The sequence below is a fragment of the Novosphingobium ovatum genome, assembly GCF_009909235.1.
GTDB classification, from domain to species: domain Bacteria; phylum Pseudomonadota; class Alphaproteobacteria; order Sphingomonadales; family Sphingomonadaceae; genus Novosphingobium; species Novosphingobium ovatum.
This window is the reverse complement of the sequence record NZ_JAAAPO010000005.1, coordinates 334,774-390,549: the sequence shown is the minus strand read 5'-3', so window position 1 is coordinate 390,549 and position 55,776 is coordinate 334,774. Positions and strand designations below refer to the sequence as shown.

Here is a 55,776-nt window from a genome sequence, read left to right as displayed (position 1 = left end):
ATGGTGTGGTACTGGGCTGGCCCGGACTTCCTGCCTGACGCGCCGACCGACACCGGCTATCTGTGGGGCATGGGCGCGCTGGACTTTGCTGGCGGCACGGTGGTGCACATCAACGCCGGTATCGCTGGTCTGGTCGGCTGCTTGATGATCGGCAAGCGCGTGGGCTTTGGCAAGGAAGCCACTCCGCCGCACTCGCTGACCATGACCATGATCGGCGCTTCGCTGCTGTGGGTGGGTTGGTTCGGCTTTAACGCTGGTTCGAACCTGGAAGCCAATGGCGTGACCGCGGTTGCCTTTGTCAACACGATGCTGGCCACCTGCGCCGCCGCCGTCAGCTGGGCGATTGTCGAACAGCTGCACCATGGCAAGCCCTCGATGCTGGGCGCTGCGACGGGTGCTGTGGCTGGTCTGGTTGCCATCACGCCTGCCTCGGGTCTGGGCGCGCCGATGACCTCGATCGTGCTGGGCCTGCTGGTTTCGCCGATCTGCTACTTCTTCGTCAGCTTTGTGAAGAACAAGCTGAAGTATGACGACACGCTGGACGTGTTCGGCGTGCACTGCGTTGGCGGTATCTTTGGCGCGATCGCAACGGGTGTTGTCGCTGATCCGGCGCTGGGTGGTCAGGGCTTCTTTGATTACACGCAGTTCCCCGCCGGCGTTGGCACCTATGACATGGCTGCCCAGATCATCACGCAGCTCAAGGCTGTTGGTCTGACCATCGTGTGGTCGGGCGTGGGTTCGGCGGTGCTGTTCTTTGTGATCGACAAGATCTTTGGCCTGCGTCCCACCGAGGAAGCCGAGCGTGAAGGTCTGGACATCACCGAGCACGGTGAGCGCGCTTACAACATGTAATTTGACCAGTTTGCCGGGGGTGGGGAACTCCTCTCTCTCCTCCTCTCCTCCCCCGGCATCCGATGTTCCTCCTGCGAACAACACCTTTAAAGGGCCGGAGCCAGCCGCTCCGGCCCCTTTTTTGTGTGCAGTCGGCAGGGGGTCAGCCGGCTTGTGCGGCCAGCATGTCCATCAGCGGGCGGACGGGCGAAACGTCATAGCCAGCCGCCGACGCCTGCGCGGTGACCGCCTCCAGATCGGCGCCCATGCTGGCCTGTGCCAGCGACCACAGCAGCGTCGAGCGCGTCCCCGAACGGCAATAGGCCAAAATGCCGCCCTGCGCGCCTTGCAGCGCGTCACGCATGGCCGACACCTGCGACTGGCTGAAACCGGCGTGCGTTACTGGAATCGCGACATAGGCCAGGCCAGCCGCACGGGCAGCCGCTTCGATCGCCTCGCCGGGGGTCTGGTCGTCGCTTTCGCCTTCGGGGCGGTTGTTGATGATCAGCGTCACGCCTTGGGCGGCGGCGGCGGCCACTTCGGCCACGCCGATCTGCGGGCTGGCCCATACCCGGTCGGAAATCTGGCGGAACATGGCATTCTCCTTTGGTTTGAATGGCGGGCAATCAGGCCCCTGCGCAAGGTGGCGCGAGTCCCGCGCTGTGTGCCAAGCCCGGCGGCCGCAGGCAAGTCGGGCAAATCGCCAGCGCTGCGCCATCGGCAGGTGGCATGTAAAGTGCGCCTTTGGGCAGAAATGTCACAACAAAATGCAAATTCACGGCGGGGCTGTTGATTCTGTTCGCACTGTTGCTTGTTTTGGTCTATGGCGCATGATGCAGAGGAAAGGCCCGTCCGCGGCGATGTGGTTGTTTGCCCTGTTGCATGGCGCGGTTCGTCCACGCCGCCACGCGATATCGATACGGGCGAAGCGAAGGTAATTTCGGGTTTATGGGTTTTGACAGAGGGCGTCGCGGCAGGGGCCGAGACAAGCGTGACGGTTTCGGTGAGGACGGTTTCGATCCCTTTATGGGTGGTGGTGACCGTTTTGGCGGCGACCGTTTTGGCGGCGGACGTGGCGGCTTTGGCGGCGGCGACCGTGATCGCGGCGGCTTCGGTGGCGACCGCGGCGGCTTTGGCGGCGGCCCGCGTGGCGGCGGCTTTGGCGGCGGCGGTGGCGGCTTTGGCGGCCCGCGCGGCGGCGGCGGTGGTGGCGGCATGCCCGCCCAGGTCGTTGGCCAGGGCAAGGGCGTCGTAAAGTTCTTCAACGGCCAGAAGGGCTTCGGCTTCATCCAGCGTGAAGACGGTGGTGAGGACGTGTTCGTCCACATCAGCGCTGTGGAACGTGCCGGCCTTGAAGGTCTGGCCGAAGGTCAGACGCTGGAGTTCACGCTGGTGGACCGTGGTGGCAAGATCTCGGCCAGCGATCTGTCGATCGTTGGTGACGTGATCCCCGTTGCCAAGCGTGAGCCTGCTGCGCCTCAGCGTTCGCTGACCGGCGAAAAGGCGACCGGTACGGTCAAGTTCTTCAACGCGATGAAGGGCTTTGGCTTTATCACGCGTGACGACGGCCAGCCGGACGCATTCGTGCACATCAGCGCGGTTGAGCGTTCGGGCATGCGCGAGCTGAACGAAGGCGATCGTCTGGAGTTCGATATCGAGGTGGATCGTCGAGGCAAGTACTCGGCCGTCAACCTGGTGCCGCGTCAGGGTTGATCCCGATTCGCACCGCCCCTCGGGGCAAATGCTTTGCAGCTTGCAGCATTTGACCGAGGGGCCGTGACCGCATAAATGCGTGGCCATGGCGGCAACTTCCGGATTCGCGTCCGGAGGCGCCGCCATTTCTCGTTTCTAATTGGCTTTTTTCGCTGGCGATCCCGCCGGCCAGATGTCTGTGATGTAAAGGAAATGCCGATGTCTATCTCGCCTCTGATGCCTGTTTACCCCCGGTGCGGCTTTCGCCCGGTGCGTGGTGAACACTGCCATCTGATTGGCGAAGATGGCCGCCGATATCTGGACTTTGCCAGCGGTATCGCGGTGAACCTGCTGGGCCACAGCCACGAAGGGCTGATTTCGGCCATTCAACAGCAGGCCGCCACGTTGATGCATGTGTCAAACCTGTATGGCAGCCCGCAGCAGGAGCGCGTGGCTGAACGGCTGGTCGCGGCGACCTTTGCCGACACGGTGTTCTTCACCAATTCCGGCGCCGAGGCGGTGGAGTGCGCGATCAAGACCGCGCGCGCCTATCACCAGCATGTGGGCAATCTGGACAAGTACGAGCTGATCACCTTCAAGGAGGCGTTCCACGGGCGTACTTTGGGCACGATCAGCGCGTCCAATCAGGAAAAGATGCATAAGGGCTTCTTGCCGCTGCTGCCCGGCTTCAAATACGTCGATTTCGGCGATCTGGAGGGCGTCAAGGCGGCCATGGGGCCGAACACCGCTGGTTTCCTGATCGAACCGATTCAGGGCGAGGGCGGGATTCGCGTGCCTTCGGATGCATTCCTGCAGGCGCTGCGCCAGTTGGCCGACGACAATGACCTGATGTTGATCTTTGACGAGGTGCAGACGGGGGTTGCTCGTACCGGCACGATGTATGCCTATGAACAGTTTGGCGTCATCCCGGATATCGTCGCCACGGCCAAGGGGCTGGGCGGTGGTTTCCCGCTGGGCGCCTGTCTGGCGACGGAAAAGGCGGCGCGCGGCATGGTCGCCGGCGCGCATGGCAGCACCTATGGCGGCAACCCGCTGGCGATGGCGGCGGCCAATGCCGTGCTGGACGCCGTGGCGAACGAGGAGTTCCTGGCCCATGTCAATGACATCGGCGCCAAGCTGGTCGGCCGTCTGGAGCAGTTTATTGGCAACTATCCCGAGATGTTCGACAGCGTGCGCGGGCGTGGCCTGCTGTTGGGGCTTAAGCTGAAAATCGAGCCGCGGCCCTTTGTTGCCCATATGCGCGACAACCATCAGCTGTTGACGGTGTCCGCCGGCGATCAGACGGTGCGCATCCTGCCGCCGCTGGTGATCGACGAAAGCCATATCGACGAATTCATGGACAAGCTGTCGGCGGCTGCTGCCAGCTATAGCGTGCCGGAGGTGGCGTGATGGCGCGGCATTTCCTGAACCTGTCGGACGCGGGGGCGGATGCGGTCGTTGCGATCCTGAATGACGCCCTGACGCGCAAGCAGGCGCGTGCCAGTTGGCCCAAGGGGCGTATCGATGCCGATGCGCCGCTGGCCGGGCATGTGCTGGCGATGATCTTTGAAAAGAACTCGACCCGGACGCGCGTGTCGTTTGACATGGCGATGCGCCAGTTGGGCGGTAGCGCGATCGTCATGGATGCCGGCGGCATGCAACTGGGCCGGGGCGAGACGATCGCCGATACCGCCCGCGTGCTCAGCCGTATGGTCGACGCGATCATGATCCGCACCAATGATCATGCCAAGATCGAGGAACTGGCCCATTACGCCACGGTGCCGGTGATCAACGGTCTGACCGACGATTCGCACCCGTGTCAGATCATGGCTGATTTGCTGACCTTGCTCGAGCGCGGTGTCGCGTTGCCGGGTATGGAGATGGCGTGGCTGGGGGATGGCAACAATGTCCTGCACTCGCTGATCGAGGCGGCCGGGCTGTTGAAATTCAACATCCGCGTTGGCGGTCCGGCGGGCTATGAACCGCAGGCGCGCTTTGTCGAGGCGGCGCGCGCGGCCGGGGCCAACATCACCTTTACCCATGACGCGGCGCAGGCCGCACAGGGCGCGCAGGTGGTGGTCACCGATACGTGGGTGTCGATGGGGCAGGCCGGCGGCGATCAGGTGATCGCGGCGATGGCGCCTTATCAGGTGAACGAAGCGCTGATGGCGCAGGCGGCACCGGGGGCGTTGTTCCTGCATTGCCTGCCCGCCCATCGTGGCGAGGAAGTCACCGATGCGGTGATCGACAGCAACCAGTCGGTTGTCTGGGATGAGGCGGAAAACCGCATTCACGCCCAGAAGTCGGTGCTGCGCTGGGCGTTTGGCCAGCTGTGAGCGGGACGCAGATGACGCAGGACGCGGGCGGCGATTTCGACCGCGTCCTGACCTTTACCATCCCTGATCGCGATGCCCGCGGCCGCGCGGTGCGGCTGGGGCCGTTGCTGCAACAGGTGCTCTCGGCGCATGACTATCCGCCGGTGCTCAGCCGTTTGCTGGGTGAGGCGTTGGTGCTGACCGCGCTGATGGGCACCCTGTTGAAGGACGATGGCAGCCAATTGACCGTGCAGGCCCAATCCGAGGGTGGCGCGGTTGACCTGTTGGTCTGCGATTATCGCGATGGGGAATTGCGCGGATATGTGCGTCATGATCCCGAAATGCTGGGGCAATTGAGCGGCGAGGCGGACTTGCCGGCGCTGTTTGGCAAGGGTTATCTGGCGATCACCTTTGACCTGGCGATGAGCGATCAGCGCTATCAGGGGGTTGTCCCCCTGGAGGGCGCGTCACTGGCGCAGGCCTGCCAGAACTATTTCCTGCAGTCCGAACAGGTGCCGACGCTGATCCGTATTGGTGTGGCGCAACATGGCGGGGAATGGGTGGCAGGTGGCTATCTGGTCCAGCACTTGCCCGAGGGTGAGGAAGGGCGCGAGCGGTTGCACGCGCGTATGGACCACCCGCATTGGGAGCACGTCGCGGCGCTGGCGAGCAGCTTGCGTGTGGCTGAGTTGACGGACGGCGATTTGACGCTGGAAGATCTGACGTGGCGCCTGTTTCATGAGGAAAGCGAAGTCCGCGTCTCGCGCGGTGATGCTTTGCGCCGGGGCTGTCGTTGCACGGTGGCGCATTATCATGCGATCCTGTCGCGCTTTGGCCCGCAGGAACTGGATGACATGCGCGACGAGCAGGGCGTGATCTCGGTCGATTGCGCGTTTTGTTCGCGGGTGTTCCCGATCGAGATCTGAACCTGCCGGGCGTTGTCCCGCAGGTCTGAACGAATTGTTGGGTTAAAGGAGCGGGGCGATGGCCTTGGATATGGACGGCAAGGGGCGCAAGGCTGTGGTCCTGCTCTCGGGCGGGCTGGATTCGATGGTGGTTGCCGGTTTGGCGCGTGAGGCGGGGTATCGCCTGTTTGCTCTGACCATCGACTATAACCAACGGCACAAGCGCGAATTGCACGCGGCGCAGGGATTGGCGCAGCATTTGGGCGTGGAACGGCATGTGATCCTGCCGCTGGATTTGCGCCAGTTTGGCGGATCGGCGCTGACCGATGACATTGATGTGCCAAAGACGGGCGTGGGTGATGATATTCCCGTGACCTATGTGCCGGCACGCAATCTGGTGTTCCTGTCGCTTACATTGGCCTGGGCCGAGGCGCTCGGCGCGCGGGACGTGTTCATTGGGGTGAATGCACTCGACTATTCGGGCTATCCCGACTGTCGTCCGGAATTCATTTCCGCGTTCGGGGAAGTGGCCCGTCTGGCGACCAAGGCCGGGGCCGAGGGAGAGGCTTTTGCCATTCACGCGCCGCTGCAATATCTGGGCAAGGCTGATATTGTGCGTGAGGCGTTGCGGTTGAGGTTGGATCCGGCGATGAGCTGGTCTTGCTATGACCCACAACCGGATGGTTCGGCCTGTGGTATGTGCGATAGCTGTCGCTTGCGACTGGCCGGTTTTGCCGAAGCAGGCGCAGTCGATCCTTTGCCGTATCTGCAGGGATAAACTGCCGCGCCGATCAATACTGTCGTATCAACGAAAAAGCCGCCCGGTATCACGGGCGGCTTTTTTCATATCTGCGCCGCCCAAACGGCGGATCGGCAAAGAAAAGGGGGCCGAGCATTGGCCCGGCCCCCAATTCTGCGTCACTTACGACAGGATCAGTTACCCGAACCCGGACCGTAGGTGATTTCCACGCGGCGGTTCTGCAGTTCGCGGACACCGTCAGCGGTGGGAACGCGCGGGTTCGTCTCACCGAACGCCTGGCTCGAGATCGCCGTGTCGGCAATACCGTGCGAGGTCAGGTAAGCGCGGACCGAAGCGTTACGACGGGCCGACAGACCCACGTTGTACTTCGGCGTGCCCGAACGGTCAGCATAGCCAGCCAGCATGATCGGAATCGACTGGCAGTTGCCATAAGCGCGGATGGCGCTGTCGAGGATCGTCCCGGCCTCGGGCGTGATGTCCGACTTATCCCAGTCGAAGAACACGATGTACGGACCCTTTTCGCAAACCGGCGGCGGAGGCGGCGGAGGCGGCGGGGGCGGCGGAGGCGGGGGAGGCGGCGGCGGCGGCGGGGGAGGCGGCGGCGGGGGCGGCGGAGTCGGCTCGCCGAAGTTGTAGGTCAGCGTCGCCAGCAGCGCGTGCGAACGGAACTTGGCCGTTTCGGCCAGACCGGTCTTGCCCACAAAGCTATCCGCACCATCGGCGCGGAAGAAGCGATACTTCAGACCCAGGTCGAGGTTCTTGGTGATCGGCGCGCGGACACCGGCAACCAACTGCCAGGCAAAGCCCGACGAGCTGTCGCTGACGTTGGCGGCAGCCACCGGCGAGGCCACGTCCAGCTTGACGCGGGCTACGCCCACGCCGCCGCCGACAAAGCCCTGCAGGCCGTCATTCGGACCAAAATCCAGCAGGCCATTGACCATGAACGACAGCGCGTCCGACTTGGCCGACAGCGAGCTGCCCGAGTAGGTGCCCGAGGTCGCCACATAGCGGTTGCCCGGCAGACGGCGATAGCTGGTTTCGGCTTCCAGACGGAAGGGACCGAAGTCATAGCCCACGATGCCACCCAGATCGTAACCGGCCTTGGAGACCAGGCTGCCGACCTGCGTGTTGGTGGCGGTGCTGTTCACGCGCAGATCTTCTGCGATCGCGACGCCCACATCACCTTCGATATACCAGGCCTTGTCCTTGGCCAGAGCCGGCGTGGCAAGGGCCGAAGTGGCCAATGCCATGCCGAGAAGCAACTTCCTCATACGTCATCCCCTTTTGCGAGTTAGAGGTAATCAATACGCACTGCGGTCTATCTCTAGTGCAAAGGTGGCGCAAGCCGCGATTTTGTCCCAACGGGTGGCAAATTCGCGTGATATCCGGGGTTTGAGTGGTGCACGGGTTTGCAAAATGCCATGCGGGTTAACCGCAAGGCTCTGAAAACTGTAACATCAGCTGCTTAAAATACCGGCCGTTTGCAAGGCATTAATCAAGGAATTGATGGCCGCGCGGGCCTCGGAATCCACGGTGCTACCGCCCGCGGGTGCGGCAATGGAAGAGGCGCTCTTCCAACTGCCGGCAAAGCGCATATTTTGTCCAGTGGCGCGATTCAGCAACAGCATACCGTCGCGTGGCGTGACAAACAGCCAGTTATCGGCCTGACGACAAGCCAATTTGCCATCCATACCCGCCCAGTCTCCGGTCGCACCAGTTGACACTAACCAGCAAGTGCCGTCGATCGCGGTGGCAGGGGGGGCGCTGGCGCTGCCCTCGATAGCGCAGTGCATCAGGGCGTCGGCCAAGGCCAAAGCCTCGTTCACAAACACTTCCTTTTGCGATTGGCCGGAAAACAGCAGCGGCAGTCCGAATCGCGGGCTGGCGCTGGAAAAGGTGATGGTATCGGTCATCAGCATGACTCCATGAGGAGGGATAGGTCAGGCAGCGCTGGCCAGCAGCAAGGGTTTGGAAAGGGCATATTTGCCCTTCTGACGAACGGTATAGCGGCCGTTGGGCAAAGCGCTGTTGAGTGCCGCGCGTGTGGCGCTGTCCAGTGTCAGCTTCGGAAAGGGGGATTCCCACATGCCTGCGGTATGCGTCTGGTCGCCAAAAGTGATTTGGTACAATTCCGTTTCTTCTTGCAGCGGAACCTCGATACCATCTTGCCACAACCATGCGCCTCTGGCCCTGCGCGTCCACCCCAGTTCCAGACTGCCATCGGCATGCACATGGACCTTTGGATGAACGGGCGACAAAGGACGCAATGCGATACCTCGACACCAGATGGGTGAATAGACCGCCGTGGTATCGCCCAGGCCCAAGGCCGCGATCTGCGTCCCATCGGCTTTGCCTACCAAGGTTGCATCCAATGCGACGGCATTGCCATCCAGCAATACAAAGGGCTCACCAGCGGCGTGGGTGGAGATGGCAAACTCGGTGCCGCCACATCCGCGCCACAGGCCCGAGAGGCGCCAGTTGCCGTCACCCATGCTCTCAGCATTCAGGAACTGGATAATTTCCTGCCCCACCAGCGCGCGATTGGCCCCCATCGCCAATTGCCGCGTTGTTGTGCCGGTCAGCGCCAGATCGGTGCCAGCCAAATGTACGGTCAGCGTTGATTGACGATCAAGCATCAGCGGCGAAGCGGAAGGCAGCACCGTTTGGGCCGTGCCAATCGTGCGCCGCATTCGTCCGGTTGCGCCTAGCCGGATCAGGGCGCCATCGCCGTGGTCGGCATATAGCGCGGCGCCGCTCCATCCGCTGCTGGCCGAACCGGCCGCAACATAGGTCACTGACAGATCCGAACTGCCGTTTCCGTCCCATGGCAGCTCAAACGCGTGCAGGGCCGTGGGGCCCGAAACCAGATCGGGGGCTGTGCTGGATTGGCCGCTGGCGCTTGCGGGCAGGATGCCCTGAATGTCGGGCGCTAGCCGTTTCAGCAGCAGTTCGACGCCTGTTTCGCGCCATTCCCATTCGGTCACGCGCCACAAACCGGGGCGGCCGGGTACGGTCACCACTGTGCCGGGCGCGACCGAAGGGTGCAATTCGCCGCACCGCCATTGCAAGGTTTCCTGCGCCCAGCCTGCGCCGCGGTTCGCACTGGCAATCAGTTGGAATGCGTTCTGGGCACTGATGGCGGCGGGCACTTCAACCGTGCGGGGCTGACCTGAGGCGGGTTTTCCCGGCGCGCGCTGGGTGCCCGGCTGGTAGTCCAGTGCGGTGTCGTAATAGCGCAATACGCCTGGCAAGCTATTGTTGCCCGCTTGACGCGAATGTGAAAATCCGGTCGTGGCGCCAAATTCACCTTTGCCTTGGGCGACGGCTGGTTCGCCCAGAGCGATCGGGTTCACTTGCAATCGCTCGCGCGTGATGGTCAGCCGGTCACCGCCCGCATCGCACAACATGGGAAACAGCGGCTGGAATTGCGCCAATGTTTCGTCCAACGCGCCTTCGCAGGCAAAGCCGGTGATGCCGTCCAGCGGCACATCAGCATCCACAGAATCAATCAGCCCATCCAAGGCGCTGCCCAGCGATAGCGCATCTTCGTCGGCGAAGATTTCAAAGCTGAGGCTGGGGATACGATTGCCGAAATCGGCCAATTGCAGATCCTCGAACACCGCATAGGCCAGTCCGCGAAATGCGGGGCAGGTGGTGCTGCCTTCGGCTGCGGCAATCAGCGGATCGACGCCCTGGTCATGCTGTCCGGTATAAACGCGCAGCGCCCCCCCCACCTTGAGATCGCCATAGGTGCCGCGCAGCAGCTTTCCGTCGGCCCAAACACGGCCAATGCCTTGAATCGGACGACTGGACAGCGCCACGGCAAAGCTGGAGGTATAGCTGTAGGTGGTGACAGAAGGGCTGCTTTTGCCTCCGCCCGATGTGGCGGAATGCTCGATCAGATCGGTGGCCCAGATGATCGTGCCTGCAGCGCGCATATGGCCGTAATAGCGCGGTACGGCCGAGCCATAGCTGGAAGTGGTGATCGACAGGTCTTTCAGACGGGGACCTTGGCGGCTGGATTTGCCAATCAGGGCGGAATCGATCTGGCTGCCAGCCGCCGCGCCCAGTACGGCTCCCAGCGGCCCGCCAAAGATCGTTCCCAATGCGGTCAATACAATCGTGGCCATGATGCCTCTCATTCTTCGCCCAAAAGGCGCCATTGCATGAGGATCTGATCGTCAGGTGCGGCAGGGCTGTGCACCACGCGCCGCAAGCCAGCGTGCGCATGGACATATCCCCCGCCGGGTGCGGCGATCATGAAGTGATGCTGATGCAGCTTGAGACGCAGCAACAGCACGTCGCCGGGTTGGACAGGCCCCTGTACCGAACCAAAGCCCAAGGTCGCTGCCCAGCGGTCGGTGCCCGTGAGCCGGGTGTTACGTAATTGATAGTCCAACGGCAGATCACAGGGCCGATTGATCCGCCGCAAGGCTTCGGCGATCACGCCCAAACAGTCGAGACCAGTACGCCAATCGCGCCCATGCAGGCGAAAGGGGATCCCCACCGTTTCCAGCGCCGCATAGGCAAAACCCATGCGCAGGTCACCGCTGGTCACGATGCCAGCCCATAGCGGACGATCAGATCGTTACCGGGCAGGAACGGCTCACCTTGAAAATTCACCGCATTGGCAAAACGGCCAGAGCACGTCGCCAGAGTGTGGTCACACCCTTCGCGGATCAGGGCATGTGACCCGGCGGGGATTGTTTGATCCAGCGGTTGATCCAGCACCAATGCGCTGTTTGATACCGCCAGAATGTTCATGGCAAGGCCGGCATAGGGGCCGTCCATCCAGCGAACTACGCCGCCCGTCAGGGCGGTGGCACTGACCGCGCAGGCCATCGTGACGGCATTGCCGCTGATGTCATGCGCCGTCAAAACCGCTTCATGCGTATAGCGCGCGGCGGCCAGTCCGCAGCCGGTCCCGCAAAAGTCGGATCGGCAACTGGGGCTGGTTCTGGGGATGGGGTCATGTTGCAAATCGGCCTTGCGCGAGGCCAGCGTGGTCGAAAACTGCCCCTCGTTTTGGCTGACGGCGCCGATGCGCCCGCCATACAAGGCCTGAAAAGCCAGCGTTTCCCAATCCACCAATCCGATGACGATACGTGCATTGTCATACCGGCCAGCAATCAAGTCCTGGGCGGAAATGGCCGCGTGCGAGATAGCTCCGGTCACTTCGGCGGAGTCGGCGTCGAAATCGGCGGTGCGCCGGATGGCGGTTGGCATCATCCCGGGCGCGGCATGGTGTAACAAGCCGTCGAACCACAGATCGGCATCATGCGTGGTAAAGCCCAGCGTGACGCCATCGGTGCGCGAGACGCGCCAATAGGTGGCGACAGTCTCGACCTCGGTGGAAAACCAGATCCGCGTCATACCGCCTCCCGGATTTCGACGACCGGAACATTGGGCACTTCGCCAGCCAAAAAGGTGACGCCGGCCACGTCCAGCTTGTCCTGTTCAAATCGTACGGGCACATCAAACAGAAAGCCTGCGCGAACCTGTGCGCCAGACGCCGGCGGGGTGGCAAAGTGGATGATCCCGCCATCGCCCAGCGTCCAGCCGCTTGTGACAGCCGAGCCGCCCACGCTGACCAACAGCGAGGCCGCGCGCGGCCGGGTGATCCGGCGACGCTGCATGTCCTCAACCGCCATCGTGCTTTCGCCATAGCGCTTGATCAGGGCAAAGCTGGTGGCGATTCCATCCCCCACACCCAACAGTTGGTCATTGGCGGTGGGCGTGCCGGTCATGCCATGCGAACTGAAATCGGTCGGGTCCTTCAGGCGAAAACCGCGCGCCGCACCACGCCGCGCCCGGAAAAATCCGATCAGCGTGGCCAGATCGCTGTCCGAGCGCACACCCGGCCCCACATCAAAGCGCAGCCGCGCATTGGCCCATTGGCTGTTGCGGTGCTCAAACCCCGAGGCGGTGGTGATGATGCTGGTCGAAAATTCCGGGGCGACCTGTGTGTCCAGCGCCAATGCCAGCGGATAGATCACATCGTCAAAGGCGTTCATGGCGGTGCTGTCCTGTGATTGAGGGATAGCGACAAAGCCGTCGCGGCAGATCTGGGGCAGCGCCCAGACAAAGATCTCGTGGCAGCCGCGGTTGCGGGCCTCGTCAATGCCGCGGTCGATCAGTTGCCATTGGTCCGCCTGTGATTCCAGCAGGACAAAACCCGCCAGATAGTCCTGAGCCGTTTGCGAATAGCCCAGCCGGCTATTGACCAGGGCATAGGCGGCTTGCCGCGCCGCATCGGCGCCTGCGGTCAACCAATCGTAATCCTCGACCTGCAATCGATCGAAGGCGGGCGCGGCCCAGCCTACCGGCAGATTGGCACGGCGCAGTTCCGGCATGGCCGGGTCCAGCACGGTCGGAAGAAAGGTCAGCAATAGCGTTTCGGCTGAGGTGCCGATGCTGCTGGCGACCTGTTTGACCCGTGTACCGATGGCGATGGTCGATGCCGCCAACAGCGCTCCCGCCTGATCCAGCAACGCGGTTTGTGCGCTGTTCAGCGATTGGCGCATGTCGGGAATGGCTACCGGGCTGCCGCCAAAGGCTGCCTTGGCCGCGTCGTCATACAGGCAGATACGCCCGTCGGGCATTACCCACCACCAGGGCTCACCCACCTGAAAACGGATGGCGCAGCCTGCCTCATGCAGCATTTGCGCGATGGTTGCGGCGGTCAGTTGCAACCATGCCATTGCGGCGGTGCTGGCGGGCGAGAGCAGGGCTGAAGGCGGGCTCCATCCGGTGCGGGCCGGATCGCCATTGGCGGCGCGCTGCTGCCAGTCGTCCGGGCAATGCTGGGCCAACACTTCATATGACATTGAAGCAATCGGTGAGAGGCCTGCCGCCGCGCATTGGGCAAAGAACGCCGCGTGCCACGCCCGCGCCGGGCCGCACAGCGGGTTGTCGCCATCATTGGGGACGACATAAGCGCCGCTCTGCGCCTTGAGCCGAAAGTAATGGCTCATCCCGATGTAGTGCAGCACACTGCCGCGATAGCCCAATTGCCGCAAAGAGCGGATCAGACGGGCGGGCGTCTGGTTATAGCTGTCGTCATAGGCGGTGGCGACAGCCAACCCATGGGGCGGCACGAACACATTGCCGATGCGCAGCATGGCATTGTGGCCATCGCATCGGATGTTGGTCATCTCGACCCAGCCATCGACGGGCGCGGTCAGAGGGGTGGTCGATCCCCCGGCATAGTCGGGCGACACAAGCGAGATGAACATCCGGTCGATATCCGCCGGATACAGCGGATCGGCGCCTATGGTGGATGACCACCCGCCAAAGATGGTCGAGAAGGGCAGGGTGATCTGTGCGTCCTGACCCGTGCCATTGGCGAAATTCCAAAGGCGCACATACCATACCCGCGCCGCGCCGGTGGCATCGCGGCCCTCGATCGTCAGGGTGGGGCCGTTGACCGCATCCAGCGAGGCAATGCCCCCCGACCGCCAGCGGAATGACAGAGTCGTGCGGCTGTAATCGCGGTGGGTGTCATAGGCCAGCAGGGGATGGTCCATCGCATCGACACTGTCCCAGATCAGCCCGGCCAGATCACCCTGTGTCAGGAACGAGAGATCGACGCGCAGCGCGTCAGCCGCCGTCGTTACCACCGACCCCATCATCGGCCGGCCAAAGTTGATCGTCCAGAACCGCGGGTCGAACCGCTGAATCCATTCGGTTTCCTGTCCGGTGCGGGCAGAAGCGAGCCAAAAGGCCATGAGGACAGCTCCGATTGATCAGGATTGAGACAGGGCGCGGCGCAATGCGCTGGCGATCTGGCGGCCCGAGCGCTGCAACGCCTGCGGGGCGTCAGTGCCTGCGGGCGCGTTGACATTGATCGACACGCGCACCTCGCGGGGGGCGCCATTCAGGCTTTGGTTGTTGGCAACCGAGCCGGCGGAGGTTGGGACGAACAGTTCAGGCCCGCGCTCACCCACCAGATAGGCTTGGCCCGGCGAAACCGGTCCGCCAGTCGCACGACCGGGCAGCCCCAGAATCGAGGACAGCGCGCCCGTAAGTCCGCCGCTGATGGTTGTGCCGCCACCCAGCAGGCTGTTGCCCGCGGCGCTGGCAATGTCTGCCATCACCTGCAACGCCGTGCTGCGCAGCGCGCCAAAGCCGGTGGTGCCATGCTGGATCGCGCCGGTCAGGCCCGATGCCAGCACATTGCCTGCCTGCGTAAAGCCGGGGAGCAAGGTGCTGTCGAAACCGCTGCGCATGGTCGTGATGTCCTGGGCAAAGCCCTGCGTGCTGGCGCGCACGTCGATCAGCAGGCTTTGGATCGGCGTGCTACTGCTGGAAGAGGTGGTCATGGGTCGCGCTCCATCATGCGTTGCAGCTCAGCGCGGCTGAGCGGGGCGTTGGCCGGGTGGGGTTCGGGGGACAGGATGGTGGCCAGCTCTGCTGGGGTGGCGGCCCAGAACTCGGCCGGACGCCAGCCCAGCAGCCGACCGGCCAAACCGGCCAGCCGCCGGGCGCCGGGGCCAAAGCGCGCGTCATCCGCCATGGGTCAGCCCGCGCCTTGGAGGATCTGGCCCAGCAAGGCTTTGAGCGCCGGGGCGACGCCCGAAAGACCTTGCGCCATTACGGCCTGACCGACGCCATCGCGGGTCAGGCCGTCCTTGTTGGTCAGACAATGCCAGAACAGCGCCACCAGCTCGGCCAGCCGCAACTGGCCGGCTGCGGCGCGTTCGACCAGCGCGAACAGCGGCCCCAGCTCATCCTCGGCCGCCACCAGTGCGGCAAAGCTGGGGCGCAGCACATGCGGCTGGCCATTGATGTTCAGACTGGCCTCACCGCGCCAAGGATTGGCGGCGGCCTGGCTCATACCGTCACCACCGGGCCCGAGCTTTCCAACTGCACGGTATAGCTGCGCTCATTGTTGTAATCGCCCGCATATTCCAGCTTCTGGACCAGAAATTGCCCTTGCAGTTTCTGCCCGTCCTCAAAGCTGAGCTGATATGTGTCGAGCGTCCCGGCAATGGCGTTGGCGCGCATCCGGCTTTCGGCGGCGGACCCCATGAACACGCCGGCCGCGCTGACCGAGATCGCGCGGGCACCAGCGCCCGACAACAGGTCGCGCCAACCGGCACTGTCCTTGGTGGTGATCGTCACCGCCTGACCGGCGATGGACATTTGCGTGGTGCGCAGCCCGGCCACGGTGTTGAACGCGGGCGGGGTGGCGCCATCGGCAATCTTCAGCAGGAATGCGGCGCCGGATTGGGCGGACATGGGCGGTTCTCCATTGGGATGGCAGGGCCGGGGGCGGATGCCGCCGACCGGGGGACAATCACGCGTTCAGCGTGCGGAAACGGTATTCCAGCAGGATCAGCCGCTGGCTTTCGCCGCGCTGTTCGGCGCGGGCGCGCAGGAAATGGATGCCGATCACGGCAAACCCGTCCTGCGTGCGGGGCAGAGCCTTGATCCGGTCCTGAATGGCCTGCACCAGTGTGGCGGCGCTGTCGGGGCGATCACCCCGGCAATGCAGTTCCAGCGCGATGCGGGTTTCGTAACCGGTTTCGGTCTTGGTGCTCCAGTCGGCGCTGGCGCTGGCGGCGATCGACAGCCACGGCAGGCTGGTACGTGAGGGGGCCTCTTCGGTGACGGCGTTGAGCGATGTGGCCAGAGTCGCATCGCCAGCCAGCCAGGCGATCAAGGCCGCGCGCAGGGGGATTTCCATGGTGCCTAACCTTTCGACGGTGGGCGCAGCGCCATGTCGGGCCACAACAGCCCGGCAGAGCGCCAGCGCAATGGGCTTTGCTGGCGCGCCAGATAGGTGGTCTGCGCCTGCGCCTGGGCAAAGGCGCGGGCCGTAGCGGTCAGTGCCGAGGCAAAGGCATTGCCATCGGACAGGCGCGCGACGATCACGTCAGCCGCACCCGGCGCCAGGGACGCCACATCGCCGTCACCGAGGCTGCCGGCAGGGGGCTGGCACCGGCGTCTTCGCGCGCGCGGTGTTGATGCGCGGCCAGACGGATGATGCCGTGGCGGATACCGGGCGGCAGATCGCTCCATTGGCTGGCCAGTCCCGCGGTAAAGCGGACCACGGCATGCACATGGTTGCCCGGATCAATCACGCGCAGGCCGCATTCGCCCTCGGCGTTGATCCGCAGGTCATAGGCGTTGGTGTCCAGCTGATCCCGCGTGCCATCGGCGCGCACCGCATGCACGCTGGTGATGCTGATCACCGGACGTGTGGCCAACACCTGCCAGCCCGGTTGGGTCGCCGGAGGGCTCCATTCAGCGGGATAGGCATGGGTCTGCCATTCGCTGGCGGGTGGTATCCGGCGCCAATCGGTGGGCAGGCGGATGGTTTCCTCGACCGTGCAGGTCAGGGGCGTCAGGCCGGTGTAATCGGTACAGACATCGATCGCGGCTTCCAGCAACTGGGTCAACGGCGCATCGTCCAGCGTCGTGGAGATACCCAGCCATTCCTTGAGTTCGGCCAAAGCCGATGGCGGCAGCACCGCCGGGGTGACGATAACCCGCATCATGGCGGTCTCCGTTCATTGGGGTGGGACAAAAGGGTGGCGCCCGCTCCCGCAGCAGGAGAGGGCAGGGCAACGGTGTGCGGGCGCCAAGGCGCCGGGCGGCAGGGGAGGGAACCGCCCGGTCGGGGAGACCCCTTTAGGCGGCGGCGATCTTCAGCAGCTTGATCGCGTCGCTATCCAGCACCTGACCGCCCACGCGGCGGGTGGCATAGAAGTTGACGAAGGGCTTGTTGCTGTACGGATCGCGCAGAATGCGCGTGCCCATGCGTTCGGTGATGATGTAGCCCGCGTTGAAGTTGCCAAAGGCGATCGGATAGGCGCCAGCGGCCACATCGGGCATTTCGGCGGCCTCGATCACGGGATAGCCCAGCAGGCGATCGGGCTGGCCCTCGATCAGGCTGTTCTGCCACAGGAAGGCACCGTCCGCGTCCTTCAGCTTGCGTACGGTCGAGAGCGTCTTGGAGTTCATCACCCAAACCGCACCCTGACGATGGCCCGCCTTGAGTGCCATCACCATGTCGATCAGCTGCATGTCGGGAGTCGTGCCAAAGCCGGTGGCATTGTCCGAAGCGATGTATTGCAGCGTGCCAAACGTGCGGCTGGCATCGGCCGCGGTGCTGACCGGCGCACCCAAAAATCCCATCGGCTGGTTCGAGCCGGTGCCGGTGATGAAGGCGGCGCCTTCGGCACGGGCGAATTCACGGGCGATCTCGTCGGCCAGCCAGGCTTCCAGATCGAACGCGGCATCATCCAGCATCTGCTGGCTGGCCGAGGGGTTGGCGTAGAGTTCACCGGCGGGCGGGATGATTTCGGCAAACTGCGGGCTGCTGGTGCCAGGGCGGGCCGAGCTTTCCGAGACCCAGCCCGACACCGTGCCACCCAGCGAGATCAGCTTGCGATAGTCGGCGGTGCCGGTCTGCACGACCTGGGCGATCGCACGGATCGGGCTGTGCGCCACCAGCTTTTCGGCGATGCGGCGGTCCAGTTCGCTGGGCACGGCAAAGCCGCCATCCGCCGCCGACGAGATCGTCATCGACTTCAGCTCGGTCTCGCGGCCAGCGCGCAGATAGCCATCGACAAAGCCCTTCATCTCGATGTTGGGGGCGGCGTTGCCACCCAGCATCGGGCGACCCGCATGGCGCGCCGCACGGTCCATCCGCGACTTCACCTCGGCGATTTCCGAACGCAGGGTGTTGACCGTGGTTTCGGTCGCATCCTGACGCGCAACGATATCGAACGAGGCATTCAGCGCGTCTTCGTGGTTTTCGATTTCCATGGGGCTTTCACCTTTCACACTAAAAGGCCGCCCCATCAGGCGGCCGGAACAAAGGGTTGAGATGCAGGCCTCCGCATGGCTGCGGATGGCCTGCGGCAATTCAGGCAATCATGTGGACACGGGCGTCGGGCTGCATCGGGTGAGTCACCAGACTCACCTCGAACAGGTCGATGTCGGTCAATTCGCGGCCCAGCGCGTCCCGCTGAAAGCCACGGGCGCGATAGCCAAAGGACAGGCCGTTCACCTTGCCCGCTTTGAGCGCTGCGGCCGCGCCGCCCTGCGGGTTGTCGATGCGGGCGATGACGCGCAGGCCGTGGTCGTCTTCGCTGGCCTGTTCGATCCAGCCGATGCGTTGTTCGGGCTGGTGTTGCCAATACAGCGGCAGGGGCCCACGCCCGTTGCGCCGCCATTCCTCCAGCGTGCGGTTGAACGCGCCGGGGCGGATCGTGTCCTGCCCCGCATCGCGCCGGTCAAACAGCGCCGCATAGCCGGCAAAGCGCAGCCCGGCGGTGGCGGGATCGACCCTTTCGGGCAACACCGCGCTCATCGCAGCAGGTCCATCGCGCCAGAGCGCATCGCGATGCCGATCAGTACGCCCGCCAGAATGCCGCGCACCGCCCAGTCGACCACCGCCCGCCACGCACTCTGCTTGGCATCGCGCCAGGCGCGCAGCAATTCGCGCAGCTCGCTCAAGTCATCGGGCGCGCTCTCGTCGTTCAGCCCCATGCGGGCCAGCATCCGCGCCGCGCCCAATTCGCTGGCTTCCTCGACGATGGCGCGCAGCGTGGCGACGTCGCCACCTTGGGCGGTTTCCTGCGCCATCAGCCGGGCCAGCATGTCCTCACGCTTCATGGGGTACCTCCGAGGCGGGGGCGGCGGGCATTTCGGGAGACAGGCCGATCATCGCGCGCTTTTCCTCGCGCGTCAGGAAATCGGCGGCATTCACCTGCGACCACAGGCTCTGGCGGTCTTCGGCAAGGGCTGGCACCTTATCCAGATCGATCGACAGCCGCGCATCCGAGAACCAGGTCACCAGCCCTTCGGCCAGTGCGGCAAACAGCTTGCCCGCCAGCGGCAGCAGCGTTAGGCGCCACAGCGCGCGGTTTGCCTCGCGGTAGTTGCTGTAGGTGCTGTCACCGGGCAGACCCAGCAGCATCGGCGGCACGCCAAAGGCCAGCGCGATATCGCGGGCGGCGGCGGACTTCAGGCTGGCAAAATCCATGTCGGCCGGGCTCATCGAGAGCGACTGCCACTTCAGCCCGCCTTCCAGCAGCATCGGGCGGCCCGCATTGACATTGCCGGCAAAGGCGCGGTTCAACTCGTCACGCAGGCGGTCGAACTGTTCCGAGGACAGGCTGCCGCCATTGGCCGTGTCATACACCAGCGCCCCCGAAGGCCGCGCCGCGTTTTCCAGCAGCGCGCGGTTCCAGCGGGCCGCGGCATTGTGGGTGGCGATCGCCTGATCGGCGGCGTTCAGACACCCCGCGCCATAGTGGTCATCGGCCGGGTGGAACCCGCGAATGCAGATCACATTGGGCGAGGCATCGCCATCCAGCATGGGGATGTTCAGCGTGTTGTTGCCCACCTTGTACGCGATGCCGGTGGGCCAGCCGTCATTGCCAAACAGGACGGTCACACGTTCCGGGCGCAGCGCGAACAGCTCGACCGGCCATCCGGCGGCGTCTTTGATGATCTGGACATAGGCGTTACCGTGCAGCAGCAACTGGCTGGCCAGCGTTTCCAGCAAGGCCTGTCCGCCGCTGGTGGCGGTGACCAGGGTGGTCAGTTCAGGATCGGTCGGCGCCAGAGGGGCGCCCGCAATGCCATCAGCCACCAGCCGCACCGCGCGGTGCGCCACCGGATTGTCCAGATAGGCGCGCCGGACCGAGCCATTGTAATCAAAGGTTTCGCGGCCAGCCGCGCCGTCCGTGAACAGCCAGGGCGAGGCATAGGATCGCGCCAGCGGCACCCGCGGCCCCTTGGCCTTGAACGCCGAGGCGATGGAGTTGATGAAGTTCATGGATCGCCTTTCGATTACTTGGGCGACGCGGGCGCGCCGCACACAGAGAGCCACCGGCCAAAAGCGGCCGTCAGGCATTTGCGAAACGGTGTGGTCAGTGGTTACAGATCGCAGACGCGCGGTGGCGCGCGGCGGTTGAGCATCAATTCGGTCAAGGCCCAGACGGCGGCGTCCGCCCGGTCGGGTGAGCGGCCCGGCCCCTGATAATCACCGCCCGTCATCAGCCCGCACAACTGGTCTTCCAAGGCGGCAAAGCTGCCGACATGGCGCACCCGGCCGGCCTCATACAGCGCGGCGACGGGTTCGGCGCGGGCCGATTTGCCCGCGCTGGCATGCACCAGCCGGATCGGCAGGTTGATGTCGGCGGCACGCAGCACGCTTTCTACCATCGCCCCGCCCTGATTGGCTTCGGCCACCACGCGGTCGGCGCGATAGCGGATGGCGGTGTCCGACACCGCCCGCGCCCAGCGTTCCGGGCTGGCGCGGGCCAGCGTGCGGTCGGCCAGAACGCGGGCGATGCCATCATCGCCCAACGCCACCACGACAATGCCACAGGCATCGCCATGCGCCGAGGCGGGCGGATCGACCCCCACCACGGTACGGGTGACATCGGCGCTGGCGGCGGGCTCGCGGCACGATTCCAGCAAGGCGCGGGTCCATAGCGCGCCTTCGCGGTCGAGCAGCATTTCGCCGTCCAGTTCTTGTCGCGCCAGCGCGCTTTTGCCCAGTGTGCGACGGATGTCCCGGATAAAGCGGGCGGGCAGATTGCTGGCATTGTCCTCTGTCCGCCCGCGTGAGACGGCCAGGTCAGGGGTTTGCAGCAGGTGCTGCATGATCGGCACTGCGCGCGGTGTGGTGGTGGCCAGCGTGCGGGGCCTATCGCCCAAGCGCAGGCCCAACATCAGATTGTGCCATGTTTGCATGGCGCGATCGGCGGAATGATCCCATTTGGCAACCTCGTCACACCATGCGTGGCTGTGCTGTGGTCCGCGCAGGCTTTCGGGTTCGGCGGCGGAATAAAGTGTCGCCTGCGCCCCATTCGGCCAGGTTAACCGCCGCAGCGAAGGCTCGAAGCTGGGGCGGCGATGCGGGTGGCCACAGGCGATCAGCCCGCTCTCACCCTCGATCATCACCGCCCGGGCATCACCCAGTGACGCACCAATCAGCGCGATCCGGGCATCCGGGTTCTGACGAGCAATGGAACGAACCCATTCGGCGCCCGCCCGCGTCTTGCCAAAGCCGCGCCCGGCCATGATCAGCCACAAGCGCCAATCGCCTTCGGGCGGTAATTGCTCAGGCCGCGCCCACAGATACCACAGATGGGCAAAGGCGGATTTTTCATGCGGGGCCAGTTTGCCCAATGCCATCAGGCGCTCCTCTGGCGACATGGCCAGCAACCATTCCAGTTGCTGGTTATGCGTCATGGGGCCGTTCATCCTCGTCCTCGTCATCCAGCGCCTTGCCCGCCAGAGAACGCTGGCGCATCCGCTCCAGCTTGGCGTTGATCGAGGCGAGGATGGCGTCTTCATCCATATCGTCGCGCGCGGCCCGTTCGCTGGCCACCGTCTCGCGGTGAGCGGACAGCAGGCGAAAGGCGGTGGCGTTGTCATAGGCGCGGGCGCTGCGCTTGGTACCGGCGGCGGGTTTGATTTCACCGGCGCGCAGGCGGCGCAACAGTTCCATCTCCAGATGGTCGTACCCTTCGCACAGAGCGCCGCGCCACGCCTGTGCAAAGGCCGGGTCACAGCGCCGCGCTTCATACACCAGCGCGGTGGAAACCTTTGCCTTGCGGGCAGCGGCGCTGACATTGGATGTCGCGGCCAGTTCAGCCAGAAACGCCTTGGCCCATGCGGACTTGCCATGGGGGGCGGGCGGACTGGCGCAGGAAGTCTTCTTCACGACACCAGCCAAGCCGGCGCCGGGTTCGGGGCGTTCCGCCATATGTCATGTGTCCATGCCAGGAGGGAAACGAAGAGCCTTGCGCCCGGCGTCGGGGGCGACTCGGTATTCTTCGATGTTCTTGTTTTGTACCGAATGAGCGTGACAATGTCAAGCGCGAATAACCAAATGGGTAAATTGGTGCTGCTCTTGCTGGGCGATGCCGCGCCCGCTAAGCACAAGCCCTCAGTGCAAAAGGTGTGCGATGCTGCGTAAACTCTATGATTGGACGATGGCCAAGGCGGCCGGCCCCGCAGCCCAATGGTGGCTCGCGCTCTTCGCCTTTGTCGAGGCAAGCTTCTTTCCGATCCCGCCCCACCCTGTGCTGGGGGTGATGTGCCTGGCACAGCCGAAAAAGGCGATTCGCTTTGCCATCATCACCACGCTCGCGTCGGTCGCGGGTGGTTTGCTGGGTTATGCGATCGGTCACTATGCCTTCGCGCTGGTGGGGGAAAAGCTGCTGGACGTGCTGCATCTGACGCAAAGCTTCCCCTATGCCGCGTGCAAATTGCGCGGTGAGGCGGGTTTTCTGGCCATCGTGCTGAAAGGCGCAACGCCCATCCCGTTCAAGCTGATCACCATCACGGCAGGTTTCATCGGCATGCCGCTGGCGATGTTCCTGCTGGCCAGCCTGATTTCGCGCTCGATCAGCTTCCTGATTGTCGGCGTGCTGTTCCGCCTGTTTGGCGCACCGATTAAGGCATGGATCGACAAATATCTGGGGCTGGCGGTTGCCGGTTTCCTTGTCCTGGTGGTGGGCGGCTTTGTCGCCGCGGCGATGCTGGGCAGCCACAAGGGCGCCAAAACCGACGAATGTACCGGCGCGACGATGGCCAGCATCAGCGCGCCGGCCTGACCTCCGGAGTCATCACGTAAAAAAGGCCGGCGCTCCGTCAGGAGGCCGGCCTTTTTATGTGTTCGTTCTGTGCGGTGCCGCGGCGCCGCGGCGCGCGACTTAATCCGAGCCGAACAGGTCGCGCGAGAACACCTTGTCCTGAACGTCAGCGATGGCGGGGCTCATGCGGTTGGCGATGATGATATCGCACTCACCCTTGAACGCTTCCAGATCGCGGCTGACGCGTGAGCCAAAGAAATCATCCTGCTGAATCGTGGGTTCATAGACGATCACCTCGATTCCCTTGGCCTTGATCCGCTTCATGATCCCCTGAATCGAGGACTGCCGGAAATTGTCCGATCCCGCCTTCATCACCAGTCGATATACGCCCACCTTGCGTGGTTTGCGGGCGATGATCTGATCGGCCAGAAAATCCTTGCGCGTGCTGTTGGCGTCGACAATCGCGCGGATCAGATTTTGCGGAACCTGCGAGTAGTTCGCCAGCAATTGTTTGGTATCCTTGGGCAGGCAATAGCCACCGTAACCAAAGCTGGGGTTGTTATAGTGGTTGCCAATGCGCGGATCGAGGCAAATTCCTGAAATGATCTGTCGTGTATCCATGCCGCCGGCCAGCGCGTAACTGTCCAGTTCATTGAAGAACGCAACGCGCATTGCCAAATAGGTGTTGGCGAAAAGCTTGATCGCTTCAGCCTCGTCAGCATCGGTGAACAATACATCGACGTCTTTTTTAACTGCCCCCTGCAACAGCAGATCGGCAAAGATCCGCGCCCGCTCGGACTGCTCACCCACGATGATCCGCGAGGGATAGAGGTTGTCATGCAGCGCCCGCCCTTCACGCAGGAATTCGGGGCTGAAGATCACCTGTTGCGTGCCCAGCCGTTGGCGGACATCGGTGATGAACCCGACAGGCACCGTGGACTTAACCACAATGGTTGCGTCCGGGTTGGCCGTCGCGGCGATCTGGATCACCGCCTCTACCGACGAGGTGTCGAACTTGTTGGTCTCGGCGTCATAATTGGTCGGCGTGGCCACGATGACATAATCTGCCCCGGCCATGGCCGCTTGTGGATCGGTCGTCGCGCTCAGGTCCAATACGTGCTCTGCCAGGAATTGTTCCAGTTCGGCGTCGACGATAGGTGATTTGCGATTGTTGACCAACGCCACGCGATCAGCTGAAATGTCCACCGCCACGACGGTATTGTGCTGTGCCAACAAAACCGCGTTGGACAGGCCGACATAACCAAGGCCGAAAACGGTGATTTTCATTCAGATGTCCTCACACAAGCCAACGCGTCTTGCGCGATAGCAGATGCAGCAAAGCAGCCAGGAATCACAAAACCAATACGCGTCCAATCGTTGGCAACGCGCATATACCTAGGCTCTATGAACGTATTGCACATGCACAGTCAATGCCGCAACAGCGCCAGCACGGCCATCGGGTTAACGCCTAATTGGTTGCAAGCCCGCCGCGCAAAGGGCTGACACTATGCCCGGGACAGCAGGTGCCGCAAATATTGGCCATAAGCCGCCTTGCCCAGACGGTCGATCGCGCGGGTCATCCCGGAATCGTCAATAAACCCCTGACGCCACGCGATTTCTTCTGGGCAACAGACCTTCATCCCCTGCCTCCGCTCCAGCGTGGCGACAAAATCGGCGGCGTCCAGCAGGCTGTCGGGCGTACCCGTATCCAGCCAGGCAAATCCGCGCCCCATCTCCACCACATGCAACCGCCCACGTTCCAGATAGGCTCGATTGACGTCGGTGATCTCCAGCTCTCCGCGCGCGGACGGCGTGATATTGGCCGCAATGTTCACCACATCCGCATCATAGAAATACAGCCCCGTCACCGCCCAGTTCGAGCGCGGTGCGACCGGCTTTTCCTCGATACTGATGGCCCGCCGTTGAGCGTCGAATGCCACCACGCCATAGCGTTCAGGATCGGCCACGTGATAGGCGAAAACCGCCGCGCCGCCCTGATCCACCGCCTGCCTTGCCCCGCCCATCATTTCGGGCAGGCCATGGCCAAAAAAGATGTTGTCGCCCAGCACCAGACATGATGCCTGCCCGTCCACAAAATCGGCGCCAATCGTATAGGCCTGCGCCAGCCCCTTTGGCTCTGGCTGCACGGCATAGGTGATCGCCATCCCCCACTGGCTGCCATCGCCCAACAGCGCCTGAAACGCCGGGCTGTCGTGCGGGGTGGTGATGATCAACACCTCCCGAATCCCCGCCAGCATCAGCGTCGAGAGCGGGTAATAGATCATCGGCTTGTCATAGACGGGCATCAGCTGTTTCGAAAACGCCATCGTCATCGGATAGAGCCGCGTGCCGCTGCCACCGGCCAGAATGATGCCCTTCATGCGACATGCTCCGGCCGGGCGGTTTCGGTCAGGATGCGCGCGACCACAGTGGGCAACGCAGCCCGCCAGTCCGGCAGCCGCACGCCATAGGCCATCGCCAGAAAGCCGCAGTCCAGCCGCGAATTGGCCGGACGCTGGGCGGGTGTGGGATAATCGGCGGTGGCAATGGCGCGCACCTGCGCCACTGGCCCGCCCTGCGCCGCGCTGGCGGCAAAGATCGCGCGAGCAAAGTCTGCCCAACTGGCCTCTCCGGCGGCGGTCATGTGGAACACCCCGCGCGGCGTTGCACCTGGGTGGGATGTCAACGCCTCGATGATGTCCAGCACCCCATCGGCAATGTCCAGCGCGCTGGTGGGATTGCCGATCTGGTCGGCCACCACGCCAATCTCGTCGCGGTCCTGCGCCAGCCGCAGCATGGTTTTGACGAAATTGTGGCCAAACGGGCTGTAAACCCATGCCGTGCGCAGGATTACGGCGCCGGGATGGGCGGCCATCACGGCCTGCTCACCCGCCAGCTTGGACGCGCCATAGGCCCCCTGCGGCGCAACCGCGTCATCCTCGTCATAGGGCGTCGCCTTTGCCCCATCGAACACATAATCCGTCGACAGATGGACCACCGGCAAAAGATGCCCATGCGCCCATGCCGCCACGGCGGCGGCGCCCTTGGCGTTGATCGTCATGGCCAGATCGGCCTCACTCTCGGCCCGGTCAACGGCGGTATAGGCGGCGGCCGACACCACGGCGTCGGGCATCGCCCCGCAAAACGCCCGGTCCAAAGCCCCTGCAACCGCATCGGGCATCGCCAGATCCAGCTGCGGGCGGCCGATGGCGATAACTTCGTCGCCGCGTTCCTCTGCCCTTTCGGCCAACGCCCGCACCACCTGCCCGGTCAGTCCCGTTACCGCGATCCTCACACCGTTTTCTCCAGCAAGCCCAACCGTTCGCCGCCATATCCGGCGCGCAGCGGCCTCCACCACCAATCGTTGTCCAGATACCAGCGCACCGTTTTTTCAATGCCGGAGTCGAAGGTCTCCTGCGCGCGCCAGCCCAATTCGCCCTCCAGCTTACCCGCGTCGATGGCATAACGCGCATCATGGCCCGGCCGGTCGGAAACAAAGCGGATCAGCTCTTCACGCGGGCGGTCGGACGGGATCAGCCGGTCCAGCACCTGACAGATGCGGCGCACCACATCGATGTTGCGCCGTTCATTGCGCCCGCCAACATTATAGGTTTCGCCCGGCCGCCCCCTTGCCGCGATCAGGTCCAGCGCGCGGGCGTGATCCTCGACATACAGCCAGTCGCGCACATTCGCGCCCGATCCATAGACCGGCAATTCCCGCCCCTCCAACGCGTTGAGGATGGTCAGCGGGATCAGCTTTTCCGGGAAATGGTATGGCCCGTAATTGTTTGAACAGTTCGATACCACCACCGGCAGGCCATAGGTGCGGTGCCATGCCTTGGCCAAATGGTCGGAGGCGGCCTTTGACGCGGAATAGGGCGATGACGGGTCATAGGCGGTGGTTTCGGTAAACAGCGCCTGCGGGTCATGGTCCAGACTGCCATAGACCTCATCGGTGGAGACATGCAGAAAACGGAAAGCCGCCTGCCCCGCTGCGTCCAGCCCCTGCCAATAGGCCCGCGCCGCCTCCAGCATGGTATAGGTGCCCACCACATTGGTGGCGATGAAATCGCCCGCCCCGGTGATCGAGCGGTCCACATGGCTTTCCGCGGCCAGATGCATCACCCGGTCAGGGCGAAAATCGGCGAATGCGCGGTCCATCGCCGCGCGGTCGCGGATGTCGGCATGGACAAAGCGGTGGTTGGCGTGATTGGCCACATCGCGCAGGCTGGCCAGATTGCCGGCATAGGTCAGCGCGTCGATGGTCATCACGCTGGCCCCGCGCTCCAGCACCAGAAAGCGCACCAGCGCCGAGCCGATAAAGCCCGCGCCGCCTGTTACCAGAACCCGCATGGTCTACTCTCCCTCCAGCGCGATCACGGGGGCACAGCCAAAAATGGGCGCAATGTCGGCTAACAGCGGCTGAACCCTGTCCTTTGCCGACAGCGTTTCGGGATCGGCAACCGCAGGCCAGGCAATGCCTATGGCCGGATCGTCCCAGCGCATGCCCTTGTCATGCTCGGGGCTGTAATAGGCCGTCACCTTGTAACTGACGCGGCAATCAGGCGCGAGGGTGCAGAACCCATGGGCAAAGCCGGGCGGGATCCATAGCTGATTTCCGGCCTTGGCGCTCAACACCAGGGCGGCCCATTGGCCATAGCTGGCCGAGCCCGCGCGAATGTCCACCGCAACGTCCATGATGGCGCCCGACAGGCATCGCACCAGCTTGCCCTGCGCCATGGGGGCGGTCTGGTAATGCAGGCCACGGATCGTCCCGACCCGTGCCGAGAACGACTCGTTATCCTGCACGAAGCGATGGTTGGCGCCATCCTCCATCGCCTGATCGAAAACGCTTTGACGAAACGCCTCGGCAAAATAGCCGCGTTCGTCGCCATGCCGTTGGCAGGTGAATTCGATCAATCCCGGTATGGCCAACGGGCGAAAAAGCATGCCCAACCCCTTTGCTATGTCACGTAAAGCGTTGAAAATTCTTTTCCGCTGTCGTGTGTATGGCGCAGAGGGGCGCAGGCAAACCGGAACAATCACCATTTAGGCGTGCATTCCGCGTGATTGTCACCAATTCGCAGGTAAAATTACGGTGGCCGGGCCGGCTGGCTCATCGCCCGCGCCGTCACCATTCGGCAAAAAGCCCGACCTTCCGCATGGGAAGCCCGGGCCTTTGTGTGATTGCCGTGGGGCAGAAGGATCAGATGATCCCGACTGCCTTACCGGCGCGGGTGAACATGCCGATGATGGTTTGCACCTGTTCGGCCGTATGCGCCGCGCACAGCGAGCAGCGCAGCAGCGTCATGCCCGCAGGCGTTGCCGGCGGGCGGGCCAGATTGACATACAGCCCTTCGTGCAACAGCGCTTCCCACATCATCGCGCCGCGTTCCAGATCGGGCATGATGACACTGATGATCGCGCTTTGCGGCTCGTCCGTGCCCAGCTGGAATCCGGCATCGCGCAGCCCCTTGTGCAGGGTGCGGCTGTTTTCCCACAGATGCGCGCGCTTGTCGGCGGCGTGCATCAGCTTGCGCACGCTGGTCGCGGCGGTGGCCACAACGCTGGGCGGCAGGCTGGCGGTAAAGACATAGGGGCGGCAGACCAGCCGCATGATCTCGAACTTGGGATGGTTCGAGACGCAGAAGCCGCCGACCGTGCCGACCGATTTGCTGAAGGTGCCGATGACGAAATCGACGTCCTCCAGACAGCCCTGCTCCTCGGCCACGCCGCGCCCGTTGGGGCCGATGAAGCCCATCGAGTGGGCCTCGTCCACCAGCACCATCGCGCCGTACTTCTTGGCGATGGCGATCATTTCCTTGAGCGGGGCGATGTCGCCCAGCATCGAGTAGACGCCTTCCAGCACCACCAGAATGCCCGCGCCCTCCGGCACGCGCTTCAGGCGCTTTTCCATGGCCTCGATGTCATTGTGCTTGAACGGCACGACCTCGGCATCGCCCATCTTGCACCCGTCCCAGATCGAGGCGTGGCTGTCGATGTCGAGGATGATATAGTCACCCTTGCCCGCGATCGTGCTGATGATGCCCAGATTGGCCTGATAGCCGGTCGAGAACACCATCGCGTGCTTCATGTCGTAAAAGTCACACAAAGCCTGCTCGACCGCCTTGTGCCCGGCATAGGTGCCATTGAGCACGCGGCTGCCGGTGGTGCCCGAACCGAAATCGTCCAGCGCCTGTTTGCCGGCGGCGATGACATCCGGATCGAACGTCATGCCCATATAGTTGTAAGTGCCCAGCAAAATCGTCTCGCGCCCGTTGCACAGGGCGACGGTGGGGCTGATCACCTTTTCCATCACCAGACCGAATGGATCGGTCACGCCCGTGGCCAACAGGCCTTCGCGCTGGGCGATGATGGGGTCGAATTTGGAAAACAGATCGGTCATGTCCGCCTCTCAGCCCTTCAGCTTCATCACCGCGTCGACCAACTGGCCATAGGTTTCGATTTCGGCCTGGGCGTTCATGCTGATGATGATGTCGAATTCATCCTCGATCGCGGCGACGAAATCCATGACCGTCAGGCTGTCGAATTCCAGATCCCCGGCAAAGGTTGCGGCATCGGTGATGGCAACGCCCTTCTTGTTGAACGGCTCGATCAGCGCGGCGATCTTTTCGGCGGTGGCGGCGCGGTCCATGCAAAGTCCTCTTGGGTGTGTGGGGTTGGCAGCCCTGTGGCCGACAATTGCGGCGCAAAAGCGGCGGCAGGCGGCAAAAGTCAAGCGTGGCGATGTGCGAAACCGTCCGTGCGTCAGGCGGGCACGCTGCCCAGCAGGCCGCGCACGGCCGCCATGAAGGGGCCGATCGACACGGGTTTGGCCAGATAGCCCTCGGCGCCGGCCTCGCGGATGCGTTCCTCGTCGCCCTTGCCGGCATAGGCGGTGACCGCCAGCACCGGGATCAGGCGCAGCACCGCATCCCCCTTGGCCGCCTCGATCAGCTCCAGCCCCGAGATGTTGGGCAGTTGAATGTCCATGATGATCAGATTGGGGACAAATTCGCGCGCCTTGTCCAAAGCTTCGCGGCCATCGGCCACCGGCTCCACGGCATAGCCCTGTGACTTGAGCACATCGCAGAACAGCTTGCGATTGAGATCATTGTCCTCGACAACCAAAATCCGCTTTGCCATGCGCTGTCCTGTGGGTCATGTACCGGACTGCCCGGCCATACCCTCTAGTAGGCTGTCCGAGGGGGACTGACAATTCTTCGTGAACCATCTTTGACGCCCGATGATCCAGAAGCGCTGGCGCTGGCCGCGCTGGGCTGGGTATTGTCAGACGAGGACCATGCCCAGCGCCTGCTGGCGCTGACCGGAATCACGCCCGATGAGCTGCGCGAACGGCTTGGCGAACGCGATGTGCTGGTGGCGGTGCTGGACTTTCTGATGGCGCACGAACCCGACCTTTTGGCCTGTGCCGAGGCGCTGGAGGTCACCGCCTCCGACATCGCCCGCGCGCATGCTGCATTGAACGCGATGGATCAGGATACGGATTGGGGCGCATGAGCAGGCCACTGGTAATCACCGATTGCGACGAGGTGCTGTTGCACATGGTCGTGCCGTTTCGCGACTGGCTGGCCGATGTGCATGCCATTGATTTCACGATGAACGGCAATGATTTTGCCAAATCGATGCGCCGCGCCGACGGCAGCCTGATCGAACAGGCCGAGATGTGGGACTTGCTGGGCCGCTTTTTCGATACCGAAATGCCGCGCCAGACCCCGATTGCGGGCGCTTTTGCCGCGCTGGAGGCGGTACAGGCGGTGGCCGATGTGGTGGTGCTGACCAATCTGGAACATCACCGCCAAGAGGCGCGCACGCAACAGCTGGCCGATCTGGGCATGCCTTTGCGGGTGTTCACCAATCAGGGGCCAAAGGGGCCGGCGATTCAGGCAATTCTGCGCGAATACAACCCCAGCCGCGCCGTGTTCATCGACGATATCGCGGTGCATCACGGGTCGGCGGCGGACATTACGCCGCATGTCACGCGGCTGCATCTGTGCGGAGAGCCTTTGTTGGCGCCCCATATCCCTTGTGCCCATCAGGCCGGTCACGCCCATGCGCGGATTGATGACTGGCACGGCGCGCTGCCGTGGCTGATGGCCCAACTTCATGGAGATGATTGAAATGACTGATGCCGAAATCGACGCCAAGCTGGCCGAACTGGGGCTGTCGTTGCCTGCCGCCGCCGCGCCTGTGGCTGCCTATGTGCCGGTGGTGGTGGCTGGCGGTCTGGCGCATGTGTCGGGCCAGTTGCCGTTTATCGATGGCGCGCTGGTGACGGGCCGCTTGGGCGAAGACGTCAGCCCTGAACAGGGCAAGGCTGCCGCGCAGGCCTGTGGGCTGATGATCCTGGCGCAGCTCAAGGCCGCGCTGGGCAGTCTGGACAAGGTGGAACGCATTGTAAAGCTGGGCGCTTTTGTTAATTCGACGGGCGATTTCACTGGCCAGCCGGGCGTTGCCAATGGCGCCAGCGAACTGATGGCCGCCGTCTTTGGCGAGGCGGGCAAGCATGCGCGTAGCGCGGTGGGCGTGCCGGTCCTGCCGCTGGGCGCGGCGGTTGAGGTGGACGCGATCGTGGCTGTGCGGAGCTGATCACATGGGCGGGAATCGGGCGGAATGGTTGCGGGGTTTGACGATCGCGCATCGTGGTTTGCACGATTCCCGCAATGGCGGTCGCTGGATGGAAAATGGCGCCTCGGCCTTTGCCGCGGCGATCGCCTCGGGCTTTGGCATTGAATGCGATGTGCGCCTGTCATCCGATGGTCAGGCCGTTGTTTTCCATGACGAAACGCTGGATCGCCTGACGCATGTGTCAGGGCGGCTGGCGGGCTATCCGGCGGCCGTTCTGTCGCGCATCCCGATCAATGGGACGCGTGACACGATCCAGCCTTTGTCGGTGGTGCTGCATCAGATCGACGCGCAGGTGCCGCTGTTGATCGAGATTAAGACCGATAAAAGAGGACGTTACCAGCCGATCTGCACCGCCGTGGCGCAGGCGCTGGAGCTGTATGATGGCGATTTTGCCGTGATCAGTTTCGATTCGCGCGTGCTGAAATGGTTCGGCAAGAATCAGCCCGAAGTGGTGCGCGGTTTGGTGCTGGAACGGAACGATTTTGGCGGATTTCCGCTGATTCGGCGCTGGCGGCGGGGGCGGGCTGTGGGGCGTTCCCGGCCCGATTTTCTGGCGGTGGACTGGCGCGCGCTGCCCAATGGCTGGGTGGCGCGGCGGCGGCGGCGGGGGATGCCGGTGGCGGCATGGACGGTGTGTGATGCCGAAACCCGCGCCTTTGCCCTGCATTACGCCGATGCGGTGATCGCCGAGGCGCAGGGGATGGGCTGACCCCCTGATGCCAAACCCTTCATATACCGCGCAAATCCTGCCCAGTGTTGCCGATCTGTCGGCGGCGGAATGGGATGGGTTGAGCGATGGCGGCAACCCCTTTGTCACCCATGCCTTTCTGGCGGCGATGGAACGGTCGGGCAGTGTCGACCGGCTGGACGCGGAGCAATCCCATACCGGCTGGCGCGCCGCGCCGATTGTTGTCAATGACGACAATAACGTGGCCCTTGGGGCGCTTCCCGCCTATATCAAATCGCATAGTCAGGGCGAATATGTGTTCGACCATGCCTGGGCCGATGCGTGGGCGCGGGCAGGGGGTGATTATTACCCCAAATTGCAGATCGCGGTGCCCTTTACCCCCGCCACCGGCCCGCGCATCCTGACGCGTGATCGGGCGGTGGCGCTGCCGCTGTTGCGGGCGGCCGAAACGCTGTGCCGCGATGCTGAATTGTCGTCCGCTCATGCCACCTTCATCGCGCCCGATCAGGTGGCGCTGTTTGAGCAGGCGGGCTGGCTGATTCGCCATGACATCCAGTTCCATTGGGAAAACCGGGGCTATGGCTGTTTCGACGATTTTCTGGGCGCGCTGTCATCGGCCAAGCGCAAGAATCTGCGCAAGGAACGGGCCGCCGCGCAGGCAGGGGTGACGATCCGCCAATTGTCGGGCGATGCGATCCGGCCTGAACATTGGGACGCGTTCTGGGCGTTTTATCAGGACACCGGCAGTCGTAAATGGGGGCGCCCCTATCTGACGCGCGCGGCGTTTGATCTGTTGGGGCAAACGATGGCCGACCAGATCCTGCTGGTGCTGGCCTATGACGGGGATATGCCGGTGGCGGGCGCGCTGAACTTTATCGGGCGCGACGCGTTATATGGGCGCTATTGGGGGGCGGTGGTTGACCGGCCCTTTTTGCATTTCGAACTATGCTATTATCAGGCGATCGATGCCGCCATCGCGCGCGGTTTGGCGCGGGTGGAGGCGGGCGCGCAAGGGGGGCACAAGCTGGCCCGCGGATACGAGCCGGTGCGCACCACATCGGCGCATTACATCGTCCATCCCGGCTTTCGCGCGGCAGTGGCCGATTTTCTGGAACAAGAGCGTCAGGGCGTGGCCAGCGATCAGCTGGTGCTCAACACCCGCACCCCGTTCCGCAAGGAAGGCTGAATCAGCGCGGCTTTACGCTGCGTGGCGCCGGGTGACGTTCAACCACTCGCGGGCGCGGCGCTGGGCCTCGGCGATTTCGCGGGCGGTCATTTCGTCGCTGATCTCGTGGCGGCAGACGGCGGCTTCCTCATGGCCCAGCACGGCGGCCAGATTGAACCATTTGTGCGCCTCGATCAGGTCGCATTCGACGCCGTGGCTGCCGGTGGAATACATCACGCCCAGATCGAAATAGGCGCTGATGTCGCCTTGGGCTGCCGCGTTCAGGCAATCGGCCACCAGATGTTCATCATTGGCGTCGGTGACGATGGCCATGTGGCCGCTCGGCAAGTCAGCGCTCTTGTTCCAGCTCGCTTCCATAATACTTGCACCCCTCGAATCACGGCACATCGGGCCGTTCTCGAGTCCAGAGGCTGGCTCAGGCTGGTTAATTATTCGTCAACCATACTGGCAAGGCTTTGCCGGAGTGGATGCGTGACGGTTCTGCGACAAAGCTCTTGTTGAAAAACGCGGCCTTACCGGCTTGGCGCTTGTGTGGCGGGGCGCGGACAGCTAAAGCGCGGCTCGTTCGACAAAGGCCCAGCGCCGGATTTTGCCGGCGAAGGTGTATTGCCTTTGTTAGGCCGAAAGGCGCGGAGGGATTTGATGGCAAGTGGTCTGGCTGACGAAATCGACGTCCTGGTCAAGGCGCGGCGTTCTCTGGCCGGTGATTATGTCCCGTCCGACAGCGAAGAATATATGTCCGAGGCGCAGCAGGATTACTTCCGCCGCCTGCTGCAACAGTGGAAAAAGCTGATCCTCTCGGCCTCGGCGGACACGCTGAGCCAGTTGCAGGAAGGCCCCCTGCGCGAGCCGGACCTGAATGACCGCGCCAGCAGCGAGACCGATTGGGGCATCGAACTGCGTACCCGCGATCGCCAGCGCAAGCTGATCTCCAAGATCGATTCGGCGCTGCGTCGAATCGAGGAAGGCGAATACGGCTTTTGCGAGGTGACCGGTGAGCCGATCGGCCTGGGCCGCCTGATTGCCCGCCCCATCGCCACCATGACGGTCGAGGCGCAGGAAGCCCACGAGCGCCGCGAAAAGATCAGCCGCGAGGATTGAGTCGCGTGCCCAAGGCCCGGCGGGCTGGGGGCGAGGCGAATCGCCCGCCGCCATCGGGCATTGGTGTCAAGCGGGTTTACCATGCGCTCGTGGGGCGAAATTGTCCCGTTTTTGCACCGTATCTGTGCGTATTGCTCCGGTAAAACGCGGCGAAATTTCAGCTTTCCTTAACCGTGCGCTTTTAACTTTTCGGTGTTGATCCAGACACTGGCCCGCCGACGCTGTGCGCAGCCCGGCCCGCCACTTCGGAGTTGAGCACCGCCATGACCGAGTTAGAGCAGCGCCACATTGCCCGCGACAGCCTGTTCGTGATGGCTGGCCTGCGGGTAGCTGGCATGGACAAGGAGTTCCGCGTCAAGATCCGCAACCTGTCGCCCGGTGGCCTGATGGCCGAGGGCGGCCCGCGGGTGGTGCGCGGCACGCCGGTCATCATGGACATTCGCAATGTGGGGCAGGTGCCGGGCGTTGTCGCCTGGGTGCAGGACGCGCGCTTTGGCGTGGCCTTTGATGAAGAGATCGACCCCAAGACTGCCCGTGCGGGGACTGGCCCCGCGGTCGAGCCGCCCCAGTTCCGCCCTTTGCCCAGTGTGGCCCAACTGATGTCGGGCAATGGCCGGGGCGCCTTGCGCAAGGTGTAATGGGCAAGGTGTAATCGGGCGGGGCTGATCACACAGGGGGCCATCAATCCCCGGGCGGATGGAATTTTACGCCCACAGGTGATTGCCGTGGCAGCGCGCGCGCCCTAATCCTTGGTGCGATGCAGGTGACGGCTTTCTGGAAATGCGGTGATCGCCCGATGGTGCGGTGGCGCGGCTTGGGCCTGGCGCTGGCTGGCGGGCTGGTGCTGACCGCTTGTGGCCGGGCCGATCAACAGGCCTTGCCGGTGGTGGTGATCGGAGCGCCAGGTGATCTGGCCTCTGGCGGCGCGCAGCCCGCCGATGCCGCCCGCCTGATGCGCGGTGCAACCAGCGAAGGGCTGGTGACGCTGGACGCCGATGGCAATGTGGTGCCCGGTATCGCCGACCGCTGGATCGTCACGGACGACGGGCTCAGCTATATCTTTCGCATTCGTGGCGGGGCATGGGCGGATGGTGGCCGCATGACCGGCGAGACGGCGCGCGCCGCGCTGATGCGGGCGATCGGCGGGGTGGCGGGGACGCCGCTGGCGCTGGATCTGGCCCCGGTGGCAGAGGTGCGGGCGATGGCTGGCCGCGTGCTGGAACTGCGTCTGTCGCATCCCATGCCTGACCTGTTGCAATTGCTGGCCCAGCCGGAGCTGGGCTTGCAGATGCGCGGCCGTCAAACCGGCAGCATGACCGCCAAGGCGGAGGGCGAGGCCATGCGATTGACTGCTGTGGCTCCTGAACGGCGCGGTCTGCCCAGTGTCGAGGGGTGGAGTGATTTGGTCCGCCCGCTGATCCTGCGCAGCCTGCCTGCCGAACGCGCATTGGCCGATTATGCGGCGGGGCGGGCGGCGGTGCTGCTGGGCGGGACGTTTGCCGATCTGCCCCGGCTGCGGCGCGGGGTGATCGGCGCCAATCTGCCGGGCCGCGCCACGCCGCGCATTGATCCGGTGGTGGGGCTGTTCGGGCTGGCGGTGGAGAATGAGCAGGGCTTGTTGGCCATCCGCCAGAACCGCGAGGCGCTGGCCATGGCCATCGACCGCGAGGCTTTGGCGCAGCGGCTGGGAATGCCGGGATGGGTGGTGACCAGCCGGATCGTCACGCCGGGGCTGGATGGCGATCCGGGCGCGGTGGGCGAACGCTGGGCCGATTATGATCTGGCCGGACGGCGCACCATGGCCGCCCAGCGCATCGCGACATGGGCCAAGGTGTCGGGCAAACCAGCGGTGCTGCGTATTGCTTTGCCACAGGGGCCGGGGGCCGATCTGCTGGCCGAGCGGTTGGCGGTGGATCTGGCCGCGATTGGCGTGACGCTGCAACGGGTGGCGATCAATGCCACGGCGGACTTGCGGCTGGTTGACCGGGTGGCGCGCTATCGTTCGCCGGTGTGGTACATGAACCAGCTGCATTGCCGCGTGCGCCGCCCCTGTTCTGCCGAGGCCGACGCGCTGTTGGCCAAGGCGCTGGAGGCTGATCCGGCCACCGGCCCCAGCATCATGGCGCAGGCCGAACGTGCCGCTGCCGAGGCGAATCTCTACATCCCCCTGGGTCAACCGATTCGCTGGTCGCTGGCCCCCAACGCCACGCCGGGCTATGCCATCAACGGTTGGGCGTTGCATCCGCTGGCCCCGATGGCCGTGGTGCGCCGTTAAGCCGTACCCCGCGCCCCGCCGCGAGTCGCAAGGCCAGTCCGACCTGTGGCAAACGCCTAAGCAAGCCGCCGTAGAGCTGGGGCAAAGCGGGGAAAAACGGCCAATTTACGCAAAATTAACCTTTTACGTTCATTGCTCCTATGGTTAATAGTGCCGACATACCTATGAACAGGTGGTGTCGGCGTTCACCGGGGCAAAGGGGGTTTTACCCATGCGCGTATTGTTGATCGAGGACGAGCCAACCACGGCACGAGCCATCGAACTGATGCTCACGACGGAAGGCTTCAACGTCTACTCGACGGATCTGGGCGAAGAGGGCTTGGATCTGGGTAAGCTGTACGATTACGATATCATCCTCCTGGACCTGAACCTGCCGGACATGCACGGCTATGACGTGCTGAAAAAGCTGCGCGTCGCCAAGGTGCAGACCCCGGTGCTGATTCTCTCGGGCATCTCGGAGATGGACAGCAAGGTGCGCTCGTTCGGCTTTGGTGCCGACGATTACGTGACCAAGCCGTTCCACCGCGAGGAGCTGATCGCCCGCATCCACGCCGTTGTGCGCCGGAGCAAGGGGCATTCGCAGTCGGTCATCCGCACCGGCAAGCTGTCGGTCAATCTGGACGCCAAGACCGTCGAGGTCGATGGCGCCCGCGTGCATTTGACTGGCAAGGAATATGCCATGCTCGAGCTGCTGTCGCTGCGCAAGGGCACGACGCTGACCAAGGAAATGTTCCTCAACCACCTGTATGGCGGCATGGACGAGCCTGAGCTGAAGATCATCGACGTCTTCATCTGCAAGCTGCGCAAGAAGCTGGCCCATGCCTGTGGTGGCGAAAACTACATCGAAACCGTCTGGGGCCGTGGCTATGTGCTGCGCGATCCGGGCGAGGATGCGGTGGCCGCCTGATCGCCTGATCCACGCGTTTCGTCTTCGATCCGCCCCCAAAGCTTTGAAGGCAACACAAATGGCCTGCCGCCCCGGTGGGCCATTTGCTTATGCGCGGGGGGCGTTGGGCGCAGGGCAGCGTCTGGGGCGCGGATAAGCCAAGGGCCGCGCAAGGTGTCCCCTCGCGCGGCCCCGGCCGATCCTGACGCTGTGGCGCCCGATCAATACATGTGCTGACCACCGTTGATCGACATGGTCGAGCCGGTGACAAAACCGGCTTCCTCGCTGCACAGGAACGCCACGCCGCGCGCGATCTCCTCGGCATGGCCCAGACGGCCCACCGGGATCTTGGCGACAATCTTTTCCAGCACGGGCGCGGGCACGGCCGCCACCATTTCGGTGTCGATATAGCCCGGCGCGATGGCGTTGACGGTCACGCCGAATTTGGCGCCTTCCTGGGCCAGCGCCTTGGTAAAGCCGTGGATGCCCGATTTGGCCGCGGCATAGTTCACCTGACCATACTGGCCCGCCTGACCGTTGATCGAGCCAATGTTGACGATGCGGCCCCAGCCACGTTCGCGCATGCCGGGAAAGGTTGCCTTGGCCATGTTGAAACAGCCGCCCAGGTTGATGCGCATCACCTCGTTCCAGTCGTCGAACGACATTTTGTGCAAGACGCCATCGCGGGTGATGCCGGCGTTGTTCACCACCACGTCGATGGGCCCCAGATCGGCGGCAACGGCGGCACAACCGGCCTGCGTCGCCTCAAAATCGCCGACGTCCCAGCGGTAGGCGGGAATGCCCGTCCGTTCGGTAAAGGCTGTCGCCTTCTCGACATTGCCAGCATAGTTGGCGGCAACGGTATAGCCCAGATCCTTGAGTGCGAGGCTGATGGCTTCGCCGATGCCTCGGGTGCCTCCGGTTACGATCGCGACGCGTGCCACATGTCCTCCATAATTACGTAGTGCTGCCAATACCAATTAGCTAGGATATGTCCGCAGAGTGAGCAAGGCGGCCGCACCTAATAAAAGGCGCGATTTGGAAATAAACCGTCGTGCTATGCGTGGATTGGCAGGTGAATACTGCATTTGCGAAACGCAACTGCGCAAATATACCGCATTGCAACGATATTTTAGCGCGAAAATGGACGCACTTTATTGCAGTGCAGCGCAATCCGATCTGGCCAACGCCTCAGAACCGGAACTGCGTGCCGACAAACACCGATTGATCGTTCGCCTTGCCGTCATAGGTCGGCTTCAGCCGGTCGCGGTCCTGTTGATAGCGCAGCCCTGCGGTCACGTCGAAATTGCGCGTGACGCGATAGCTGCCGCCCAGATCGACGGTCTGTTCGCCCACGCCCTCCAGCGTGCGTGGGGCGCGGCCGGGGCGTTCGCGTTCATCAACCAGCAGGCGCGGCGACAGGCGTGATTCGGCCGGGCCGCCATGATCATTGGCGGCAAAGGCCGAAAGGTCTGGTCCGTCGATCCGGCGCGGATCGGGCGGCAGGCGATAGGTGCTGGTGCCCGGCGGCGTGGGCAGCGAAAATCCACCCAGCCCGCGCGCCAGGCTGACGTTGATGGTGGGCGCCAGATGGCTGGCTGCGGCCTTGGCGTTGCTGGCCTGGGGCGGGATGCCGCGCACAATGATCGTCCGCGCGGCGGCCTCGTTCACGCGGATGGCCACGGTGACCGAACGGTCGATCCGCGTCGCCAGACCGGCCGGGGTAAAGGGAAACAATCCGCGCCCCGGCGTGCCGCTGGCGGGCGACAGGCTGTGTGCCAGGCGGCTGGTCATGGCGGCGGGGGAAACGCCGGCGATCTCGTTGCGGCTGGCCAGATCCTTGCCGGGCATGTCGAAACGGGTGGAAAAGGCCAGTACCGCGCTGGGCAGGGCCAGTGCCGCCACCGCGCAGACCATCACCAGCGCAGGGCCGGTTGTCCCCCTGTGCGAGGGTCGCGCGCGCGCTGTCAGCGCGTCAAGTGCAAGGCGGTGCCTAAGCATGATTCGCAACATACACCTGCCCGCCCCCCCCGTCCAGCAAGCGCCGCCGGTGTTCAGCCAGCGTTCACCTGCGGAACGGCCAATGCCAAGCCGGGCGGCGGTCAAACGGACAGGGTGACGCGCATGTCCGGCGCTATCGATGGATGGCGGCGGGTTTGGCGCACTTGTCCCCCTTGTCGCGCTGGACGGGGCGGCTATAGAGGCTCGACGTGCTTTCGCGGCGGTTCGCCGGTTCGGGCAGGTGTCGAGGCGGTTTTCCATCCGGCCCGGTGCCGGGCAAAGGGTTGTGTATGACGGGATTTGCAAAGACGATGACGGCCAATGACGCTTCGAGCCACGCGGGCCGTGGCAAGGGTTCGCTGATGCTGCGCGCGGGCGTGGTGGCGGTGCTGGCGTTGGCCATGGGCGGTTGCGCGGGCGGCGTGCATCTGAAAAACCCGATCAAGATCAAGCATCACCGCGTGACGCGCAGCACCATGCAGCTGCCCCCGTCGGACATCACCACGATTGGCGTGAACGCTTATCTGTGGCGCGCCAGTCTGGACGCGCTCTCGTTCATGCCGCTGGTGCAGGCTGATCAGGCGGGCGGCGTGATCGCCACCGACTGGTACGCCAACCCCCAGAACCCGGCCGAGCGGATGAAGGTGACGGTGGCGATTCTGGACAAGGATCTGCGTTCGGACGCGCTGCGCGTGACGGCCGCGCGTCAGGTCTCGCAGGGCGGCGGCTGGGTCGATGCCCCGGTTGAGGCCGCCACGGTGCAGCGTCTGGAGGATGTCATCCTGACCAAGGCGCGCACGCTGCGTCAGGCGACGCTGATCAAGTAATCCGGCCAAAGGTGCGCGCCCCTGTTGTGGGTGCTGTGCCGGGCCTTGGCGGTGGGCTTTCGGGCTGGCCGCGTGTACTTCGGCCCCGGGCGCCATGCGTCCGGGGCCATGCCACAAAAGCCGCCGCCGCCGTGGCGCGGCCAGACGCACAGATGGGGGCCATCGCCCCGCAGGGATATGACCATGAGTGAACGTTTCGAGCCCACCACCGCCGACCAGAAGTGGCAGGCCGTCTGGGACGCGCAGCAGAGCTTCCGCGCCGATGACACCAGCGCCAAGCCCCGCTCCTATGTGCTGGAAATGTTTCCCTATCCCTCGGGCCGGATCCATATCGGCCACGTGCGCAATTACACCATGGGCGACGTGCTGGCCCGGTATAAGCGGATGCAGGGCTTTGAAGTGCTGCACCCGATGGGTTGGGACGCGTTTGGCATGCCCGCCGAAAACGCCGCCATGGAAAAGGGTGTTCACCCCGGCGGCTGGACCCGCGACAATATCGCCAACATGAAGGCGCAGTTGAAGCGGTTGGGCTTTGCACTGGACTGGAGCCGCGAGGTCGCCACCTGCGAGCCGGAATATTACGGGCAGGAGCAGTCGCTGTTTCTGGACCTGTATGCCGCCGGGCTGGTGTACCGCAAGGAATCGACCGTCAATTGGGACCCGATCGACAACACCGTTCTGGCCAACGAGCAGGTGATCGACGGGCGCGGCTGGCGATCGGGCGCGCTGGTGGAAAAGCGCAAGCTGAACCAGTGGTTCCTGAAAATCACCGACTTTGCCGACGAGCTGCTGGAGGGCCTTGGCTCGCTGGACAGCTGGCCGGAAAAGGTCCGCGTGATGCAGGAGAACTGGATCGGCAAATCGCAGGGCTTGCAGTTCACCTTCAACGGCGATGCGCAGGTGGAGGTCTATTCCACCCGTCCCGACACGCTGTTCGGCGCCAGCTTTGTCGCCATTGCCGCCGATCACCCGATTGCGCAGAAACTGGCGGCGGACAATGCCGAGGTGGCCGACTTCATCGCGCTGTGCAAGCAGGGCGGCACCACCGCGGCCGAGCTGGAGACGGCGGAGAAGCTGGGCTTTGACACCGGGCTGCGGGTGGCGCATCCGCTGGACGCAACGTGGCAATTGCCGGTCTATATCGCCAATTTCGTGCTGATGGACTATGGCACGGGGGCGGTGTTTGGCTGTCCCGCCCATGATCAGCGCGACATTGACTTTGCCCGCAAATATGGCCTGCCCGTCACCCGCGTGGTGGCCGATGGCGACAATACCGCCGCCGTGTTCGAGGGGAACGAGGCCTATACCGGCGCGGGCACTCTGGTGAATTCGCAATTCCTGAACGGCATGGAGGTTGAGGCCGCCAAGGCCGCCGTCATCGCCAAGGCTGAGGCCGAGGGCTGGGGCGAGGGCAAGACGGTGTGGCGTCTGCGCGACTGGGGCGTCTCGCGCCAGCGCTATTGGGGCACGCCAATCCCCTTCATCCATTGCGAGGTCTGCGGCGTGGTGCCGGTGCCCAAGAAGCACCTGCCCGTGACCCTGCCCGAGGATGTGACCTTTGACGTGCCCGGCAACCCGCTGGACCGTCACCCCACGTGGAAGCATGTGGATTGCCCGCAATGTGGCCATGCTGCCCGGCGCGAGACGGACACGCTGGATACGTTCGTGGACAGCTCGTGGTATTTCCTGCGCTTTGCCAGCCAGCCCGATGACGCGCCGTTTGACCCGGCCGAAATCGCCCGCTGGCTGCCGGTGGGGCAATATATCGGTGGGATTGAACATGCGATTCTGCACTTGCTCTATGCCCGTTTCTGGACGCGCGCGCTGGCCCGCATTGGCAAGATCGATGTGAAGGAGCCATTCGCCAGCCTGTTCACACAGGGCATGGTGACGCATGAGACCTATAGCCGGATCGACCCGTCGAACGGCCAGCCGATCTGGTTCAGCCCCGGCGAGGTGGAGCGCAGCGGTGAGGGCGCGAGTCTGAAGGCCGATGGCGGCGCGGTGGAGATCGGCCGCGTCATCAAGATGTCGAAGTCGAAGAAGAACGTTGTCGACCCCGACGAGATCGTCAAGAAATACGGCGCGGACGCGATCCGCTGGTTCATGCTGTCCGACTCTCCGCCCGAGCGCGACCTGCCGTGGAGCGAGGCGGGGATCGAGGGTTGCGCGCGTTTTGTGCAGCGTTTGTGGCGCCTGTTCGCGCAATATGACGCCGCAGCATCGGGCGAGGACAAGGCGGTGGATCGCAAGACTCACCAGACCGTCCACGCCATTGCCGCCGACATCGAGGCGCTGAGCTTCAACAAGGCGGTGGCACGCATTTACGAACTGACGGGCGTTGTCGAAAAGGCCGCGCCCAGCGCCAGCCGCAGCGCCGCCATCCGCGCCGTGCTGTTGCTGATCGCGCCGATGATGCCGCATCTGGCCGAGGAGGCGTGGGCCTCGATCGCCGATGGTCTGATCGCGGACGCCGCCTGGCCCGCTGTCGATCCCGCCCTGTTGGTCGAGGACGAGGTGACCGTGGCCATTCAGGTCAAGGGCAAGCTGCGCGACACGCTGACCGTGGCCAAGGGCACCGCGAAAGAAGAGCTTGAACGATTGGCGCTGGCCAGCGAAAAGGTGCAGCGCGCGCTGGAAGGCGCGCAGGTCAAGAAGGTGATCGTTGTGCCCGACCGTCTGGTAAACCTCGTCGCATGAAGCGTCTGGCGCTGTTGCTGGCCCTGACGGTGCCGCTGGCCGGATGCGGGCTGCAACCGCTCTATTCGGGCGGCACCCGCGCGGCTGTTGCCGAAGGGTTGGGCGCGGTGGATGTGCCCGCCATTCCGGGGCAGGCGGGTTGGCTGATGCGCAACGCGCTGATCGACCGTTTACCACAGGGCTCGACCGGCGCCGCGCCGCGCTATCGGCTGGACGTCAAGGTGGACGACCGGTTGGAGGGCTTGGGCCTGTTGTCGAACGACACCGTGGGCCGTGAACGCCGCACGGTGCGGGCGCGCTATCAACTGGTGGATCTGACCACGGGCCAGGTGGTGCTGGACGCAACGGCGGGATCGGACGCCGGTCTGGACGTGGTGTCGTCGGAATATGGCACCGTGGCGGCCGAGCAGACCGCGCTGGAAAACCTGATTCGCGTGGTGGCTGACCGCATTGTTACCAATCTGGCGCTGCATCTGCGGCGCCAAGCGCGCCCGTGAAGGCGACTCAAAAGGATTTTGCCAGTGTCGCGCCCCGCGCCGCAAAACAGGCGCGGGTGTTTTTCCTGTGTGGTCCGGATGATGCCGGGGTGCAGGATGCGGCCCACCGCATTGCGGGTCTGATCGACAATCCCGGTGAACGGGTGGACATGACCGGCGCGGAATTGCGCAAGGATCCGGTGCGGCTGGATGATGAGGCGCGCTCGGTCTCTTTGTTTGGCGATACGCGGCATATCTGGATCCGTTGCAGCGGGGACGAGGCGCATGACGCCATCGCCAATCTGATCGCCGGCGATGTGGCGCCGTGTCCGGTGATCGTACAGGCGGTGAATGCCACGGACAAATCCCGCACGGCCAAGCTGCTGGAAAAGCGGGACGATGCGCTGGTGGCGATGTTTTATCCACCCGACCTGCGCGCGGTAACCGGATCGGTTCGCCGGATGGCCGATGCGGCGGGCCTGCGCATGAATGAGCAATTGGCCGAGCAGATCGCCATTGCCGTTGGTCAGGACACGCGGTTGGCGCAATCGGAACTCACCAAGCTGGCACTTTACCTGGACGCCTTGCCGGAACGGCCGCGCAATGCGGATGCCGATGCCTATGCCGCGATCGGGGCGGGCACGCAGGATGACGGGTTTGCCCCGGTAGTGAATGCGATTCTGTCGGGAGATCGGCTGAAAATCGGCGCCGAAATGCGCCGGATGCGTGAAATGGATATGAACGCTGTGGGCCTGTTGCTGGCGTTTGAACGGCGCGCGGCGCAATTGGCGCAACTGGCGGCCAAGCTGGGGCCACGGGGCAGCGTGGCCGGTTTGATTGAGTCCGAAACATCGGCCCGCCGCATTTTTTGGCGGGACGCGCCCGAATTGACGCGCCAATTGCAAGTGTGGCGCGGCCGCTCCGTTGAGCGTCTGGCGGCGCGATTGATGCAATTGCATCGCCGGATGATGGCGGACAGCCAGTCCTCGACGCTGCAGATGGCGCAGGAATTGGTGGAAATCGCCAGAGTGGCCGCCGCCTCGCACTAGGGGGCAAGGCATAGGGCCGGTCCCGGCGCGGATGGCATGCGCCTTTCACGAAATACGTGTTTTGTCTGTTGGTTGCCGCGGCGCACGCCGGGCGGCCCAGCGGGCTGACGCCTCGCGTCGGCAGCACACCAAATCGGTGACATGGTGGCCTGAATTGAGACAATGCGAGCCTTTTGAACGGTGGAGGTTGTTGCGCTGCAGCACGTTGTACTGTAGTAGTACCTACCAGAATTTCCGTATTACGCATGCTGCCGTTAACGGATGGCAGGCATGTCAGGGGGTTAGTATGAACGCACCGGCTGGTCGCATAACCAAATCGCCCCAGTTCCGTGCTCGTGCACGGGCACGGGCACGGGCCAAAGCGATCTGGATGCCGTTGATGCCCTCGCTTCAGCGGCACCGGGTTCAATGCTATTTGGCCTTGATGCTGGCCGATATTACGGCGCTGTTCTGTGGTTTTGGCCTGGTGGGTTATGTGCAGGGCGGGCTGGCTGGCGGTCAAAACGCGCTGTTGTTCGCCCAGTTGCTGTTGCCAGTCTATCTGACCGTGGCCTTGTATGATGACGTCTATTCGCTGGATTCGCTGCGCCGGGCGAATCGCGGTGCGGTGCGGGCGGTGCTGTCCCTGACCATTGCTGTGGCGGTGGTTTTCTTCATCATTTTCTATGCCGCGATTGAACAGAAGTTCTCGCGCTATATCGTCACGGCCGGCGGCGCGACGACAGTTGCCTTGCTGGTGGCGCTGCGTCTCACGGTGTTGCAGGCGCTGGTGTCATGGCGTTGCGGTGCCTCGGTGGTCAACGAACTGGTGATCGATGATGGCGGGCCGGCGTTGTCGTTGCCGGGCAGCTACCATGTGTCGGCCAGTGCCTTTGGTCTGGTGCCCAGCCTGACCGACCCCAATGCGATGGACCGGATCGGCATGGTGTTGCGCAATGCGGACCGCGTGATCGTCAGTTCGCCGCCGGAACGGCGTGCCGATTGGGCGATGGTGCTGCGCGGCGCCAATGTCGCGGGCGAAGTGATCGATGATGCCGTATCGGCGATGATGGCCACCGGCGCGCGTATTGCTGAAGGGCACGGCTTGCTGCTGGTGTCGGAAGGTCCGCTGGGCATGCGGGCGCGGCTGGTAAAGCGTTTGCTGGACATCACGGTGGCCGGTCTGGCGCTGATTGCCCTTGCGCCGCTGTTGTTGGTCGTGGCCGCCATGATCAAGCTGGAAGACGGTGGCCCTGTTTTCTTCCGTCAGCGGCGAGTTGGCCGCAGCAACCGCTATTTTGCCATGTATAAATTCCGCAGCATGCGGGAAAACAAGGCTGGGCGGAATGGCTCGGTGCTGACCGCCAAGAATGACAGCCGCATCACGCGCATTGGCAAGTTCATTCGTGCGACCTCGATCGACGAATTGCCGCAACTGTTGAATGTCCTGAGCGGCGACATGAGCATCGTTGGCCCGCGTCCGCATGCGACGGGCGCCCTGGCCGGGGACAAGCTGTATTGGGAAGTCGACGCGCGCTATTGGCAGCGTCATGCGCTGCGTCCGGGCCTGACCGGCTTGGCGCAGGTGCGTGGCTATCGTGGCACAACCGACCACGAAGAGGATCTGGCGCTGCGTCTGCAGGCGGATCTGGAATATCTGTCGGGTTGGTCGCTGTGGCGCGATATCTGGATCATGTTGGCGACGGTGAAGGTGCTGGTGCACAGCAACGCCTATTGATCGGACGGGCGTTGCGCGCGGGCGTTGTTCGGACACGCGTGCTGCTGACGGCGATGGTGAAGGGCTGGACCATACGATTTTGCCATGATATCGGCAAAATCGTAGGGAAATTGCAGCCAGAATGGCGTAGAATAATCTTTCCGTTGGCACTGGTGTTGTTGGCATTGGTGGCGACGCAAGGTTGGCATTTCGGTAATTTGGCTGCTTTATGAGCCGTTTGTGAATTGAATCGTGTGGTCGCGTCGCGGCAATGGTTGCCGTTATCCCGATCCACATAGGTTCATAGGACATGGATCTGGGGGTAAAGTGGTCGCTCAGCGATATCTGGTAGCCGCTTATGCCCTGTGGATCGTTGTGCTGGGCGGCGGCGGTCTGGCTTACCCGGGGCGGGAAATGATCGCCGAGTTTGGCGCGGCCATTCTCTTCGCGGTCTGGTGGTTCGAAGGTCCGCGTGGCCGTTTCGATCCCAAAGTGCGCCGCAATCTGATGATCCTTGTTGCGCTGGTACTGGTTTTGCCGATTGTACAGCTGGTGCCTTTGCCGCCAGCTGTGTGGCATGCTTTGCCGGGCCGCGAGATCGAGCGGGCAACCTTGGCCCTGATCGGGCGGGAAAACAGCTGGCGCCCGATGAGCATGACGCCTGACCGTTCGCTGGCGTTGCTGTTGAGCATGTTGCCGCCGCTGGCGATGTTGCTGATGGTCAGCAGCATGAGCGTCAAGGATCGCATGTGGCCTGCATTGGCTTTTGCTGTGGCATCGCTGGGAAGCATGCTGTTGGGCCTGTTGGCAACGGTGGGCAAGGTGCCATTGCCGCACGTCGTCTATACCTCGCCCAATCTGGAACTGCTGGGTTTTGTGATCAGCAAGAACGTGCATGCCGATATGCTGCTGATCGGCATGCTGGCGGCGGTTTATGCGTTCAACGCGTCACACAATCGGAATGCGCGCGCGCGCTCGGCCTCCTATCAATTGTTGGTGTCGGGATTGATTTGTGCCGCGTTTTCGGTCGGCGTGGTGCTGACCAAATCGCGCATGGGCATCATGCTGTTGCCGTTGGCGCTGGTCGGCGCGGCGGCGATGCTGGGATCTGGCAACCGCATTTGGACCAAATCACTGTGGTTCGGGGCCGCGGGGCTGGCGCTGGTGGCTGGAACCATGGCGCTGGTGGCATCGAACAATGTGCTGGTTGTCACCTTGCTTGAACGTTTCCACTTCAAGGATGAGATGCGCGCCACGATCTGGGCCGATTCCTATGAAGTGATGAAGGTTTATTGGCCCTATGGGGCGGGAATGGGTTCGTTTATGTCGGTGTTCCCCATGGGCGAACGCCTGGAGGCGATTCAGCCCTTGTGGATCCCGCGCGCCCATAATGACTATCTGGAACTGGCGATCGAGGCGGGCATCCCGGGGTTGGTGTGTTTGGCCGCGATTTTGGTCATGGTCGGGGGTTTTGCCGTCGCCGCGCTACGCCGCCGGGGCCAAGATCGCGACCAGCGCCGTGCGGCATATTTCGCTTTGACGGCTTTTGCCATTCTGGCACTGCATTCGCTGGTTGATTATCCGTTTCGTTATATCGCAACGGCAACCATGGCGGCGTTTGCTGTTGCAATGCTTATGCCCGAGTTCAAGCCTGATGAAGGTGCGGGCGCGGACACAATTAGGAACCCAACGCGATGATTACCCATGCTGCAAGGATTGCCATTGTGGTGTCGGCGCTGTGCCTCGCCGGGTGCGCTGGCCAGCGTTCCAGCGATTTGCCGATGGGCGATGCCGCCTACAAGAGCATTTCGCTGTCGGAGCATAACCAGAGCGGCGATGACGTCATCCGCGAGAACGACCGGCTGAGCATTCGCGTGCTGGGCGAGGCCGAACTGACATCGGACGCCTACCGAGTGGACGGGAACGGCACGATTCAGGTGCCGATGGCGGGCGACCTGAAGGTGGCTGGCCTCAACCCCATGCAGGTGCGCGACTTGCTGTATCGGGCGCTGTCGTCGCGCTATATCCGCGACCCCAAGATCGCGGTCAACATCGTAGAGCGGGCCAAATCGGTCGTGGCGGTCGAAGGCGCGGTACGTGAACCGGGCGTCTATGAAGTTTTGCCGGGCTCGACGCTGCTCTCGGCGCTGGCATTGGCGCGCAGCCCCACCAATGTGGCGCGGCTGGATTCGGTGATGGTGTTCCGTTTTATCGACGGACAGCGCATGGGCGCCCGTTTCAATCTGGTCGACATTCGCAATGGCCGCGCCGCCGACCCGGAAATTCTGCCCGGCGATACCATTGTGGTGGTGCATTCCAATTCGAAGAGCGCGTGGCGTGAAATGCTGCAGGCTGCCCCGCTGTTCAATATTTTCTATGTGTTCCGTTGATCGGCTCGGAAAGGTACGACATTGCGCGACAGAATCGAACCTGGCACATCTGTGCGGGCGCCTTATGCTGGCGGGCTGGCGGACATGGACCTTAATCCGGCTGTCCTGAGCCAGTCCTCGCTGGACTTCCGGTATATTGCCAGTGCCATTCGCTCCAACCGCCGACTGATCGTTGCCGTATTGTTGGGCGCTATTGCCATTGGCCTGATCACCACTTTCATTCAGACGCCGCGCTATGCTGCGACGGCGACGCTGCAGATCAACAATCAAAGCGGTCGCGTCCTCAAGACCGACGATGAGCGTGATCAGGAATTCGGCGGTGGCGCGGAAACCGAGCGCTTTTTGAAGACGCAGGTCGATGTGCTGAAAAGCCGCAGCCTTGCGCTGCGCGTGGTGCAAAAGCTGAATCTGGCCGGCAATCCCAAGTTCTATCTGGCCGAGGAGGTGTCGCAGCCGCCGGTGGGGATGACGCTGGAGAAGATCAAGCTGCGTGCGGCCAACCAGTTGATGAAGCATCTGGATATCGTGCTGCCGCGCGACTCCCGCGTGGTCAAGGTGACCTATGAGAGCGCCGACAAGGCATTGGCGACCGCGATCGCCAATGCCTATGCGACCGAGTTCATCGAGTACAACCTGCAGCGCAAGGTCGACAGTTCAGCCTATGCGCGCGAATTCCTGTCCAAGCAGCTGGAAATCTCGCGTCAGCGCCTGGAGCAGTCCGAGCGCGCGCTGAACGAGTACGCGCGCCAAAACGGGCTGATCATCACCCGGCCGGCAGTGTCTGATAACGCCAAGAACAGCAGCGGCGCGGGCACTTCGGTGACCACGTCCAGCCTGATCCAGCAGAACACCGCGATGAATGAGGCAACCGCCAAGCGCGTCGCCGTCGAATCGCGCTGGGGCGCGTTGCAGGGGCCCAACCTGATGAGCGCGCCAGAGGTTCTGACCAACGCGTCGATCACTGGTCTGATGACGCAAAAGGCCGAAGTCGAGGCGGCGCTGGGTGTTGAACGCGCGCACCATCTTGAAGACTATCCCACGGTTGTGGCCAAGCGCGCGCAGCTCAATTCGCTGAACGCGCAGATCCAGCGCGTCGCGCGGGCGATCCGTGATTCGGTCCATGGCGAATATATGGCGGCCAAGCAGGCCGAGGCTGAGTTGCAGCAGCAGGTTCGCACACTGAAGGCTGAAACGCTGAACGAACAGGAACTGGCGGTTCAGTACGGTCTGTTGACCCACGAATCCGATACCAACCGGCAGGTGTATGACGGCCTTCTGGAGCGGTTCAAGGAGTTGAACGCGGTCGCCGGGGCGAACCTGTCGAACGTGTCGCTGGTCGACCCCGCGATTGAACCGAACAAGCCGTCCTCGCCCAATGTTCTGTTGAACATTGTTGCCTCGATCCTGGGTGGTATTCTGGTCACGGCCATTGCGGTGTACCTGAAGGACCAGTTCGACGACTCTATCCGCGTTCCCGACGATCTGGAAACCAAGCTGGGCGTCAGCATGCTGGGCGTCATCCCGCATGCCCAGTCGAACAACCCGCTGGCGCTGCTGGACAATCCCAAGTCTGCGCTGTCCGAAGCGTTCAACTCGTTGCGTGGCGCGTTGATGTTCGTGTCGGACAAGGGCTTGCCGCAGGTCATGATGCTGACCAGCGCGCAGCCAGCGGAAGGCAAGAGTACCAGTTCGACCTCGCTGGCGACGATTCTGGCGAAGGCCGGGCACAAGGTGCTGTTGATCGACGCCGACTTGCGTCGTCCCACGCTGCACCGCGTGACCGATTATGACAACGACCGTGGTCTCTCGACCTATCTGGCCAATAACGGCGGTCTGGCGGATACCGTGCGCCCCGCCACTCAGGCCAACCTGTTTGTCATGACGTCCGGCCCGGTGCCGCAGAGCCCGACCGAACTGCTTTCCTCGGTGCGTATGCGGCAGTTGCTGGACGAGGCGCGGCGCGAATTCAATGTGGTGATCATTGACTCGCCGCCGGTGCTGGGTCTGGCCGACGCACCTTTGCTCGCGACGCAGGTGGATGGTGTCATCATGATCGTCGAGGCCGACCGCAGCCGTCGTGGCGCGCTCAAGACCGCGATGCGGCGTTTGCTGGCGGTGCGCCCGACCGTGCTGGGCGGCGTGTTGACCAAGTTTGACGCCAAGCGCGTCGGTGGTGAATATTATCACTACTACTCCTACAATTACTACCAGTACGGTGATTATTCGGGAGGCGAGTGATGCCAATGGTACCGACGGGCCGCCGGACGGGGCGATTGGGCTTCTGCTTGGCGCTCGTTGGCACCTCAATTTATATGGCGTTGGCCGCGTACAGTGGGTTGGACCGCTTTGCCGCGGAACATCCCACATTTGCCAACCGCTATGCCGAAGCCTTGATGGTGCAGGGCTTGCAGGTTGCAATCCGTAACGCCGAACTGGATGGCAAACCCGCCGAAGCCTTGCGCTTGGCGAAGCTGCATATCGATCGCGATCCGATGGAACCGGAAAGCGCTGAATTGCTCGGCCGCTACCGTTTGGCGACAGGCGATACGTCTGGCGCCGAGGCCGCGATGCTGGTGGCCGGCGGTCAGGGTTGGCGCCGCCCGTTTACCCAGCTCTATTGGATGGCGCGCGCCATCGAGTTGCAGGATGATCGCGTCGCGACCTTGCGCGCCGATGCATTGTTGCGCCAATCGCCCGACCTCATCGACAATCCGCAAGTGATGGCCATGATCGATGGCACCGAACAGGCGCGCGAGGGACTGGCGGCGCGCGCGGCGCTCAATCCGCCTTGGCTGCCGACCTATTTGAAGAACGTCGAAACCGCGCCGCTGGATCAGGTGGTCCGGCGCATGGATGTGCTGCTGCGCATGGCCCGCAATGGGCATATCGCCGGCTGTGAACAGACTGGTGTGATGGTTCAAAGGCTGGTGCTGATCAACGCCACCAACGAAGCGCGCGCCTTGCGTAACGCACAGTGCCCCGAACTGGCCCGGAGCATGGTGTTCGATCCCGCGTTCAAAACGGCTGAACAGGGGCGCAATTTCACGCTGCTGGCCTGGCAGCTGCCGCAAAATTCCGACGTGACCCAATACATCAGGCCGGACAGCAGTGGCAACGTGCTGGAAGTCGAGAGCAGCAGTCCGGCGATCGTCAACGTCCTGCAGCAGATGGTCTTGCCTGTCAGCGGGCGATACCGGGTGCAATGGCGCGCGCTCGACAGTGATGGCCATGACAGTGCACGCGTGCGGATCGGCTGGAGCTGCGGCCATCAGCCTGATTCATGGTATGCAGGAAGCATGGACCCACGCAGTCATGTGTGGTCGAGCGATGTTACGGTTGATCCGCAATGTCCGTTCAACTGGATTTCACTGGCTCTGGCGCCGGGACAGGGCAGCGTTTCCATTCGGGCGTTTGGAGTGAGCAAAGTGAACTGAAGCGAACCATCGCCCCGGTCTCACAATCCCCCATTGCCCCAAGCAAGTGAAATTCGAAATGCAGAACGTAACCGCTGCCACCAAACGAGAGCTGAAGATCCTCCTTTCAGCCTGGCCGAAGTCAGCTGTTGCTGTGGCTGTGTTCCTTCAAATCGTGCTGTTTTCGATCAAGGATGACTATTCGCCGGCGGTTTTACCAATGGTGCGATGGGGTATTATCATCTTTGCCGGCCTTCTGCTGTTGAAAACAGGCGGAAACGCGTTGCGCAATATGGCGGCGCCGATCCTGTTTTGCACATACATGGGAATCAGTTTGGTCATCGGGCCCAATTTTAAAGACATGTTGCCAATTTATCTGCGAATTGTGGGCATGTTGATGATCGGGCTTTGTTTGCGTCCCAGATTGAATTTTGAAAAAATAAATTTTGTCCATGTCCTCATGAGCGCGTTTGGTGCGGTGACGCTGGCTTCACTTATTACCGGACTGCTGAATGTTGGTGATGCTTACGTTGGTTCCGAATCCGCTGCGGACGGCCGATACCGGCTGCAAGGTATAACCTGGCATCCCGGCATTCTAGGCTACGCCGCCTGTATGAGTGCCGTATGGAATCTGACCGAGTTGCGGTCCTCATTGAATGGCACGTTTAAGCGCTTTTGGGCGCTTTGCATGATCGGCGTATCGATTACCTGCCTGTATATGTCGGATTCACGGACTGGCTATATCGCAATCGTACTCGCAGCATTAATGCTGTACCTCTCCAAGTATTTTGAAATATGGGCTCGGCACCATTACGAGCAATATATTTTGAAATTTGTGATCCCAGCCCTTATTGTGGTTGGGTATTCAATCCCAATTTACGTTGCGCTTGTAAATTTCAGCGAATTGACGGTGACAGATGGTACATCGGCGCTACGTACGCAGGCCTGGATTTGGGGTATTCGGCAATTTGTCGATCATCCCCTGATGGGTGCGGGCATGGGTGCCTATGCCTCGGTCCGTATTGGTGCCTACACCGAGGATTTGATGTATTTGCACTCGGCGATGATCAATCACATTGCACATGGCGGGGTGATGGGGCTTTCCGCGTTCCTTTTTCTGCAATATTCGCTGTATAAGAGTGTCTTTCTGCGAGCGGCATCGTCAAATTACGGGTCGTTTTCCTATAGAATTTGCTCTGATCGTATCTATTCCTTTAAGATTATTGCGTTTGTCGTAACGTTGGTTTACTCGGTGACTGAGGGTGCTTTGCAAGGTGTGTATACGTCATTCGTTGTGGCGTTTTCTATCGTCGCATTGGATTTGAGGCCGCCAAAGTCCGGATATGAAAATAACCAATAAGTCGAGCAGCGGTGTTTTGGCTATTCATCTGTTTTTCGAGAGCCTGAGGCTGTTATCGCTATTGGAGCAGGTGTAGTGAAAAAGTGTAATTTCACATTTTATGTGAATAACGCCTCGCATCACATCGGTGGTCTTTTGGACGCATTATGTGCAAATGCCGAGGTTGGTGCGGTGACTTTGGTTGCCGCGCAGGCTGTGCCTGCCGACCGATTGGCATTGGGTTGGAAGGCTCAGTGCGAAGGGCTGTATACGCTGGTGCAATCGCCCAATGCCGATTGGGTCGAGGAGCATGTCCGGCAATCTTGCGATGATACTGTGCATGTGTTTATCGGCATGCGGCACTATGAGATCATGACGAAAGGCATTGGGGCCTGCGTTCGCCACGGTCGACGGTTTGGCCTGTTTCACGAGCCCCGCGTGCGGGAAGGCGTGAAGGGCGTCTTGCGCTATATCCAAAGCTGGCTGACCGAGGGGCGCATTCGCCGAAATGGCTTTGTGCTGGCGGTGGGCGCGCACGGGCCATCGTGGTTTTTGGCGACGGGGTACAAGCCGGCCCAGGTGTATCCGTTTTGCTATTTCATCAAACCCGGCGGGGAGCCGCAGGTCTTACCGCCGCGTGATGTGCTACATATTGGCTATGTCGGGCGGCTTGAACAGCCCAAGGGCATCCTCGATGTGCTGGAGGCTGCGCGCCACATCACCTCGAATTTTCGCCTGGCCGTGGTGGGGAACGGCGAACTGGCGCCGGTAGTGCGGGCGGCGGCTGAGCGCGATCAGCGCATCGTTTATGCAGGTGCCCTGCAATCGGATCAGGTGCAAACGCATTTGCAGGGCGTCGATCTGCTGATACAACCCTCTCGCACGACAGACGACGGGTGGGGCGTCGTGGTCAGCGAGGCGCTGCTGAACGGTGCGGCTGTGATCACATCCGATCGTGTTGGTGCGTCGATGTGTTTGGAGGAAGCGTGGCGTGGCCGCGTGGTGCCGGCCTTTGCGCCAAAGAGTATTGCCGCAGCGGTTGATGCCATGGTGGCGGAGCATGTGTTCACGCCTGAATTGCGCGTGCGTCGCCGGGCATGGGCTTTAGATCATGTCGCCGCCGAAGCTGGTGCTGATTACTTATTAAGCGTCGTTCGAAACTTTTACGAAAATAGCGCTCGTCCGAAATCATTCGTTGAAGGTTAGGTGTGTGCTAACCTATCCAGATGGGTAAAAAATCCATAAAATGCGCCAGAGTTGGTGACGAATTGGTACGAATGGAGTAGTTAGGCAATGGGTTGCGACGGGGTGGGGTAACGTCGAAACAAAAAATATATGGGTCACTATAATGGCAAAGATAAGCGTTCTGTATCATCATTTTCCGCATTACCGTGCGCCGGTCATGCGTGAATTGGCCAAATCCAAAAGGCATTCCTATCATTTTTTTGGCGGCCATAATGATTTTCAGGGGATCAAAGCCTTCAAGGGTGATGATCTTGTGACGGTGCATCCCATTAGTTTTATCGGTGATGAGAAAACCGAGAAAATGCGGATCGCTGACTATGAGCAAGCGCTAGATCCTTCGTTCGATGCCACGATTATCATTGGTAATCCCAATATTCATCAAACGTGGCGTGCCTGTTTGCTGGCGCGTTGTCGCGGAATAAAGGTGGGCTTTTGGGCTCATGGTTGGCGCCGTGAGGAAAGCTGGCTGAAGGGCAAGCTGCGCAATCTGTATTTCGGCTTGGCGAATCGGGCTCTGGTCTACAGCAACCGCGCGGTGGAATTGGCCCGCCAAACCGGTTTTGACGACCGGCGGATTACGGTGATTTACAATTCATTGGATTGGGACGCGCAATGCGCCCAGTTCGAGGCGTTGGATCACGTGCCGATGGCGCAATTGCGCGCCGAGTTGAATCTGCCCGAGGACGCCGCGATTCTGCTGACCATTTCGCGGATCACCGACATTTGCCAGTATGACTGGTTGGTGGATGCGGCGGCCTCGGTGGATACGCAAGGGCGCCCGCTG

The 55,776-nt window shown here is 62.9% G+C and carries 60 protein-coding genes and 1 pseudogene (2 of these 61 cut by a window edge); 29 read left to right on the top strand and 32 right to left on the bottom strand.

Annotated elements, in window-relative coordinates; translation table 11 throughout:
- Window positions 1-852 carry the 3' portion of an ammonium transporter gene (locus GTZ99_RS14225; RefSeq protein WP_201742552.1) on the top strand. It extends 609 nt beyond the left edge of the window, so only the last 852 of its 1,461 coding nucleotides appear in the window; the start codon falls outside the window, past its left edge; the stop codon is at window positions 850-852.
- 166 nt (window positions 853-1,018) lie between these two features.
- Here GTZ99_RS14225 and GTZ99_RS14220 read toward each other — a convergent pair.
- Window positions 1,019-1,426, bottom strand: a pseudogene (locus GTZ99_RS14220) (TIGR01244 family sulfur transferase); the annotation flags it as partial.
- Between the two features lie 353 nt (window positions 1,427-1,779).
- Between GTZ99_RS14220 and GTZ99_RS17065 the strand changes: the two are divergent.
- The 5 genes from GTZ99_RS17065 (at window position 1,780) to queC (ending at window position 6,521) form a co-directional block, all read left to right on the top strand.
- Complete coding sequence (locus tag GTZ99_RS17065; protein ID WP_161719973.1) at window positions 1,780-2,544, top strand: cold-shock protein; 765 nt, start codon at window positions 1,780-1,782, stop codon at window positions 2,542-2,544.
- A gap of 198 nt (window positions 2,545-2,742) precedes the next feature.
- Window positions 2,743-3,933 carry an aspartate aminotransferase family protein gene (locus GTZ99_RS14210; RefSeq protein ID WP_161719971.1) on the top strand — a complete coding sequence of 397 codons (1,191 nt, stop codon included), beginning with the start codon at window positions 2,743-2,745 and terminating at the stop codon, window positions 3,931-3,933.
- Window positions 3,933-4,859: an ornithine carbamoyltransferase gene (gene argF, locus GTZ99_RS14205; protein WP_161719969.1), complete on the top strand. Its 927-nt coding sequence runs from the start codon at window positions 3,933-3,935 to the stop codon at window positions 4,857-4,859. Before GTZ99_RS14210 ends, argF begins: the two co-directional genes overlap by 1 nt.
- An 11-nt stretch (window positions 4,860-4,870) precedes the next feature.
- Entirely contained in the window at window positions 4,871-5,764 is an 894-nt protein-coding gene (gene hslO, locus GTZ99_RS14200; protein WP_161719967.1) for an Hsp33 family molecular chaperone HslO, read from the top strand.
- Between the two features lie 58 nt (window positions 5,765-5,822).
- Window positions 5,823-6,521 (top strand): 7-cyano-7-deazaguanine synthase QueC, encoded by a 699-nt coding sequence (queC, locus tag GTZ99_RS14195; RefSeq protein ID WP_161719965.1) that lies wholly within the window; start codon window positions 5,823-5,825, stop codon window positions 6,519-6,521.
- A 155-nt stretch (window positions 6,522-6,676) separates the two neighbouring features.
- Here queC and GTZ99_RS14190 read toward each other — a convergent pair whose 3' ends face one another.
- The 19 genes from GTZ99_RS14190 to GTZ99_RS14100 all read right to left on the bottom strand — a co-directional run bounded on the left by GTZ99_RS14190 (window position 6,677) and on the right by GTZ99_RS14100 (window position 22,197).
- Window positions 6,677-7,774, bottom strand: coding sequence for an OmpA family protein (locus tag GTZ99_RS14190; RefSeq protein ID WP_161719963.1), 1,098 nt, complete (start codon window positions 7,772-7,774; stop codon window positions 6,677-6,679).
- A 186-nt stretch (window positions 7,775-7,960) separates the two neighbouring features.
- On the bottom strand, window positions 7,961-8,416 hold the full coding sequence (locus GTZ99_RS14185; protein WP_161719961.1) for a DUF2793 domain-containing protein: 456 nt from the start codon (window positions 8,414-8,416) through the stop codon (window positions 7,961-7,963).
- 27 nt (window positions 8,417-8,443) lie between these two features.
- The gene (locus tag GTZ99_RS14180) at window positions 8,444-10,633 is read right to left on the bottom strand and encodes a GTA baseplate fiber-binding domain-containing protein (protein WP_161719959.1); all 2,190 of its coding nucleotides are present in this window, start codon (window positions 10,631-10,633) and stop codon (window positions 8,444-8,446) included.
- Between the two features lie 8 nt (window positions 10,634-10,641).
- Window positions 10,642-11,040, bottom strand: coding sequence for a hypothetical protein (locus tag GTZ99_RS14175; protein WP_161719957.1), 399 nt, complete (start codon window positions 11,038-11,040; stop codon window positions 10,642-10,644).
- A 17-nt stretch (window positions 11,041-11,057) separates the two neighbouring features.
- Window positions 11,058-11,876, bottom strand: coding sequence for a DUF2163 domain-containing protein (locus tag GTZ99_RS14170; RefSeq protein WP_161719955.1), 819 nt, complete (start codon window positions 11,874-11,876; stop codon window positions 11,058-11,060).
- The gene (locus GTZ99_RS14165) at window positions 11,873-14,230 is read right to left on the bottom strand and encodes a DUF2460 domain-containing protein (RefSeq protein ID WP_161719953.1); all 2,358 of its coding nucleotides are present in this window, start codon (window positions 14,228-14,230) and stop codon (window positions 11,873-11,875) included. Before GTZ99_RS14165 ends, GTZ99_RS14170 begins: the two co-directional genes overlap by 4 nt.
- Before the next feature lie 18 nt (window positions 14,231-14,248).
- On the bottom strand, window positions 14,249-14,824 hold the full coding sequence (locus tag GTZ99_RS14160) for a tail tape measure protein (RefSeq protein WP_161719951.1): 576 nt from the start codon (window positions 14,822-14,824) through the stop codon (window positions 14,249-14,251).
- Window positions 14,821-15,018: a phage tail assembly chaperone gene (locus GTZ99_RS14155; RefSeq protein WP_161719949.1), complete on the bottom strand. Its 198-nt coding sequence runs from the start codon at window positions 15,016-15,018 to the stop codon at window positions 14,821-14,823. Before GTZ99_RS14155 ends, GTZ99_RS14160 begins: the two co-directional genes overlap by 4 nt.
- Before the next feature lie 3 nt (window positions 15,019-15,021).
- Window positions 15,022-15,339: a gene transfer agent family protein gene (locus tag GTZ99_RS14150; protein WP_161719947.1), complete on the bottom strand. Its 318-nt coding sequence runs from the start codon at window positions 15,337-15,339 to the stop codon at window positions 15,022-15,024.
- Entirely contained in the window at window positions 15,336-15,743 is a 408-nt protein-coding gene (locus GTZ99_RS14145; protein ID WP_161719945.1) for a phage major tail protein, TP901-1 family, read from the bottom strand. Before GTZ99_RS14145 ends, GTZ99_RS14150 begins: the two co-directional genes overlap by 4 nt.
- Before the next feature lie 58 nt (window positions 15,744-15,801).
- Window positions 15,802-16,191 carry a DUF3168 domain-containing protein gene (locus GTZ99_RS14140; protein WP_161719943.1) on the bottom strand — a complete coding sequence of 130 codons (390 nt, stop codon included), beginning with the start codon at window positions 16,189-16,191 and terminating at the stop codon, window positions 15,802-15,804.
- 5 nt (window positions 16,192-16,196) lie between these two features.
- Complete coding sequence (locus GTZ99_RS14135) at window positions 16,197-16,379, bottom strand: hypothetical protein (RefSeq protein ID WP_161719941.1); 183 nt, start codon at window positions 16,377-16,379, stop codon at window positions 16,197-16,199.
- Window positions 16,376-17,005, bottom strand: a complete 630-nt coding sequence (locus GTZ99_RS14130; RefSeq protein ID WP_161719939.1) for a head-tail connector protein — start codon at window positions 17,003-17,005, stop codon at window positions 16,376-16,378. The genes GTZ99_RS14135 and GTZ99_RS14130 overlap by 4 nt, the downstream gene beginning before the upstream one ends.
- A 133-nt stretch (window positions 17,006-17,138) precedes the next feature.
- Window positions 17,139-18,278 carry a phage major capsid protein gene (locus GTZ99_RS14125; protein ID WP_161719937.1) on the bottom strand — a complete coding sequence of 380 codons (1,140 nt, stop codon included), beginning with the start codon at window positions 18,276-18,278 and terminating at the stop codon, window positions 17,139-17,141.
- 100 nt (window positions 18,279-18,378) lie between these two features.
- Window positions 18,379-18,825 carry an HK97 family phage prohead protease gene (locus tag GTZ99_RS14120; RefSeq protein WP_161719935.1) on the bottom strand — a complete coding sequence of 149 codons (447 nt, stop codon included), beginning with the start codon at window positions 18,823-18,825 and terminating at the stop codon, window positions 18,379-18,381.
- Window positions 18,822-19,130 carry a DUF6127 family protein gene (locus tag GTZ99_RS14115; protein WP_161719933.1) on the bottom strand — a complete coding sequence of 103 codons (309 nt, stop codon included), beginning with the start codon at window positions 19,128-19,130 and terminating at the stop codon, window positions 18,822-18,824. Before GTZ99_RS14115 ends, GTZ99_RS14120 begins: the two co-directional genes overlap by 4 nt.
- Window positions 19,120-20,298, bottom strand: coding sequence for a phage portal protein (locus tag GTZ99_RS14110; protein ID WP_161719931.1), 1,179 nt, complete (start codon window positions 20,296-20,298; stop codon window positions 19,120-19,122). Before GTZ99_RS14110 ends, GTZ99_RS14115 begins: the two co-directional genes overlap by 11 nt.
- Before the next feature lie 101 nt (window positions 20,299-20,399).
- Window positions 20,400-21,722 carry a DNA-packaging protein gene (locus GTZ99_RS14105; RefSeq protein ID WP_161719929.1) on the bottom strand — a complete coding sequence of 441 codons (1,323 nt, stop codon included), beginning with the start codon at window positions 21,720-21,722 and terminating at the stop codon, window positions 20,400-20,402.
- On the bottom strand, window positions 21,712-22,197 hold the full coding sequence (locus GTZ99_RS14100) for a hypothetical protein (RefSeq protein WP_201742536.1): 486 nt from the start codon (window positions 22,195-22,197) through the stop codon (window positions 21,712-21,714). Before GTZ99_RS14100 ends, GTZ99_RS14105 begins: the two co-directional genes overlap by 11 nt.
- Before the next feature lie 244 nt (window positions 22,198-22,441).
- On the opposite strand from GTZ99_RS14100, the gene GTZ99_RS14095 reads away from it, so the two are divergent.
- On the top strand, window positions 22,442-23,092 hold the full coding sequence (locus tag GTZ99_RS14095; protein ID WP_161719927.1) for a YqaA family protein: 651 nt from the start codon (window positions 22,442-22,444) through the stop codon (window positions 23,090-23,092).
- Between the two features lie 99 nt (window positions 23,093-23,191).
- Here the strand turns inward: GTZ99_RS14095 and GTZ99_RS14090 are convergent, their stop codons facing one another.
- From GTZ99_RS14090 to GTZ99_RS14055, 8 genes are all read right to left on the bottom strand, one after another.
- Window positions 23,192-24,358: a nucleotide sugar dehydrogenase gene (locus GTZ99_RS14090; protein WP_161719925.1), complete on the bottom strand. Its 1,167-nt coding sequence runs from the start codon at window positions 24,356-24,358 to the stop codon at window positions 23,192-23,194.
- Between the two features lie 218 nt (window positions 24,359-24,576).
- On the bottom strand, window positions 24,577-25,452 hold the full coding sequence (gene rfbA, locus GTZ99_RS14085; RefSeq protein ID WP_161719923.1) for a glucose-1-phosphate thymidylyltransferase RfbA: 876 nt from the start codon (window positions 25,450-25,452) through the stop codon (window positions 24,577-24,579).
- Window positions 25,449-26,366 carry a dTDP-4-dehydrorhamnose reductase gene (gene rfbD, locus GTZ99_RS14080; RefSeq protein ID WP_161719921.1) on the bottom strand — a complete coding sequence of 306 codons (918 nt, stop codon included), beginning with the start codon at window positions 26,364-26,366 and terminating at the stop codon, window positions 25,449-25,451. The genes rfbA and rfbD overlap by 4 nt, the downstream gene beginning before the upstream one ends.
- On the bottom strand, window positions 26,363-27,424 hold the full coding sequence (gene rfbB / locus GTZ99_RS14075; protein ID WP_161719919.1) for a dTDP-glucose 4,6-dehydratase: 1,062 nt from the start codon (window positions 27,422-27,424) through the stop codon (window positions 26,363-26,365). The genes rfbD and rfbB overlap by 4 nt, the downstream gene beginning before the upstream one ends.
- Before the next feature lie 3 nt (window positions 27,425-27,427).
- A complete protein-coding gene (rfbC, locus tag GTZ99_RS14070) occupies window positions 27,428-28,021 on the bottom strand; it encodes a dTDP-4-dehydrorhamnose 3,5-epimerase (protein WP_161719917.1) in 594 nt (197 codons plus the stop codon).
- Between the two features lie 256 nt (window positions 28,022-28,277).
- Window positions 28,278-29,477 carry a serine palmitoyltransferase gene (gene spt / locus GTZ99_RS14065; protein WP_161719915.1) on the bottom strand — a complete coding sequence of 400 codons (1,200 nt, stop codon included), beginning with the start codon at window positions 29,475-29,477 and terminating at the stop codon, window positions 28,278-28,280.
- 9 nt (window positions 29,478-29,486) lie between these two features.
- Complete coding sequence (locus GTZ99_RS14060; RefSeq protein WP_161719913.1) at window positions 29,487-29,726, bottom strand: acyl carrier protein; 240 nt, start codon at window positions 29,724-29,726, stop codon at window positions 29,487-29,489.
- A gap of 113 nt (window positions 29,727-29,839) precedes the next feature.
- Complete coding sequence (locus tag GTZ99_RS14055; RefSeq protein ID WP_161719911.1) at window positions 29,840-30,217, bottom strand: response regulator; 378 nt, start codon at window positions 30,215-30,217, stop codon at window positions 29,840-29,842.
- Between the two features lie 90 nt (window positions 30,218-30,307).
- Between GTZ99_RS14055 and GTZ99_RS14050 the strand changes: the two genes are divergently transcribed.
- From GTZ99_RS14050 to GTZ99_RS14030, 5 genes are read left to right on the top strand one after another with little or no spacing between them, the layout of a single operon-like run.
- Window positions 30,308-30,592: a DUF3572 domain-containing protein gene (locus tag GTZ99_RS14050; protein WP_227711358.1), complete on the top strand. Its 285-nt coding sequence runs from the start codon at window positions 30,308-30,310 to the stop codon at window positions 30,590-30,592.
- On the top strand, window positions 30,589-31,212 hold the full coding sequence (locus tag GTZ99_RS14045) for an HAD family hydrolase (protein ID WP_161719909.1): 624 nt from the start codon (window positions 30,589-30,591) through the stop codon (window positions 31,210-31,212). Before GTZ99_RS14050 ends, GTZ99_RS14045 begins: the two co-directional genes overlap by 4 nt.
- Before the next feature lies 1 nt (window position 31,213).
- A complete protein-coding gene (locus GTZ99_RS14040) occupies window positions 31,214-31,681 on the top strand; it encodes a RidA family protein (RefSeq protein ID WP_161719907.1) in 468 nt (155 codons plus the stop codon).
- Between the two features lie 4 nt (window positions 31,682-31,685).
- Window positions 31,686-32,429 carry a glycerophosphodiester phosphodiesterase family protein gene (locus tag GTZ99_RS14035; RefSeq protein ID WP_161719905.1) on the top strand — a complete coding sequence of 248 codons (744 nt, stop codon included), beginning with the start codon at window positions 31,686-31,688 and terminating at the stop codon, window positions 32,427-32,429.
- Between the two features lie 7 nt (window positions 32,430-32,436).
- Entirely contained in the window at window positions 32,437-33,594 is a 1,158-nt protein-coding gene (locus tag GTZ99_RS14030; RefSeq protein ID WP_161719903.1) for a GNAT family N-acetyltransferase, read from the top strand.
- A 12-nt stretch (window positions 33,595-33,606) separates the two neighbouring features.
- On the opposite strand, the gene GTZ99_RS14025 is transcribed toward GTZ99_RS14030, so the two are convergent.
- Window positions 33,607-33,906 carry a sel1 repeat family protein gene (locus GTZ99_RS14025; protein WP_161719901.1) on the bottom strand — a complete coding sequence of 100 codons (300 nt, stop codon included), beginning with the start codon at window positions 33,904-33,906 and terminating at the stop codon, window positions 33,607-33,609.
- A 330-nt stretch (window positions 33,907-34,236) separates the two neighbouring features.
- On the opposite strand from GTZ99_RS14025, the gene dksA reads away from it, so the two are divergent.
- From dksA to ctrA, 4 genes are all read left to right on the top strand, one after another.
- Window positions 34,237-34,695 carry an RNA polymerase-binding protein DksA gene (dksA, locus tag GTZ99_RS14020; protein WP_161719899.1) on the top strand — a complete coding sequence of 153 codons (459 nt, stop codon included), beginning with the start codon at window positions 34,237-34,239 and terminating at the stop codon, window positions 34,693-34,695.
- A gap of 263 nt (window positions 34,696-34,958) precedes the next feature.
- Complete coding sequence (locus GTZ99_RS14015) at window positions 34,959-35,333, top strand: PilZ domain-containing protein (RefSeq protein WP_161719897.1); 375 nt, start codon at window positions 34,959-34,961, stop codon at window positions 35,331-35,333.
- Between the two features lie 119 nt (window positions 35,334-35,452).
- On the top strand, window positions 35,453-36,970 hold the full coding sequence (locus tag GTZ99_RS14010; protein ID WP_161719895.1) for an ABC transporter substrate-binding protein: 1,518 nt from the start codon (window positions 35,453-35,455) through the stop codon (window positions 36,968-36,970).
- A gap of 211 nt (window positions 36,971-37,181) precedes the next feature.
- On the top strand, window positions 37,182-37,877 hold the full coding sequence (gene ctrA, locus GTZ99_RS14005) for a response regulator transcription factor CtrA (protein WP_161719893.1): 696 nt from the start codon (window positions 37,182-37,184) through the stop codon (window positions 37,875-37,877).
- 200 nt (window positions 37,878-38,077) lie between these two features.
- On the opposite strand, the gene phbB is transcribed toward ctrA, so the two are convergent.
- Together phbB and GTZ99_RS13995 are read right to left on the bottom strand one after the other, a co-directional pair.
- Window positions 38,078-38,800, bottom strand: coding sequence for an acetoacetyl-CoA reductase (phbB, locus tag GTZ99_RS14000; RefSeq protein WP_161719891.1), 723 nt, complete (start codon window positions 38,798-38,800; stop codon window positions 38,078-38,080).
- 247 nt (window positions 38,801-39,047) lie between these two features.
- Complete coding sequence (locus tag GTZ99_RS13995) at window positions 39,048-39,776, bottom strand: hypothetical protein (RefSeq protein WP_161719889.1); 729 nt, start codon at window positions 39,774-39,776, stop codon at window positions 39,048-39,050.
- A gap of 371 nt (window positions 39,777-40,147) precedes the next feature.
- Here GTZ99_RS13995 and GTZ99_RS13990 point away from each other — a divergent pair, with 371 nt between their 5' ends.
- From GTZ99_RS13990 to GTZ99_RS13940, 12 genes are all read left to right on the top strand, one after another.
- Window positions 40,148-40,684, top strand: coding sequence for a DUF3576 domain-containing protein (locus GTZ99_RS13990; protein WP_227711357.1), 537 nt, complete (start codon window positions 40,148-40,150; stop codon window positions 40,682-40,684).
- A 183-nt stretch (window positions 40,685-40,867) separates the two neighbouring features.
- On the top strand, window positions 40,868-43,384 hold the full coding sequence (leuS, locus tag GTZ99_RS13985; RefSeq protein WP_161719887.1) for a leucine--tRNA ligase: 2,517 nt from the start codon (window positions 40,868-40,870) through the stop codon (window positions 43,382-43,384).
- A complete protein-coding gene (lptE, locus tag GTZ99_RS13980) occupies window positions 43,381-43,881 on the top strand; it encodes an LPS assembly lipoprotein LptE (RefSeq protein WP_161719885.1) in 501 nt (166 codons plus the stop codon). The genes leuS and lptE overlap by 4 nt, the downstream gene beginning before the upstream one ends.
- Complete coding sequence (gene holA, locus GTZ99_RS13975; protein ID WP_161719883.1) at window positions 43,878-44,909, top strand: DNA polymerase III subunit delta; 1,032 nt, start codon at window positions 43,878-43,880, stop codon at window positions 44,907-44,909. The genes lptE and holA overlap by 4 nt, the downstream gene beginning before the upstream one ends.
- A gap of 424 nt (window positions 44,910-45,333) precedes the next feature.
- Window positions 45,334-46,626: an exopolysaccharide biosynthesis polyprenyl glycosylphosphotransferase gene (locus tag GTZ99_RS13970; RefSeq protein WP_201742533.1), complete on the top strand. Its 1,293-nt coding sequence runs from the start codon at window positions 45,334-45,336 to the stop codon at window positions 46,624-46,626.
- A gap of 38 nt (window positions 46,627-46,664) precedes the next feature.
- Entirely contained in the window at window positions 46,665-46,838 is a 174-nt protein-coding gene (locus GTZ99_RS16890; protein WP_227711356.1) for a hypothetical protein, read from the top strand.
- 94 nt (window positions 46,839-46,932) lie between these two features.
- Window positions 46,933-48,303: an O-antigen ligase family protein gene (locus GTZ99_RS17060; RefSeq protein WP_161719879.1), complete on the top strand. Its 1,371-nt coding sequence runs from the start codon at window positions 46,933-46,935 to the stop codon at window positions 48,301-48,303.
- Window positions 48,300-48,995 (top strand): polysaccharide biosynthesis/export family protein, encoded by a 696-nt coding sequence (locus GTZ99_RS13960; protein ID WP_161719877.1) that lies wholly within the window; start codon window positions 48,300-48,302, stop codon window positions 48,993-48,995. The genes GTZ99_RS17060 and GTZ99_RS13960 overlap by 4 nt, the downstream gene beginning before the upstream one ends.
- A 51-nt stretch (window positions 48,996-49,046) precedes the next feature.
- Complete coding sequence (locus tag GTZ99_RS13955; protein ID WP_161719875.1) at window positions 49,047-51,233, top strand: GumC family protein; 2,187 nt, start codon at window positions 49,047-49,049, stop codon at window positions 51,231-51,233.
- Between the two features lie 74 nt (window positions 51,234-51,307).
- Window positions 51,308-52,429, top strand: a complete 1,122-nt coding sequence (locus GTZ99_RS13950; RefSeq protein WP_161719873.1) for a hypothetical protein — start codon at window positions 51,308-51,310, stop codon at window positions 52,427-52,429.
- 46 nt (window positions 52,430-52,475) lie between these two features.
- Entirely contained in the window at window positions 52,476-53,768 is a 1,293-nt protein-coding gene (locus GTZ99_RS17145; RefSeq protein WP_161719871.1) for an O-antigen ligase family protein, read from the top strand.
- 75 nt (window positions 53,769-53,843) lie between these two features.
- Window positions 53,844-54,953: a glycosyltransferase gene (locus GTZ99_RS13940; protein WP_161719869.1), complete on the top strand. Its 1,110-nt coding sequence runs from the start codon at window positions 53,844-53,846 to the stop codon at window positions 54,951-54,953.
- A gap of 7 nt (window positions 54,954-54,960) precedes the next feature.
- On the opposite strand, the gene GTZ99_RS13935 is transcribed toward GTZ99_RS13940, so the two are convergent.
- A complete protein-coding gene (locus GTZ99_RS13935) occupies window positions 54,961-55,317 on the bottom strand; it encodes a hypothetical protein (RefSeq protein WP_161719867.1) in 357 nt (118 codons plus the stop codon).
- Window positions 55,318-55,416: 99 nt separating this feature from the next.
- Between GTZ99_RS13935 and GTZ99_RS13930 the strand changes: the two genes are divergently transcribed.
- Window positions 55,417-55,776: the 5' portion of a glycosyltransferase family 4 protein gene (locus GTZ99_RS13930; RefSeq protein WP_161719865.1), read on the top strand. The gene runs 447 nt beyond the window's last position; only the first 360 of its 807 coding nucleotides appear in the window; it begins with the start codon at window positions 55,417-55,419; the stop codon falls past the right edge of the window.

Bases quoted from the DNA above. Each gene is read 5' to 3' on its own strand.
- rfbA (WP_161719923.1), bottom strand. From the start codon at position 25,452: ATGAAGGGCATCATTCTGGCCGGTGGCAGCGGCACGCGGCTCTATCCG.
- GTZ99_RS14185 (WP_161719961.1), bottom strand. From the start codon at position 8,416: ATGACCGATACCATCACCTTTTCCAGCGCCAGCCCGCGATTCGGACTG.
- GTZ99_RS14175 (WP_161719957.1), bottom strand. From the start codon at position 11,040: ATGGGTTTTGCCTATGCGGCGCTGGAAACGGTGGGGATCCCCTTTCGC.
- GTZ99_RS14095 (WP_161719927.1), top strand. From the start codon at position 22,442: ATGCTGCGTAAACTCTATGATTGGACGATGGCCAAGGCGGCCGGCCCC.
- lptE (WP_161719885.1), top strand. From the start codon at position 43,381: ATGAAGCGTCTGGCGCTGTTGCTGGCCCTGACGGTGCCGCTGGCCGGA.
- GTZ99_RS14060 (WP_161719913.1), bottom strand. From the start codon at position 29,726: ATGGACCGCGCCGCCACCGCCGAAAAGATCGCCGCGCTGATCGAGCCG.
- GTZ99_RS14170 (WP_161719955.1), bottom strand. From the start codon at position 11,876: ATGACGCGGATCTGGTTTTCCACCGAGGTCGAGACTGTCGCCACCTAT.
- GTZ99_RS14180 (WP_161719959.1), bottom strand. From the start codon at position 10,633: ATGGCCACGATTGTATTGACCGCATTGGGAACGATCTTTGGCGGGCCG.
- queC (WP_161719965.1), top strand. From the start codon at position 5,823: ATGGCCTTGGATATGGACGGCAAGGGGCGCAAGGCTGTGGTCCTGCTC.
- GTZ99_RS14110 (WP_161719931.1), bottom strand. From the start codon at position 20,298: ATGAACTTCATCAACTCCATCGCCTCGGCGTTCAAGGCCAAGGGGCCG.
- GTZ99_RS14015 (WP_161719897.1), top strand. From the start codon at position 34,959: ATGACCGAGTTAGAGCAGCGCCACATTGCCCGCGACAGCCTGTTCGTG.
- GTZ99_RS14165 (WP_161719953.1), bottom strand. From the start codon at position 14,230: ATGGCCTTTTGGCTCGCTTCTGCCCGCACCGGACAGGAAACCGAATGG.
- GTZ99_RS14045 (WP_161719909.1), top strand. From the start codon at position 30,589: ATGAGCAGGCCACTGGTAATCACCGATTGCGACGAGGTGCTGTTGCAC.
- rfbB (WP_161719919.1), bottom strand. From the start codon at position 27,424: ATGCGGGTTCTGGTAACAGGCGGCGCGGGCTTTATCGGCTCGGCGCTG.
- GTZ99_RS14125 (WP_161719937.1), bottom strand. From the start codon at position 18,278: ATGGAAATCGAAAACCACGAAGACGCGCTGAATGCCTCGTTCGATATC.
- hslO (WP_161719967.1), top strand. From the start codon at position 4,871: ATGACGCAGGACGCGGGCGGCGATTTCGACCGCGTCCTGACCTTTACC.
- GTZ99_RS14190 (WP_161719963.1), bottom strand. From the start codon at position 7,774: ATGAGGAAGTTGCTTCTCGGCATGGCATTGGCCACTTCGGCCCTTGCC.
- GTZ99_RS14210 (WP_161719971.1), top strand. From the start codon at position 2,743: ATGTCTATCTCGCCTCTGATGCCTGTTTACCCCCGGTGCGGCTTTCGC.
- GTZ99_RS14035 (WP_161719905.1), top strand. From the start codon at position 31,686: ATGGGCGGGAATCGGGCGGAATGGTTGCGGGGTTTGACGATCGCGCAT.
- GTZ99_RS14120 (WP_161719935.1), bottom strand. From the start codon at position 18,825: ATGAGCGCGGTGTTGCCCGAAAGGGTCGATCCCGCCACCGCCGGGCTG.
- GTZ99_RS17065 (WP_161719973.1), top strand. From the start codon at position 1,780: ATGGGTTTTGACAGAGGGCGTCGCGGCAGGGGCCGAGACAAGCGTGAC.
- argF (WP_161719969.1), top strand. From the start codon at position 3,933: ATGGCGCGGCATTTCCTGAACCTGTCGGACGCGGGGGCGGATGCGGTC.
- GTZ99_RS13960 (WP_161719877.1), top strand. From the start codon at position 48,300: ATGATTACCCATGCTGCAAGGATTGCCATTGTGGTGTCGGCGCTGTGC.
- GTZ99_RS14030 (WP_161719903.1), top strand. From the start codon at position 32,437: ATGCCAAACCCTTCATATACCGCGCAAATCCTGCCCAGTGTTGCCGAT.
- GTZ99_RS14090 (WP_161719925.1), bottom strand. From the start codon at position 24,358: ATGAAAATCACCGTTTTCGGCCTTGGTTATGTCGGCCTGTCCAACGCG.
- GTZ99_RS14105 (WP_161719929.1), bottom strand. From the start codon at position 21,722: ATGACGCATAACCAGCAACTGGAATGGTTGCTGGCCATGTCGCCAGAG.
- GTZ99_RS14040 (WP_161719907.1), top strand. From the start codon at position 31,214: ATGACTGATGCCGAAATCGACGCCAAGCTGGCCGAACTGGGGCTGTCG.
- dksA (WP_161719899.1), top strand. From the start codon at position 34,237: ATGGCAAGTGGTCTGGCTGACGAAATCGACGTCCTGGTCAAGGCGCGG.
- GTZ99_RS13970 (WP_201742533.1), top strand. From the start codon at position 45,334: ATGCTGGCCGATATTACGGCGCTGTTCTGTGGTTTTGGCCTGGTGGGT.
- GTZ99_RS14010 (WP_161719895.1), top strand. From the start codon at position 35,453: ATGCAGGTGACGGCTTTCTGGAAATGCGGTGATCGCCCGATGGTGCGG.
- leuS (WP_161719887.1), top strand. From the start codon at position 40,868: ATGAGTGAACGTTTCGAGCCCACCACCGCCGACCAGAAGTGGCAGGCC.
- GTZ99_RS14155 (WP_161719949.1), bottom strand. From the start codon at position 15,018: ATGGCGGATGACGCGCGCTTTGGCCCCGGCGCCCGGCGGCTGGCCGGT.
- ctrA (WP_161719893.1), top strand. From the start codon at position 37,182: ATGCGCGTATTGTTGATCGAGGACGAGCCAACCACGGCACGAGCCATC.
- GTZ99_RS14140 (WP_161719943.1), bottom strand. From the start codon at position 16,191: ATGGAAATCCCCCTGCGCGCGGCCTTGATCGCCTGGCTGGCTGGCGAT.
- GTZ99_RS14150 (WP_161719947.1), bottom strand. From the start codon at position 15,339: ATGAGCCAGGCCGCCGCCAATCCTTGGCGCGGTGAGGCCAGTCTGAAC.
- GTZ99_RS13950 (WP_161719873.1), top strand. From the start codon at position 51,308: ATGGCGTTGGCCGCGTACAGTGGGTTGGACCGCTTTGCCGCGGAACAT.
- GTZ99_RS14115 (WP_161719933.1), bottom strand. From the start codon at position 19,130: ATGAAGCGTGAGGACATGCTGGCCCGGCTGATGGCGCAGGAAACCGCC.
- GTZ99_RS14160 (WP_161719951.1), bottom strand. From the start codon at position 14,824: ATGACCACCTCTTCCAGCAGTAGCACGCCGATCCAAAGCCTGCTGATC.
- GTZ99_RS14025 (WP_161719901.1), bottom strand. From the start codon at position 33,906: ATGGCCATCGTCACCGACGCCAATGATGAACATCTGGTGGCCGATTGC.
- GTZ99_RS13990 (WP_227711357.1), top strand. From the start codon at position 40,148: ATGACGGGATTTGCAAAGACGATGACGGCCAATGACGCTTCGAGCCAC.
- GTZ99_RS14055 (WP_161719911.1), bottom strand. From the start codon at position 30,217: ATGGCAAAGCGGATTTTGGTTGTCGAGGACAATGATCTCAATCGCAAG.
- GTZ99_RS14145 (WP_161719945.1), bottom strand. From the start codon at position 15,743: ATGTCCGCCCAATCCGGCGCCGCATTCCTGCTGAAGATTGCCGATGGC.
- rfbC (WP_161719917.1), bottom strand. From the start codon at position 28,021: ATGCTTTTTCGCCCGTTGGCCATACCGGGATTGATCGAATTCACCTGC.
- spt (WP_161719915.1), bottom strand. From the start codon at position 29,477: ATGACCGATCTGTTTTCCAAATTCGACCCCATCATCGCCCAGCGCGAA.
- GTZ99_RS14130 (WP_161719939.1), bottom strand. From the start codon at position 17,005: ATGATGCGGGTTATCGTCACCCCGGCGGTGCTGCCGCCATCGGCTTTG.